The organism is Streptomyces sp. NPDC057002 (genome assembly GCF_042673825.1).
Lineage (GTDB): Bacteria > Actinomycetota > Actinomycetes > Streptomycetales > Streptomycetaceae > Streptomyces.
Map to the genome: position 1 here is coordinate 1 of NZ_JBHURZ010000010.1, position 57,457 is coordinate 57,457.

47 protein-coding genes and 4 pseudogenes (1 of these 51 cut by a window edge) are annotated in these 57,457 nt (G+C 71.0%); 25 read left to right on the top strand and 26 right to left on the bottom strand.

The features are described 5' to 3' along the window. Positions 1–139: 139 nt before the first annotated feature. Positions 140–568, bottom strand: coding sequence for a pantetheine-phosphate adenylyltransferase (gene coaD, locus ACFT32_RS37570; protein ID WP_382498149.1), 429 nt, complete (start codon positions 566–568; stop codon positions 140–142). 578 nt (positions 569–1,146) lie between these two features. Then, a complete protein-coding gene (locus tag ACFT32_RS37575; protein ID WP_097283160.1) occupies positions 1,147–1,545 on the bottom strand; it encodes a glyoxalase/bleomycin resistance/extradiol dioxygenase family protein in 399 nt (132 codons plus the stop codon). Between the two features lie 93 nt (positions 1,546–1,638). On the opposite strand from ACFT32_RS37575, the gene ACFT32_RS37580 reads away from it, so the two are divergent. The 3 genes and pseudogenes from ACFT32_RS37580 to ACFT32_RS37590 all read left to right on the top strand — a co-directional run. Continuing rightward, a complete protein-coding gene (locus ACFT32_RS37580) occupies positions 1,639–2,628 on the top strand; it encodes a helix-turn-helix transcriptional regulator (RefSeq protein ID WP_382498150.1) in 990 nt (329 codons plus the stop codon). Positions 2,629–2,800: 172 nt separating this feature from the next. Then, positions 2,801–3,199, top strand: coding sequence for a nuclear transport factor 2 family protein (locus ACFT32_RS37585; protein ID WP_382498151.1), 399 nt, complete (start codon positions 2,801–2,803; stop codon positions 3,197–3,199). Positions 3,200–3,231: 32 nt separating this feature from the next. Next, positions 3,232–3,665: pseudogene (locus ACFT32_RS37590) on the top strand (alpha/beta fold hydrolase); the annotation flags it as partial. A gap of 54 nt (positions 3,666–3,719) precedes the next feature. On the opposite strand, the gene ACFT32_RS37595 reads toward ACFT32_RS37590, so the two are convergent. After that, entirely contained in the window at positions 3,720–4,067 is a 348-nt protein-coding gene (locus ACFT32_RS37595) for a hypothetical protein (protein ID WP_382498153.1), read from the bottom strand. Positions 4,068–4,206: 139 nt separating this feature from the next. Here ACFT32_RS37595 and ACFT32_RS37600 point away from each other — a divergent pair, with 139 nt between their 5' ends. Next, positions 4,207–5,142, top strand: coding sequence for a LysR family transcriptional regulator (locus tag ACFT32_RS37600; protein ID WP_382498155.1), 936 nt, complete (start codon positions 4,207–4,209; stop codon positions 5,140–5,142). Positions 5,143–5,180: 38 nt separating this feature from the next. On the opposite strand, the gene ACFT32_RS37605 is transcribed toward ACFT32_RS37600, so the two are convergent. Continuing rightward, on the bottom strand, positions 5,181–6,146 hold the full coding sequence (locus tag ACFT32_RS37605; protein WP_382498157.1) for an NAD(P)-dependent alcohol dehydrogenase: 966 nt from the start codon (positions 6,144–6,146) through the stop codon (positions 5,181–5,183). Between the two features lie 99 nt (positions 6,147–6,245). On the opposite strand from ACFT32_RS37605, the gene ACFT32_RS37610 reads away from it, so the two are divergent. Beyond that, complete coding sequence (locus tag ACFT32_RS37610; RefSeq protein WP_382498159.1) at positions 6,246–6,926, top strand: TetR/AcrR family transcriptional regulator; 681 nt, start codon at positions 6,246–6,248, stop codon at positions 6,924–6,926. Between the two features lie 314 nt (positions 6,927–7,240). Beyond that, on the top strand, positions 7,241–8,299 hold the full coding sequence (locus ACFT32_RS37615; RefSeq protein WP_382498161.1) for a lytic polysaccharide monooxygenase: 1,059 nt from the start codon (positions 7,241–7,243) through the stop codon (positions 8,297–8,299). Positions 8,300–8,389: 90 nt separating this feature from the next. Here ACFT32_RS37615 and ACFT32_RS37620 read toward each other — a convergent pair. After that, positions 8,390–9,293: pseudogene (locus tag ACFT32_RS37620) on the bottom strand (aminoglycoside phosphotransferase family protein). 250 nt (positions 9,294–9,543) lie between these two features. On the opposite strand from ACFT32_RS37620, the pseudogene ACFT32_RS37625 reads away from it, so the two are divergent. The 5 genes and pseudogenes from ACFT32_RS37625 to ACFT32_RS37645 all read left to right on the top strand — a co-directional run. Continuing rightward, a pseudogene (locus ACFT32_RS37625) lies at positions 9,544–12,243 on the top strand (SpoIIE family protein phosphatase); the annotation flags it as partial. Positions 12,244–12,674: 431 nt separating this feature from the next. Beyond that, positions 12,675–13,757 (top strand): substrate-binding domain-containing protein, encoded by a 1,083-nt coding sequence (locus tag ACFT32_RS37630; protein WP_382498163.1) that lies wholly within the window; start codon positions 12,675–12,677, stop codon positions 13,755–13,757. 15 nt (positions 13,758–13,772) lie between these two features. Continuing rightward, positions 13,773–14,552, top strand: a complete 780-nt coding sequence (locus ACFT32_RS37635) for an ATP-binding cassette domain-containing protein (RefSeq protein WP_382498164.1) — start codon at positions 13,773–13,775, stop codon at positions 14,550–14,552. After that, positions 14,543–15,835 (top strand): sugar ABC transporter permease, encoded by a 1,293-nt coding sequence (locus ACFT32_RS37640; RefSeq protein ID WP_382498166.1) that lies wholly within the window; start codon positions 14,543–14,545, stop codon positions 15,833–15,835. The genes ACFT32_RS37635 and ACFT32_RS37640 overlap by 10 nt, the downstream gene beginning before the upstream one ends. Positions 15,836–15,895: 60 nt before the next feature. After that, entirely contained in the window at positions 15,896–17,248 is a 1,353-nt protein-coding gene (locus ACFT32_RS37645) for an ABC transporter substrate-binding protein (protein ID WP_382498168.1), read from the top strand. A 125-nt stretch (positions 17,249–17,373) separates the two neighbouring features. Here the strand turns inward: ACFT32_RS37645 and ACFT32_RS37650 are convergent, their stop codons facing one another. Continuing rightward, entirely contained in the window at positions 17,374–18,870 is a 1,497-nt protein-coding gene (locus ACFT32_RS37650; protein ID WP_382498170.1) for a sensor histidine kinase, read from the bottom strand. A 144-nt stretch (positions 18,871–19,014) separates the two neighbouring features. Continuing rightward, the gene (acnA, locus tag ACFT32_RS37655) at positions 19,015–21,732 is read right to left on the bottom strand and encodes an aconitate hydratase AcnA (RefSeq protein ID WP_382498171.1); all 2,718 of its coding nucleotides are present in this window, start codon (positions 21,730–21,732) and stop codon (positions 19,015–19,017) included. Between the two features lie 274 nt (positions 21,733–22,006). Between acnA and ACFT32_RS37660 the strand changes: the two genes are divergently transcribed. Together ACFT32_RS37660 and ACFT32_RS37665 are read left to right on the top strand one after the other, a co-directional pair. Next, positions 22,007–22,207, top strand: a complete 201-nt coding sequence (locus ACFT32_RS37660; RefSeq protein WP_033308449.1) for a DUF4236 domain-containing protein — start codon at positions 22,007–22,009, stop codon at positions 22,205–22,207. 84 nt (positions 22,208–22,291) lie between these two features. After that, entirely contained in the window at positions 22,292–23,821 is a 1,530-nt protein-coding gene (locus ACFT32_RS37665; protein ID WP_382498173.1) for a helix-turn-helix domain-containing protein, read from the top strand. Between the two features lie 32 nt (positions 23,822–23,853). Here ACFT32_RS37665 and ACFT32_RS37670 read toward each other — a convergent pair whose 3' ends face one another. From ACFT32_RS37670 to ACFT32_RS37695, 6 genes are all read right to left on the bottom strand, one after another. Beyond that, positions 23,854–26,967: an SUMF1/EgtB/PvdO family nonheme iron enzyme gene (locus ACFT32_RS37670; protein ID WP_382498175.1), complete on the bottom strand. Its 3,114-nt coding sequence runs from the start codon at positions 26,965–26,967 to the stop codon at positions 23,854–23,856. Continuing rightward, the gene (locus ACFT32_RS37675; RefSeq protein WP_382498177.1) at positions 26,958–28,121 is read right to left on the bottom strand and encodes a hypothetical protein; all 1,164 of its coding nucleotides are present in this window, start codon (positions 28,119–28,121) and stop codon (positions 26,958–26,960) included. Before ACFT32_RS37675 ends, ACFT32_RS37670 begins: the two co-directional genes overlap by 10 nt. Positions 28,122–28,150: 29 nt before the next feature. Further along, on the bottom strand, positions 28,151–29,317 hold the full coding sequence (locus ACFT32_RS37680; protein WP_382498179.1) for a hypothetical protein: 1,167 nt from the start codon (positions 29,315–29,317) through the stop codon (positions 28,151–28,153). Positions 29,318–29,323: 6 nt separating this feature from the next. After that, positions 29,324–30,292, bottom strand: a complete 969-nt coding sequence (locus ACFT32_RS37685) for a radical SAM protein (protein ID WP_382498181.1) — start codon at positions 30,290–30,292, stop codon at positions 29,324–29,326. Positions 30,293–30,331: 39 nt separating this feature from the next. Further along, positions 30,332–30,745, bottom strand: a complete 414-nt coding sequence (locus ACFT32_RS37690) for an NUDIX domain-containing protein (protein ID WP_382498183.1) — start codon at positions 30,743–30,745, stop codon at positions 30,332–30,334. Positions 30,746–31,070: 325 nt separating this feature from the next. Continuing rightward, positions 31,071–31,703 carry a hypothetical protein gene (locus tag ACFT32_RS37695; RefSeq protein ID WP_382498184.1) on the bottom strand — a complete coding sequence of 211 codons (633 nt, stop codon included), beginning with the start codon at positions 31,701–31,703 and terminating at the stop codon, positions 31,071–31,073. Between the two features lie 290 nt (positions 31,704–31,993). Between ACFT32_RS37695 and ACFT32_RS37700 the strand changes: the two genes are divergently transcribed. From ACFT32_RS37700 to ACFT32_RS37725, 6 genes are all read left to right on the top strand, one after another. After that, a complete protein-coding gene (locus ACFT32_RS37700; RefSeq protein ID WP_382498185.1) occupies positions 31,994–33,439 on the top strand; it encodes a serine/threonine-protein kinase in 1,446 nt (481 codons plus the stop codon). Positions 33,440–33,595: 156 nt separating this feature from the next. After that, positions 33,596–35,062, top strand: coding sequence for a Y4yA family PLP-dependent enzyme (locus ACFT32_RS37705; protein WP_382498187.1), 1,467 nt, complete (start codon positions 33,596–33,598; stop codon positions 35,060–35,062). Then, positions 35,059–36,378, top strand: a complete 1,320-nt coding sequence (locus ACFT32_RS37710; protein ID WP_382498188.1) for a pyridoxal-phosphate dependent enzyme — start codon at positions 35,059–35,061, stop codon at positions 36,376–36,378. The genes ACFT32_RS37705 and ACFT32_RS37710 overlap by 4 nt, the downstream gene beginning before the upstream one ends. A gap of 5 nt (positions 36,379–36,383) precedes the next feature. Then, positions 36,384–37,580, top strand: coding sequence for an aminotransferase class V-fold PLP-dependent enzyme (locus ACFT32_RS37715; protein ID WP_382498190.1), 1,197 nt, complete (start codon positions 36,384–36,386; stop codon positions 37,578–37,580). Between the two features lie 90 nt (positions 37,581–37,670). Then, entirely contained in the window at positions 37,671–38,435 is a 765-nt protein-coding gene (locus tag ACFT32_RS37720; RefSeq protein ID WP_382498192.1) for a class I SAM-dependent methyltransferase, read from the top strand. 154 nt (positions 38,436–38,589) lie between these two features. Continuing rightward, on the top strand, positions 38,590–38,889 hold the full coding sequence (locus ACFT32_RS37725) for a hypothetical protein (protein ID WP_382498194.1): 300 nt from the start codon (positions 38,590–38,592) through the stop codon (positions 38,887–38,889). Positions 38,890–38,918: 29 nt separating this feature from the next. Here the strand turns inward: ACFT32_RS37725 and ACFT32_RS37730 are convergent, their stop codons facing one another. The 6 genes from ACFT32_RS37730 to ACFT32_RS37755 form a co-directional block, all read right to left on the bottom strand. Continuing rightward, positions 38,919–39,572 carry an ABC transporter ATP-binding protein gene (locus ACFT32_RS37730; RefSeq protein WP_382498196.1) on the bottom strand — a complete coding sequence of 218 codons (654 nt, stop codon included), beginning with the start codon at positions 39,570–39,572 and terminating at the stop codon, positions 38,919–38,921. Then, positions 39,565–40,491 carry an ABC transporter ATP-binding protein gene (locus ACFT32_RS37735; protein WP_382498683.1) on the bottom strand — a complete coding sequence of 309 codons (927 nt, stop codon included), beginning with the start codon at positions 40,489–40,491 and terminating at the stop codon, positions 39,565–39,567. The genes ACFT32_RS37730 and ACFT32_RS37735 overlap by 8 nt, the downstream gene beginning before the upstream one ends. A 95-nt stretch (positions 40,492–40,586) precedes the next feature. Beyond that, positions 40,587–41,486, bottom strand: coding sequence for an ABC transporter permease (locus ACFT32_RS37740; RefSeq protein ID WP_382498198.1), 900 nt, complete (start codon positions 41,484–41,486; stop codon positions 40,587–40,589). Beyond that, positions 41,476–42,444, bottom strand: a complete 969-nt coding sequence (locus ACFT32_RS37745) for an ABC transporter permease (protein ID WP_382498200.1) — start codon at positions 42,442–42,444, stop codon at positions 41,476–41,478. Before ACFT32_RS37745 ends, ACFT32_RS37740 begins: the two co-directional genes overlap by 11 nt. Before the next feature lie 20 nt (positions 42,445–42,464). Continuing rightward, complete coding sequence (locus ACFT32_RS37750) at positions 42,465–44,051, bottom strand: ABC transporter substrate-binding protein (RefSeq protein WP_382498202.1); 1,587 nt, start codon at positions 44,049–44,051, stop codon at positions 42,465–42,467. A gap of 117 nt (positions 44,052–44,168) precedes the next feature. Then, on the bottom strand, positions 44,169–44,609 hold the full coding sequence (locus ACFT32_RS37755) for a DUF6299 family protein (RefSeq protein WP_382498204.1): 441 nt from the start codon (positions 44,607–44,609) through the stop codon (positions 44,169–44,171). Positions 44,610–44,851: 242 nt separating this feature from the next. Here ACFT32_RS37755 and ACFT32_RS37760 point away from each other — a divergent pair, with 242 nt between their 5' ends. Beyond that, positions 44,852–45,046 carry a DUF5999 family protein gene (locus tag ACFT32_RS37760; RefSeq protein WP_382498206.1) on the top strand — a complete coding sequence of 65 codons (195 nt, stop codon included), beginning with the start codon at positions 44,852–44,854 and terminating at the stop codon, positions 45,044–45,046. 132 nt (positions 45,047–45,178) lie between these two features. Further along, positions 45,179–46,136: pseudogene (locus ACFT32_RS37765) on the top strand (IS481 family transposase). Here the strand turns inward: ACFT32_RS37765 and ACFT32_RS37770 are convergent. After that, on the bottom strand, positions 46,133–46,531 hold the full coding sequence (locus ACFT32_RS37770) for a RidA family protein (protein ID WP_382498207.1): 399 nt from the start codon (positions 46,529–46,531) through the stop codon (positions 46,133–46,135). The pseudogene ACFT32_RS37765 and the gene ACFT32_RS37770 sit on opposite strands and share 4 nt — an antisense overlap. Then, positions 46,528–47,667, bottom strand: a complete 1,140-nt coding sequence (locus ACFT32_RS37775; RefSeq protein WP_382498209.1) for an acyl-CoA dehydrogenase family protein — start codon at positions 47,665–47,667, stop codon at positions 46,528–46,530. Before ACFT32_RS37775 ends, ACFT32_RS37770 begins: the two co-directional genes overlap by 4 nt. 127 nt (positions 47,668–47,794) lie before the next feature. Here ACFT32_RS37775 and ACFT32_RS37780 point away from each other — a divergent pair, with 127 nt between their 5' ends. The 3 genes from ACFT32_RS37780 to ACFT32_RS37790 all read left to right on the top strand — a co-directional run bounded on the left by ACFT32_RS37780 (position 47,795) and on the right by ACFT32_RS37790 (position 50,895). Continuing rightward, on the top strand, positions 47,795–49,417 hold the full coding sequence (locus ACFT32_RS37780) for an AMP-binding protein (RefSeq protein WP_382498211.1): 1,623 nt from the start codon (positions 47,795–47,797) through the stop codon (positions 49,415–49,417). A gap of 15 nt (positions 49,418–49,432) precedes the next feature. Further along, the gene (locus ACFT32_RS37785) at positions 49,433–50,245 is read left to right on the top strand and encodes a PaaX family transcriptional regulator C-terminal domain-containing protein (protein ID WP_382498213.1); all 813 of its coding nucleotides are present in this window, start codon (positions 49,433–49,435) and stop codon (positions 50,243–50,245) included. An 80-nt stretch (positions 50,246–50,325) separates the two neighbouring features. Then, positions 50,326–50,895 (top strand): cysteine hydrolase family protein, encoded by a 570-nt coding sequence (locus ACFT32_RS37790; protein WP_382498215.1) that lies wholly within the window; start codon positions 50,326–50,328, stop codon positions 50,893–50,895. On the opposite strand, the gene ACFT32_RS37795 is transcribed toward ACFT32_RS37790, so the two are convergent. Then, entirely contained in the window at positions 50,892–53,243 is a 2,352-nt protein-coding gene (locus ACFT32_RS37795) for a bifunctional salicylyl-CoA 5-hydroxylase/oxidoreductase (RefSeq protein WP_382498216.1), read from the bottom strand. The genes ACFT32_RS37790 and ACFT32_RS37795 overlap by 4 nt on opposite strands. Then, positions 53,228–54,055, bottom strand: coding sequence for an enoyl-CoA hydratase family protein (locus ACFT32_RS37800; protein ID WP_382498218.1), 828 nt, complete (start codon positions 54,053–54,055; stop codon positions 53,228–53,230). Before ACFT32_RS37800 ends, ACFT32_RS37795 begins: the two co-directional genes overlap by 16 nt. A 310-nt stretch (positions 54,056–54,365) precedes the next feature. Here ACFT32_RS37800 and ACFT32_RS37805 point away from each other — a divergent pair, with 310 nt between their 5' ends. Then, positions 54,366–54,833 carry an ATP-binding protein gene (locus ACFT32_RS37805; protein ID WP_382498220.1) on the top strand — a complete coding sequence of 156 codons (468 nt, stop codon included), beginning with the start codon at positions 54,366–54,368 and terminating at the stop codon, positions 54,831–54,833. 7 nt (positions 54,834–54,840) lie between these two features. Here the strand turns inward: ACFT32_RS37805 and argF are convergent, their stop codons facing one another. From argF to ACFT32_RS37820, 3 genes are all read right to left on the bottom strand, one after another. Then, complete coding sequence (argF, locus tag ACFT32_RS37810; protein WP_382498222.1) at positions 54,841–55,848, bottom strand: ornithine carbamoyltransferase; 1,008 nt, start codon at positions 55,846–55,848, stop codon at positions 54,841–54,843. Positions 55,849–55,909: 61 nt separating this feature from the next. Further along, complete coding sequence (locus ACFT32_RS37815; protein WP_382498223.1) at positions 55,910–57,133, bottom strand: arginine deiminase; 1,224 nt, start codon at positions 57,131–57,133, stop codon at positions 55,910–55,912. A 93-nt stretch (positions 57,134–57,226) separates the two neighbouring features. After that, positions 57,227–57,457 carry the final stretch of an HEXXH motif domain-containing protein gene (locus tag ACFT32_RS37820; protein WP_382498225.1) on the bottom strand. It continues 1,470 nt past the right edge of the window, so the window shows 231 of its 1,701 coding nt (coding positions 1,471–1,701); its start codon lies beyond the right edge, outside the window; it ends in the stop codon at positions 57,227–57,229.

Genomic DNA, 57,457 nt, shown 5'->3' on the forward strand with positions numbered 1-57,457 from the left:
AACGGTTCGATCACCACCCACGATTCATCAGTCAGCTCATGACGACGCACCACGAACAGACCAACGACGCCGCCACTTTGCGGACACGACCTAGGACCCCTCGTTGCCGCCCCCGCCACCTGGAAGAGGCTCGCTCACATCATCGTTCGGGGACACGGTCCTGCTGGCCCATCGCGGTGACGAGGGTGGAGGATATGTGTGCCAGGGCGGGGTCTGCGGCGATGAAGAACGTCTCGACACCAGCCAGTTCGTGGTTCATACGAGCCATCGGCATTTCGTAGTCCAGGTCGGGAACGCCGCGGACTCCGCGGATGACGACGTCGATTCCGACTCGCCGGCAGTAGTCGACCAGCATGCCGCCCGTGTGGGAGTCGACCGTGACGTTGCTCAAGTCGGTCGCCGCCGCGCGGAGCCGGTCCAGCCGTTCCGCGATGGGGAAGCGGCCGGTCTTGTTCGAGTTGAACATCACGCAGACGACGACCTCGTCGAACAGGAGGGCAGCGCGCCGGAGTACGTCCTGGTGCCCTTGAGTGACCGGGTCGAAGGATCCTGGGAACAGGGCTCGCATGATCGGAAAGAGTAACGCGCAGCCGCCATCGGCAGTGAGGGGCAGCCCACTGCCGAGCGCCCCCAGTCGGGGCGTAGCCCAGCAGTGCGACTGTTCGAGCTCTCTACCGACCTCGCCCAGACGATCTGCCGTCCGAGTCCGCGGCCGCCCATGAGCTGGACAGCTTTCTGGCTGGGCACATGCTCTGGCGCCTGCTCCCTGAGGAGGAGGCACCGGCCGGCCCGTGAGCTGTAGCTCCACGGAGGTCGGTCACGGCGGTCATGCATGACGACATGCGGCCTTCAACGGCCACTACTGGACGCGGACGGTTGCCGTACCTCGCTGTCGTCTCGATGCCTGAACCCAGCAGCCGCCGGCCGTCTGGTCGTCTCGAACGAGCTGAGTGCGCCGCCTCCGCTGATCGCCAGGGCGACCGCGGCCATGGAGACGGCGGGAGATCCCGGCTTCCGCAGCCACGTGCGCGATCGGACGTCCGGCGTCGATCCGCAGACACAAGCGCAGACGTCCTTCGAGGGTCAGCGGTGCGTTCCGATGTCCCCTGCTGGTGGCGTTCCTGGACTCGGCGGCCGCGCGTGGCGTCAGCGTGCGAACTTTTCGATGGCCGCTGGGGTGACGGGGGTGAAGAAGTTGACGAGGTTGCCGTCGGGATCACGGAACAGCAGCGAACGGTTACCCCAGGGCATCGTGGTGGGCTTGGTGACGAAGTCGGTGACGAAGCCGGTCAGGTTGTTGTAAACGCTGTCCACGTCGTCGACGAGGAACTCGGTGATCACGCTGTGGTTGTCCGCCGGGCGGGCAGAGCCCGGGGCGAACAGCGGGACGGTGCGGGTGCTGCCGATCGCGAGGGTGGCGCCCGCGGTCTTGAGTTCGGCGAAGTCTTCGTTGGCCCACGTCGCCTGCGCCCCTGTGGCGCGCTCGTAGAACTCGACGAGGCGCGCTACGTCGCCGGTGATGATGCGGATCGAGATGAAGTCCATGGGAATCTCCTCGGCTGTGCTGGAGGCGTACACGTCGCAGGCTAGGAGAAATAGTGGACAGAATCGGTCCTGTATTCGCGTTAGGCTGCGAACATGCCTCGCCCCACCGGCCGCGTGCTGACACTCCTGGAGCTGCTGCAGTCGGGCGGCACCCGGACTATGGCCGAGCTCGCCGACCGTCTCGGCGTCGAAGGACGCACTGTGCGGCGGTATGTGGACCAGCTGATCGACCTGGACGTGCCCGTGGAGTCGGTGCGCGGCCGCTACGGCGGGTACCGGCTGGCTCCTGGGTACCGCTTGCCTCCGCTCATGCTCAGCGACGACGAGGCGCTGGCCGTGCTGCTCGGCCTGATCGCCGGCCGCCGGGCAGGGCTGACGACGACGGAGCGCACGGCGAACGAGACGGCGTCGGCGAAGATCCGGCGGGTGCTGCCCAAGCACATCGCCCGTCGGCTCGACACACTCCTGGAAGCTCTCGCCTTCACGGACCGGCCCGGCGAGTTCGGCACCCCGGACGCCGGGGTCCTGCTCACCATCGCCGATGCGGTGCGCCACCGCCGACCGGTCTCGATCCGCTACACCGACCGTGGCGGACGGCCCAGCGAACGCACACTGCACGCGTACGGGATCGTCGCCCATGCGGGCCGGTGGTACGTCACGGGCAAGGACGCCCAGATCGGCGAGGACCGAACCTTCCGGCTCGATCGCATCGCAGACGCGCGGACCCTGCCCGGCTCATTCGAAGCGCCCGTGGGTCCCGCTCCCGCACAGCGCGTGTTGTCAGGATTCGCCACGGCCGGGTACCGGCATGAGGTGACCTTGCGGATCCACGGGACAGTTGAGCAGATCCGCGCCCACCTTCCCGTCAGCGTCGCGAGCCTGGAGGAGCACGAGCCCGCGGCCGGCGAGGACCGGGCGACCGAGCGCTGGCTGCGCGTCGAGCTGCGGGCGGAGCGGCTCGACTGGTTGCCGCCGGTACTCGCGGCACTCGACCAACCGTTCGTCATCGAGCGCCCCGATGAACTCCGCGACCTCGTCATCGCGCTCGCCGATCGCCTCACGTCCTGTGCCCGGCGAGCCTGACAGCGAGGAACCGATGTCATGAGATGGCACAGCGGTGGCCGTCTTGTTCTCTTCCCTCGTCGCAGCGATGGCCTTTGACGTCCCCGCCGGACGGCGGCGTTCAGATCGGCAGGGGTTGGGAAGGCGGGTCGGCAAGGGTCACGCACCGCAGTCCGATCAGGAAGTCCGCACCATGGCAGACACCACACAAGCGACAGCCGTCCCCGGCTGGGTCCTGAAGTTCATGGACGCCATCGACACCCTGGAGTTCGGCGAGGGCTTCGCGCCACTGACCGACAACACCGACATGTACTTCGGCACCGCGCACATCCACGGCGTCGAGGCCATCAAGGAGTTCTTCGTCAAGATCGACGCGCCGCTGGTCATCAGCCATGAGGTACTGGAGTTCTGGACCGCGGGCGACGGCGTCCGTCTGCTGCGCGGTGAGGCGGTCATGGCCAAGAAGAGCGAACCGGAGCGGGTGGTGCGCGCCCCCTTCATGCACATTTTCTACCTCGACCGGGAGGAGCCGGTGCGCATCCGGACGATCCGGGTCACCGCGGGCCCGCTGCAGACCGACGCCGTGATGTGACCCGGCCCAGGGCAAGGCCCCCGCGAGGTCACGGCTTGCTCGACCAACTGGGCCTGGACCGCTACGCCCACTGCCTCCAGGACTATGGCGCCCCATCGGATGGCGCCTCGCGCTCCAGCACCCCGAGTGGATCTCCGCACTCGTCACCCAGAACGGCTACGGCTACGGCAACGGCAACGAGGACGGTTTCGTCGAGTCGTTCTGGACCGACGTCTGGGCCTACGGGGCGAACCCCGGCCCTGACACCGAACCCGCCGTCCGCGCCGCGCTGGGCGTCGACGCCATCCGCTGGCAGTACCTGCACGGCGTGCCCGAACCGAGCCTGGTCAGCCCGGACACCTGGGAGCACGAATTCGCCCTCGTCTCTCGCGAGGGCAACGACGAAATCTTCGGCCCGGCGGGCGCGCGGGCCTTCGCCCGCGACGCCAAGGACGCGGAGGTGCACCTGATCAACGGCGGACCCTACTGAGCCGAGCGACAACACCCCATGGATCGCTCATGTGAGGATCCAACTGCTTCGTCAAGCTGGGCGGCTTTCACCGTGGGTCCCCGCTGTTTCCCGCCGGTTCCACTCATCGAGCCTGATCTTCACTTGGTGGTTGTGTTCTGCGTGCCAGATGACTTCACCCGCAACCGAGGCGCCCACGGCGGGAAGCTCCATGTGATGCGGCATGGCGGTGATCTCTGCGAGACCAACCGCATTGGGCACGTCGTCGAGTACGAGAAAGACCCCGAACGGGGGGCGCGCGACCACTTGTCCGCTGACCCTGGATCCGATCGGCAGGGCGGCGACGGTTGCGGCCCAGTTCCGAATAATCGCGTCCGGGTCTGGTGCGCGGGAGGGGCCTGGCCCACTGCTCTCGGACATGGGCTCATCATGGCGAGCGCGACGGCAGCTGTCGAGGGACGTTCGGACGTTCTCCCGTTCGAACCTGCGCACTCGGCTCCGGCGGCCGTTGCGTTCGAGGCGTTGGTAGCCTCAACGGCATGGCTGCACCAGGAGCGACGTGAGGTATCCGAGCATCCAGCAGTTGCAGCTGTTCCTGCTCCTCGCCGAGGAGTTGCACTTCGGGCGGGCGGCGCGGCGGGCGTTCATGGCGCAGCCGACGTTCTCGCGGCACATCACCGCTCTGGAGGAGCGGCTGGGTGTCGCCGTGGTGGATCGGACAACGCGCAGGGTCGCGTTGAGCGCGGCGGGTGAGGCGCTCGTGGGGCGGGCCCGGACCGTGGTGGAGGCGGCCGAGGAGCTGCGCCGCGAGGCGGAGAACCAGGCCAACGCGGCCGCCGGCCGGATCGTGATCGGCTCGCTGGAGGCGATCACCTCGATGGACCCGGTCCCGGCCGTCCTGGAGGAACTGCGGGAGAACTTCCCGCAGGTGGAGGTCGACGTCGTCCGCATGGGCTTCGACGCCGGCCCGGCGATCCTGCGGGGCGAGGTCGACGCGGCGTTCCTGTTTCTGCCCGTGCCCGACGGCGTCCAGACCCTGGCCCTGGCCGGCGGCCCGCGCTGTGTGGCGATGGCCGATGGTCACCCTCTTGCCTCCCGGGACGCGCTGACCCTCGCGGACCTCGCCGACCAGCCCCGCATCGGCTGGTCGGCGCAGGTCCCGAAGGTGTTCCGGGACTTCTGGTCCGCCGACCCGCGACCGGACGGCACCTCCGTGCGGTACAGCGCGCACGCCATCGTCGACTACGAGAGCGCCCTGCCGCTGATCGCCATGGGGCAGGGCATCCAGCTGCCGCCGGACGCGACCCGCTGGCTCTACCCGCGCCGCGGGGTGTCGTACGTCGACGTCACCGACCTCGAACCCTGGACGGCCGCACTGGGCTGGCTGCCGAGCCGCCGGGACGAGCCGCTCGTCGCGGCCCTGCGGCAGGCGGCCCAGCGTGTTCTGCGCCCGCACCAGGCCGTGCATCGGAAGTGGACCCTGGGGCATGAATGATCGAAATTCATGGCGCGGGGAGAGCTCACTGAACCGGCCTACGCGACCCTGACCACGTACTTGCCCCGGACACCGCCCGCCTCCAGCGCCCGGTGGGCCGCCGCGGTCTCCTCCAGGGGGAAGACCGTGTCCACCGCGGGGCTCAGCTTCCCCTCGACCACATGGCGAGCGAGGTCGTCCAAGTGCGCCCGCTCGGGGTCGCCGCTGAAGAAGCGCACCCGGCCGTGTCCGTGGACCGTGCTGGCAGCGAGGTAGCCGAGCGACGCAGCGGGCCGTTTCAGGTCGAAGGCGATGGTGACCATGCGCCCGCCGGGATTCAGCAGACCGCGGAAGGCCCGCAGTTCGGTCCCCGCGGTGTCCAGGACCACGTCGAAGCGGCCCAGTTCCCCCGGCCGCACGATCCGGTGGTCGACGGCCTTGTGCGCGCCGAGCCCGCGGACGAAGTCGAGGTTGGCCGCCCGGGCGAGGGCCGTGACCTCGGCGCCGTACGCCCGTCCGAGCTGAACGGCGGCGTTGCCGACGCCGCCCGCCGCGCCCCGGACGAGGAGTCGTTCGCCGGGGCGCAGCCCGGCCTTGTCCCGCAGGGCGGTGACGGCCGTGGTGGCCACCGGCAGCGCGGCGGCCTCGATCAGATCCAGTCCGTCAGGGACCCGGCCGATCCGCTCGGCAGGCACGGTCACGTACTCGGCGGCGCTGCCGAACCCGGAGGTGCGGCCCAGGACCCCCCATACGCGGTCGCCATCCACCAGCCGTGCGGCTCCGGCACCCGATGCGGCGACCTCGCCGGTGAAGTCCAAGCCGACCCGCTGGGGGAATCTCCGGCCGGTCACGAGGCGGACGCGGCCGGCACGGGCTGCCAGTTCCCCGCCGTTGACGCTGAACGCGTGCACCTTCACCAGCACCTCGCCGGCGGCCGGCTCGGGGCGTGGCACGCGGTCCAGGTACAGCACATCGGGGCCGCCGTAGCGGTCGTAGAGCACTGCCTTCATCATGCGGTGGTTCATCGTTCCGCCTTTGCCGCCGGTGGTCGTACAAGGACTGACGCCGACGGTAGGCTCCTAAGTGGACGCAATCGTCCGTTTGGGCCGAAGCGAGAGGCAGTGATGGTGGAATCCTCTCGGATCGCAGCCCAGGACGGGCTGCGGGCCGACGCCCGGCGCAACCGGGAGCGCGTGCTCGCCGCCGCCCGTGCGGTCTTCGCGGAGCACGGGATCGACGCCCCGATGGCGACCGTGGCGCGTCGGGCCGGAGTCGGCGTGGCGACGCTGTACCGGCATTTCCCGACCCGGGACGCCCTGGTGCGGGGCGCGTTCGCGCAGCAGATGGACACCTGTTTGCGGGCGCTCACCGAGGCTCTGGCCGCCCCTGACCCGTGGCAGGGATTCCAGCAGCTGATCGAGACGGTCTGCGCTCTGCAACGGGAGGAACGCGGGTTCCCGGCCGCGTTCGTCGCGGCCTTCCCGGAAAGCACGTCGGAACACGCGCGGTCCCGGCGACGAGCCGAGCGGGACTTCACCACCCTGGTACGCAGGGCTCAGGCGTCAGGCGCCCTGCGGGCCGACTTTCACCCTTCCGACCTCGCCGTGGTCCTGTTGGCACACTGCGCTCTGGTGACCGCCCTACCGGGTGACGATGCGGCGTCCCGGCGCCTGGTGGCCTACCTGCTCCAGTCGTTCCGCGCCGACACGGCCAACGAGCCGCTGCCTCCGCCGGCCGCGCTGACACTGCGCAGTCTCCCGATCGCGGCTGACGATCCCCAGCGGCAGCGGGCCCCCAGAGCCTGACTCGACTCGACACGGCACCCGCCGCGGGGCGCGTCGAGTCCGGCACCCCCCTTCGCAACAGACCCTGGTGGCCACCAGAAGGCCCCTGACCGGCACTCCCGGTGCGACAACCGTTTACAACCGCGTCCCTCGGCGCTAACTTCCGCAACAAGCGGGGTGGGAGCGCTCCCATAACGGTGGACCGGAACCCGCCCTGAAGTCGCTCCCACCCCGCGCATCCGCACCCGCATCCCCACACACGCATCCGCAGGCCCGTATCCCGAGAAACGGATGATGCTGTCATGATCCTGACAAAAGCGCCGGGGAGACTCCCGATGCGCCGATTAACACTCCCCACCCGGGCCAGGTCCCTCTTCCTCGTCATGCTCTCCCTGCTCGTCACGGTCCCGGCCCTCGGTCTGGTCATGACGGCCGGTGGCGAGGCGGAGGCCCACGGCACGCCCATGAAGCCCGGCAGCCGTACCTTCCTGTGCTGGCAGGACGGTCTGACCGACACCGGTGAGATCAAGCCGGTCAACCCGGCCTGCCGCAATGCCCAGCAGGTCAGCGGCACCACGCCGTTCTACAACTGGTTCTCGGTGCTCCGCTCGGACGGCGCCGGCCGCACCCGGGGCTTCGTGCCGGACGGCGAGCTGTGCAGCGGCGGCAACGCCAACTTCACCGGGTTCAACACCCCCGGCAAGGACTGGCCGCTCACCCATCTCACCTCGGGGGCGACGGTCGACTTCTCGTACAACGCCTGGGCGGCGCACCCGGGTTGGTTCTACGTCTACATCACCAAGGACGGCTTCGACCCGGCCAAGACCCTCACCTGGAACGACATGGAGGAACGGCCGTTCCTGAGCGTCGACCACCCGCCGCTGAACGGCTCCCCGGGCACGGTCGAGGCCAACTACTCCTGGACGGGCAAGCTCCCGGCAAACAAGGACGGCCGCCACATCATCTACATGGTCTGGCAGCGCTCGGACAGCCAGGAGACCTTCTACTCCTGCTCCGACATCGTCTTCGACGGCGGCAACGGCGAGGTGACCGGCATCAAGGAGCCTGGCAACCCGTCCGAGCCGGTGCCCGGCACCTGCACGGCCACCCGCAAGACGACCGGCAGCTGGAACGGCGGCTACCAGTCCGAGGTGACCGTCACCAACACCGGCACCGTCCCGATGCTCGGCTGGATGGTCGACTGGAACCTCCCCGCCGGCCACAGGATCGAGAGCTTGTGGAGCGGCAACGCGACCTACAACGGCCAGTCGGTGATGGTCCACAACGCCGGCTGGAACGGCTCCCTCGCCCCGGGCAGGAGCACGACCTTCGGCTATACCGCCACGGCTCCGGGCGGTGACAGTACGACGAGCCTGCCCTGCCGGGTGGGCTGAACCGTCACTCCGGGCGGGCCCGGTGACCGGTGAGCCCCGGTCGTCGGGCCCGTTGCCGGGCCTGTTGCCGGGTGACGGCACCCGCCCGGGTCATGTGTGGTCGGCCGTGGCCAGGAGGCGGTGCAGGGCGGCCCGGGCCGGTGGGCGCCACGTCGACTTGCCGCCGGGGCGGCCGTGGTCTCCGGCGTGTCCGACGGCCAGGCAGGCGAGGGCACGCGCGACGGCCAAGCCCCGGGCGCGGCGCCGGGTCGCGGGGTCCGCGGCCGGGCGGTAGAGGTCGTAGAAGCGGTCGGCTACGCCGTCCGGCAGCAGGGTCCAGGCGGCGGCGAGATGGCAGGCGGGGTCGCCGGCGCAGAGGTCGCCGAAGTCGATCACACCGCGGAAGGTGCCGTCGGCGGTGAGGACGTCGGCCGCGTGCAGGTCGGCGTGGAGCCAGACCGACGGGCCCGTCCAGTCGGGCGCGGCGAGGGCGTCGTCCAGGATCGCGCGGACCGGCTCCGGGTCCGGGAGCAGGCCCAGCTCCGTGGCCGTCTCGAGGTGGTGGGCGAACCCCTCGGCGTACTCGGACAACGGCCCGCCGCGGCCCCGGCCCACGGGCGCGTCCTCGGGGGCGGGGCGGTGCAGAGCCGTCAGGAAGGCGGCCAGGGCCTCGGCCGATTCCGCGGCACGGGCGGCGGGGCGCGGTCGGCCGGGGCACCCCGCACTCAGGTGGTGACGATCCAGGCGTACGGAAGCGGTCGGAGGGCTCACCGAGGCGCTGCGGGACCGGAACCTCCAGGGGCAGACGCGGGGCGGGCACGGGGAGCCAGGTGTGCTCCTTGCGCATCAGCACGTCCGCGGAGTTCGTCGCCCAGGGCAGCCGCACGGCCAGGTCGTCACCGAGGCGCCAGAGCTGGTTGTCCCAGCCGCGCGCACCGAGTCGCAGCGGGCGATCGGCCAGGTCGGGGTGCTGGTCGCGCAGCAGTTCCCGAATCAGTTCCGGCGTGATCTCGATCTCGTGTGGGTCATGCGGGGCAACGCCAGCCGGGCGGCGGCACGGAGGGGTGCGAGTGGCCGGAAATCGCGGGGGCGCCGACCGGGCCGGACCGTCCGCACCATATGTCGCTTATATCCAGGTGTGCGATTCTGTTGTGTGGGTGCCCTGCCGCTCAGTCGCGGCGTGGATCCGCCGTGTCGTCGTCGCCTGAGTTCCGGGGACTCCCACCTGCCGGTGGCTGCGGCATGGACGGGAGGTGGATGCGGACATGCCCCATTACGGCGATGCCCGGGCCGCGGTTCCCGGTCTTCGGGCGCCGGGGAACGGGAGCACCGGTCCGCCTCGTCCCGCGCCGGAGCTCGCCGCGCGGGAACGGGTTCTGGCGTTCGCGGGGGTGGCGCTGGCGGCGGTGTACGTGCGGGGCGAGGACGGTACGGAACTCCGCTCGGTGGAATCGGCCGGCGCCGGGCCGGAGCGGTACGGGCTGCCGGGGCGTGTGCCGGTTGCGGAGGAGTCATCCAGGACGGAGCCGAGCCGCACCCCGCGCGGGGCATCGGGGCCACCCGGGCCGGAGCAGAGCAGCACCCCACCCCGGCCGGAATCACGCTCAGCTGCCCCAACACCCTCCGGCTCGCCCCCGCCCCTGGCTCACCCGGCCACCCCACGCCACTCCCCCGCGCCCGGCTCGGCGCCGGCCCCGCCCCTGGCCTCACCCGGAGTCCCGCCCGGGGCCGCAGACGGAGCGGTGGCCATCGCCAAGGCCTTTCGGACCGGGCGGGCCCTGTGGCTCGGGGGTGTGGTGTTCGCCGGCCGGGAGGAGGGCGGGGCCACCGCCGCGCCGCTCGGGGCGTTGCCGCTGGGGGCCGCGGGTGGATGGCTGGGGTGTCTTGTCGTGGTGGGAGAGGCCGGGGAGGGCTTCGGGGCCGAGCAGCGGGAGTTCCTGGAGCGGTATGCCGAAGCGGTCGCCGGGCGGCTCCGGGGCGAGGCCGACCGGTGCGCCCCCTCACCCCTGCTGGATTCGGCGCTGCGCGCCATGGGCGTCGGATCCTTCGCCCTGACGCCGGGCACCGGCCTGGTCGAGACGGACCAGGCCCTGCTCGAACTCGTCGGCATCCCCGAGAACGGCTTCGACGGCAAGACCGACACCCTGCTCTCGTGCAGCGTCCCGGAGGACGTCCCCGCCCTGCTGTCGGTGATCGAACCGTCCGCGCAGACCCCCGGCCGCCGGGAACTGGAGTTCCGGATCCGCCGGCCCACCGGCGAACTGTGCTGGCTGCGCCTGAACTGCCGCGTGCGGAAGGGGCCCGAGGGCGCTCCGGAGCGGGTGCTCGGCGTGGTGACCGCCGCCCCCGTGCTGCGCCGCAGCGCCAGTGACGTCGCCCGGATCCAGTGGCTGACGGCCGCGCTCGACGACGCCGTGACGGTCCGGGACGTCAGCCGTGTGGTGGTCGCCGCGCTGCGCGAGCCGCTGGACGCCGACCGGGTGGCGCTCGCCGAGCTGCTGGAGGACCGGCTGGCGGTCACCGTGCTCGATCCGCCGGGTGCCGGCGCCTGGCCGGAACTGTGGCGTGCCGAGTGGCGCTCGGAGTGGCCCGATGCGCCGGTCGCCGCCCTGCCCACGCTCCAGGCGGCGCTGCGGGACGGGCGGATGAGCCTGTGGCCGGCGGGTGCCGTGCTGGAACCCGGGCTCGACGGGATCGGCCCCGGCGGGCTCGCGGTCCTGCCGCTGCCGGCCAAGAGCAGGGTGACGGGGGTGTGCCTGGTCGGCTGGGACACACCGCACGAGTTCGCCCCCGAGGAGCGGGCCCTGCTGACGGCGACGGCGGGGCTGGTGGGGCAGGCCCTGAAGCGCGCGCACGCCTACGACGCCGAGCAGGAGCTCGCGACGATGCTCCAGCGCAGCCTGTTGCCGCGCCGGCTGCCCCGGCTGCCCGGGGGCACCGCCGTGGCCCGCTATCTGCCCGCCCGGCGCGGGCTGCAAGTGGGTGGCGACTGGTACGACGTGATCGCGCTGTCGGAGGGGAAGGTGGCCCTGGTCATCGGCGATGTGCAGGGGCACAGCGCAGGGGCCGCGACGATCATGGGCCAGATGCGTACGGCGGTCCGCGCCTACGCCGTGGAGGGACATCCTCCGGACGTCGTCGTCGGACACGCCAACCGGCTGCTCGTCGGCATGGAGACCGATCTGTTCGCCACCTGCTGCTATGTCGAACTGGACATGGAGGAGGGCAACGCGCTGTTCGTGCGGGCCGGGCATCTGTCCCCGCTGGTGCGGCTTCCGGACGGCGGCACCGAGGAGATCGCGGTGGAGGGCGGGCTCCCGCTGGGCGTCCTAGCGGACGCGGAGTTCCCGCTGACGGCGCTCGCCCTGGCCCCGGGCTCGGTGCTCGCGCTGGTGACGGACGGTCTGGTCGAGTCGGCCGATCTGCAGGTGGACGAGGGCATGCGGCTCGTGCGCGAGGCACTCGCCGCGGCCGACCCCGCCGACCCGGGGCGGATGGCCGACGATCTGCTGGGCGACGCCGGCCGCCGCGAGGACGACGTGGCGTTGCTGCTGCTGCGCTACGACGGGATGCGGGTCCGGCCGGTGCGGGCGGGCTGGGTGGTGTGGCGGCTGCCGGACGCGGTCATGCACGCCCGCCGGTTCAGCGCGCGCACGCTGCGCTCGTGGGACATCGTGGCCGAGGCGGACACCGTCCTGCTGGTGGTGTCGGAACTGGTCACCAACGCGCTGGTGCACACACAGGGCGCGGTCCGGGTGGACCTGACCCTGGCCGCGGACCGGTTGCGGGTGACCGTGAGCGACTCCTCGCCGCGCGCGCCCGCCAAGCCGGTGGTGGTGGACTGGGAGTCGACGGGCGGCCGTGGGCTCTTCCTGGTCGAGGCGATGTCGACGGCCTGGGGTTCGGTGCCGGTCGGCGGCGGCAAGCAGGTGTGGAGCGAGATCGTCGTGTCCCGGCCGGATCCGGAACAGGAACCGGAACCGGAACCCGAGCAGGGAGCGGAACCGCCGCGGGTCGAGCCGGAGCGGGTGCCGGAACCGGTCCGGACCTGGGACCGCGGCTGGGGCCTGGTCCGCGACCGCGGCTGGGGCATGGGCCGCAACCGCGACCGGAACAAGGCCAGGAACGGACCCGCGGACCCACCCCCGGGCCGCCGACTCCGCGGCCGGAACAGGGACCGGGACGAGACGCCGGACCCGAACCCGGGCCGCCGAGACCGTAGCCGGAGCAGGAACCGGGACCAGACTCCGGACCCGAACCCGAGCGGACCCCGCGACCGCGACCGCGACCCTGACCGGAACAGGCACAGCGACCGGAACCCGGAGCCGACCCCGAGCCGGAACCCGGACCCGACCCCCGATCAGGGCCCCACGCCGACCGATGAAGGAGGTCCGCCGTGAGAGGGCGCAGATGGCGTGTGTTCGTCGCGCTGATGGCCGGTGTCCTGGCCGCATCCCTGGCCGGCTGTACCGACAGCGGCGAACAGGGCGACGACAGCCTGACCCTCGGCCTGCTGCTGCCGAGCCGCGCGGTGCCCCGCTGGGAGCAGTCCGACAAGCCCCTGATCGAGAAGCGGGTGAAGGAGCTGTGCCCCGAGTGCTCGGTGGTGTACGCCAACGCCGAGAACGACGCGGCGAGCCAGCGGCAGCAGATGAACTCCATGATCACCAGGGGAGTCTCCGCCCTGATCCTGGACGTCGTGGATCCCAAGGCGCTGCGTTCCTCGGTCCGGGCGGCGGACCGCGAGGGCATCCCCGTGGTCGCCTACGACCGCCTCGCCGAGGGCCCGATCTCGGGTTTCGTCAGTTTCAACGGCGACCAGGTCGGCCGGCTCCAGGGCCAGGACCTGCTGAAGGGCATGGGAGCCAGGGCCGACGGCGGCGGCATCGTCATGATGAACGGCGATCCCTCCAGCCCCAACGCCGCCTGGTACGAGAACGGGTCCCGGTCCGTCCTCCGGGACAAGGTGCGGATCCTCAAGTCGTACAGCACCCTGGGGTGGCGCACGGAGAACGCGCACGACCACATGTCCGCCGCGATCAGCGACCTCGGCCCGAACCAGATCGACGGGGTGCTGGCGGCCAACGACTCGATCGCCGCCGGTGTCATCGCGGCGCTCAAGAGCGCCCGTGTCTCGCCGCTGCCCCCGGTCACCGGCCAGGACGCCGATCTCGACGCCGTGCGGCGCATCGTCGAGGGCGAGCAGTACATGACCGTCTACAAGCCCTTCCGGCTGGAGACCGAGGCGGCCGCCGCGATGGCCGTCGCCCTGGCGCGCGGCAACGACCTGGACGCCCTCGTCACGCGGACCGTGGACAGCCCGACCGAACAGGACGTCCCGGCGGTGCTGCTCCGCCCGATCGCCGTGACGGCCGAGACCATCGGGCAGACGCTCGTCCGGGACGGCGTCTACACGATCGACCAGATCTGCACCCCGAAGCTCCGGCCGGCCTGTGACCGGATCGGGCTCACCCGGTGAGGGACGTGATTCCCCGTGGCCCATCCCCCTGTTCTGGCGTTGCGCGGCATCTCCAAGCGGTTCGGCGGCGTACAGGCGCTCGTCGACGTCGATCTGCAGGTCCGGGCCGGTGAGGTCGTGGCCCTGGCGGGCGACAACGGCGCCGGCAAGTCCACGCTGATCAAGGTGATCTCGGGCGTCAGCCCCGCCGACCGGGGCGTCATCGAGTGGGAGGGGCGGCTCGTGCAGATCAAACGCCCGCACGACGCCCACGCCCTGGGCATCGCGACCGTGTACCAGGACCTCGCCATGTGCGACAACCTGGACGTCGTGGGGAATCTCTTCCTCGGCCGTGAGATCGACCGGGTCGGTGTCCTCGACGAGGTGGAGATGGAGCGCCGCTCCCGTGATCTGATGCGCGCCCTGTCGATCCGGATCCCCGATGTGCGGGTGCCGGTCGCGGCGCTGTCCGCCGGTCAGCGACAGGCCGTCGCGATCTCCCGCTCCCTCATGGGAGCACCCAAGGTCCTGCTCCTCGACGAGCCCACCGCCGCCCTGGGCGTGGAGCAGACCAGCCATCTGCTCGACCTCATCGAGGAGGTGCGCGACCGCGGGATGGCGATCATCCTGATCAGTCACAACATGGGCGACATCAAGGCCGTCGCGGACCGGGTCGCCGTGCTGCGGCTCGGGCGCAACAACGGTCTGTTCGACGTGAGCACCGTGACGCAGGAGCAGATCATCTCCTCCGTGACCGGGGCCGCGGACAACGCCGTGGCGCATCGTTCGAAGGGCGACGAGGGGGCGTGGCCGTGAGCCGGGGCGGGCCGCACCGGGACGGCGGGCCGGGCAGCGCCGGTCCGGTCGCGCCCGACCGCGGACCCCGTACCCGGGGCTGGTCCGGCAATCTGCGCGAGTACGCCCTGGAGGTGCGCGGCAGTGTGCGCGACGGCGAGCGCGGGCCGCTGCTGGTCATCGCCGGGCTGATCGTGATCTGGTGCGTCTTCCAGGGCCTTGACGACAAGTTCCTCTCGCCGCGCAACCTGTCCAACCTCGGCGTGGGCATCGTCGGGACCGGTCTGGTCGCCGTCGGCATCGTGTTCGTGCTGCTGATCCGGGAGATCGATCTGTCGGTCGGCTCCGTCAGCGGCCTGGCGGGGGCCTCGTTCGCCGTGCTGAACGTGAACCAGGGGGTACCGGAGTGGCTCGCGGTGATCGTGGCGGTGGCGGTGGGCATGGCCGTGGGCGCCTTCCACGGGTTCTTCTTCGCCTCGCTCGGCGTGCCCGCGTTCGTCGTGACGCTGGCGGGCCTGCTGATCTGGAACGGCCTGACGCTCTACCTGCTGGGCGCGAGCGGCACGATCAACATCGACGAGGAGGGTCTGGTCGCCTCGCTGACCAGCCGCCACTTCGAGGACGACGCGGCGGCCTACACGGTCGCGGCGCTCGGCACGGCCGGGTACTTCCTGGCCGCCCGCCGTAAGCGCGCCCGCCATCTGGCCGCCGGGATGCCGCACCGGCCGGCGGGTGACGTCTGGCTGCGCACCGCTCTTCTCGCGGGGATCGCCTTCGCCGCGGCCCACACCCTCAACCGGTTCCAGGGGCTGCCGCTCGCGCTGCTGATCTTCCTGGTGGTCCTGGTCCTCTCGGACTACGTGCTGCGCCGCACCCGCTACGGGCGGCGGGTGTACGCGCTCGGTGGCGGGGTCGAGGCGGCGCGGCGGGCGGGCATCGGGGTGGAGCGGGTGCGGGTCGCGATGTTCATGGTGTCGGGGACGCTGGCCGCGTTCGGCGGGCTGTTCGTGGCCTCGGAGCTGACCTCGGCGAGCCCCACGACGGCCCGTGCCGCCGGTTCGGGGATGCTGCTGATCAACGCGATCGCGGCGGCCGTCATCGGCGGTACGAGTCTGTTCGGCGGGCGCGGCTCGCCCTGGTCGGTGCTGCTCGGGGTGCTGGTGATCCAGTCGATCGCCTCGGGCATGGGGCTGCTGGGCGTCGAGGACGCGGTGCAGTTCATGATCACCGGTGGGGTGCTGCTGGCCGCCGTGGCGGCCGACGCGCTCTCCAGACGCGGGGAGGCCCGCCGGGGCCGTCCATAGCCACCCCTTTTATCCTGATATGCCTAAGAAATGGCAAAGGTGGGTAGGCGCGGGATTGTCATGAAACGCAGCCGCTTCGTCCAGACGGCCATGGCAGCCACGGCCGTCATCGGCCTCGTTCTCGCCGGATGCGGTGACACGGACCAGCCCGGCGGCGAGCAGGCCGACCTCAAGGTGCTCGCGATGGACGCGCCCCAGGTGCAGACCCTCAAGAAGCTCACCAAGGAGCACTTCACCGAGGAGACCGGCATCACGGTCGACTACACCCTGCTGCCGGAGAACGAGGCGCGGGAGCGGATGAACCGCGAGTTCGCGACGCAGGCCGGCAACTACGACGTGGCGAGCCTCAGCGCCTACGAGGTGCCGATCTACGCGAACAACGGCTGGCTCGCCCCGCTGGACTCCTATGTGAAGGCGGACGAGGACTTCGACCAGGACGACGTCTTCCCCAATCTGGTGGAGTCGCTGACCGGGCGGGACGGCAAGGTCTACGCCGAGCCCTTCTACGGCGAGGGCTCCTTCCTGATGTACCGCAAGGACCTCTTCCGCAAGGACGGGCTGGTCATGCCGCCGAACCCGACCTGGAAGCAGGTCGCCGACCTCGCCGCCCGGGTCGACGGCACCGACGGCACCAGCGGCATCTGTCTGCGCGGCCTGCCCGGCTGGGGCCAGAACCTCGCCCCGATCAACACGGTCGTCAACACCTTCGGCGGCGCCTGGTACGACATGGACTGGAACGCCCGCCTGACGTCACCCGAGTTCAGGAAGGCCGTCGGCTTCTACGTCGACCTGCTCCGCTCCCACGGCCAGCCCGGCGCCGACCGGATGGGCGTGCTGGAGATCCTGGACCGCTTCGTCGAGGGCAAGTGCGCCATGATGTACGACGCCACGTCGCTGGCCTCGTCGATCGAGGCCGACGGTTCCTCGGTCAAGGGCAAGGTGGGCTACGTCCCGGCCCCGCACGACAGGACCGACAGGGCCGGCTGGCTGTGGACCTGGGCGTGGGGCGTCCAGAAGGCCTCCGACGACAAGGACGCCGCCTGGGAGTTCATCTCCTGGGCCTCCTCCAAGGAGTACCAGGAGCAGGTCGGCCAGGAGATGGGCTGGACCTCGGCGCCCGCCGGGAACCGCAAGTCGCTCTACTCCAATCCCGAGTACCAGCAGGCTGCCGGCGCCTGGTACCGGCAGGAGTACACGGCGGCGACGGATTCCGCCGACCCGAAGAGCCCCGGCGTCGGCCCCCGCCCGTACACCGGCATCGGCTTCCTGGGCATCCCCGAGTTCGCCGTGCTCGGCACGGCGGTCTCCCAGCAGATCGCCTCGGCCATCGCCGGGCAGCAGTCGGTGGACACGGCGCTGGACAAGGCGCAGGACCTCGCCCAGGCCGCGGCGGCGAAGTACCGGGGTGAGTGAGCCGGCGGTCAGCGCTGCCGGAGAGCTCCGGCACTACGACCGGCAAGGCCTGTTCCCCCTCCGCCTCCCGGGCGGGAGGCAACCCCACCGTGACTCGGCGTCCCCCGGCACACAGCACACCGCCGTCAGCACCGCTCAGAAAGCTCCGACACCCCGACCGGCAAAGACGGCTCGCCCTCCGCCTCCGGCGCGGGAGGCAACTCCACCGTGAACTCGGTGTGCCCCGGTGCGCTGCGCACGGCGGCGCGCCCGCCGTGCGCCGACGCGATCGCCTCGACGACGGCCAGGCCGAGGCCGGACCCGGAGTCGCCCGGGCCGCGGCGCGAGCGGGAGGCGTCGGCGCGGGTGAAGCGGTCGAAGACCGAGGCGAGGAGGTGCGGCGGGATACCGGGGCCGTCGTCCCGGACGCGGATGACGCGGCGTTCGGCGGTGGCCTCCACCATGGCCACGACCGTGGTGCCGGGCGGGGTGTGCGCGCGGGCGTTGGCGAGAAGGTTCGCCACGGCTCTGCCCAGCCCCGTCTCGTCGCCGATGACCAGTGCCGGCGCGTCGAGACGCAGCGCCAGTCGCCAGGTGCGGTCCGGGTCCGCCGCCCGTGCCTTCCGGACGGCCTCGGCGACCAGGGCCACCAGGTCCGCCTCGGCGGACCGCAGGGGGCGGCCCTCGTCGAGCCGGGCCAGCAGCAGGAGGTCCTCGACCAGGCCCGTCATGCGCGCCGACTCGGCGGAGACCCGGCGCCAGGCCAGCATCGGCTCGACCGGTCCGGTGCCGCGGTTCATGAGCTCGGCGTATCCGGCGATCGACGCGAGCGGGGTGCGGAGTTCATGGCCGGCGTCGGCGAGGAAGCGGCGCATGCGTTCCTCACCGCGGCGGCGGGCCGCACGGTCGCTCTCGACCTGGTCGATCATGCGGTTGAGCGCGGCGCCGACCTGCCCGGCCTCGCTGCCGGGGTCGATGTCCGCCTCGGCCACCCGGGGCAGGCCGGTGAGCGGATCGTGGCCGAGCGGCGCCCGGGCGAGATCGGCGGCGGTGGCCGCGACCCGGCCGAGGGGGCGCAGCTGACGCCGTACGACCACGGCACAGACACAGCCCGCGACGGCCAGTCCGGCGGCTCCGACGACCGCCTCGACCACGACCAGGCGGTTCAGCATGTCCCGTACGTCGTCCATGGGGAGCCCGGCGAGGATCCGGACCCCGCTCGCGTCCAGCCCCGTGACCCGGTAGGTGCCGAGGCCGGGGACGGTCCGGGTGTGGGGTGTGCCGTCGGGGGCGATGCCGCGCAGGGCGGCGCGCTGGCCGGCGGTGAGGGGCCGGGGCGTGCTGTCCGGGCCGGTGACCGCCGCCGCGGTGACCGCGCCGTGCGTGTCGAGACGGGCCGCGAGGAGTCCGTCGGGGTGGCCGTTCCCGTCGAGGAACGTCAGGTCCCGGTCGTCGCCCGGCCGGGCCGAGGCCCCGGCCAGGCCGTGTTCGGCGGCGTCCATGACCCGGCCGTCGAGATGGTCCAGCAGCAGGGCCCGCTGGGCGAGGACGGCGGCGAGCGCCATCGCGGCGCAGACGGCGACGAGGGCGGCGCCGATGCGGAGGAGGAGCCGGGTGCGCAGGGACCCGGGGGTGCCAGACATGTACCGATCCTGTCCCGGTCCGCTGAGGGAAGCCTGTGTTCCGGCTGAGCACCGGCGATGTCCCCGTACGAACGGCGCGGGCCGCGCCCCCGGTCACCCGGGAACGCGGCCCTCGAACTGCCTCCGACTGCCTTGCCGGCCCGCTTACTTGCGGATCAGGCTGCGCAGCACGTACTGCATGATGCCGCCGTTGCGGTAGTAGTCCGCCTCGCCGGGGGTGTCGATGCGCACGACCGCGTCGAACTCGACGCCGGTGTCGGTGGTGACCTTCACCGTGCGCGGGGTGGTGCCGTTGTTGAGCTCCTCGACACCGGTGAAGGAGAAGGTCTCCTCGCCGGTGAGACCGAGGGACTGGGCCGAGGCGCCCTCGGGGAACTGGAGCGGCAGGACGCCCATGCCGATGAGGTTCGAGCGGTGGATGCGCTCGTACGACTCGGTGATGACGGCCTTGACGCCGAGGAGCGCGGTGCCCTTGGCGGCCCAGTCGCGGGAGGAGCCGGAGCCGTACTCCTTGCCGCCCAGGATGACGAGCGGGATGCCCTGCTCGATGTAGTTGCGCGAGGCGTCGTAGATGAACGACACCGGGCCGTCGGCCTGGGTGAAGTCGCGGGTGTAGCCGCCCTCGGTGCCCGGCGCGAGCTGGTTGCGCAGGCGGATGTTGGCGAACGTGCCGCGGATCATGACCTCGTGGTTGCCTCGGCGGGAGCCGTAGGAGTTGAAGTCACGACGCTCCACACCGTGCTCGGTGAGGTACTTGCCGGCCGGGGTGTCGGCCTTGATGGCGCCGGCGGGCGAGATGTGGTCCGTCGTCACCGAGTCGCCCAGCTTGGCGAGCACCCGGGCGCCGGAGATGTCGGAGACCGGGGTGGTCTCCATCGTCATGCCCTCGAAGTACGGGGGCTTGCGGACGTAGGTCGACTCGGCGTCCCACTCGAAGGTGTTGCCGGTCGGGATCGGCAGCGCCTGCCACTGGGCGTCGCCCGCGAAGACGTCCGAGTAGGACTTGGAGAACATGTCCTCGCCGATGGCGTTGGCGACGACGTCGTTCACCTCGGCCTCGGAGGGCCAGATGTCCGCGAGGAAGACCGGCTTGCCGTCCTGGTCGGTGCCCAGGGCCTCACGGGTGATGTCGACCTTCATGGAGCCGGCGATCGCGTAGGCCACGACCAGCGGCGGGGACGCCAGGTAGTTCATCTTGACGTCGGGGTTGATACGGCCCTCGAAGTTCCGGTTGCCGGAGAGGACCGAGGTGACGGCGAGGTCGTGGTCGTTGACGGCCTTGGAGACCTCGTCCGGCAGCGGGCCGGAGTTGCCGATGCAGGTGGTGCAGCCGTAGCCGACGAGGTTGAAGCCGACCTTGTCGAGGTACGGGGTCAGGCCCGACTTCTCGAAGTAGTCGGTGACGACCTTGGAGCCCGGGGCGAGCGTGGTCTTGACCCACGGCTTGCGGGTCAGGCCCTTCTCCACCGCCTTCTTGGCCACCAGGGCGGCGGCGACCATGACGTACGGGTTGGAGGTGTTGGTGCAGGAGGTGATGGCCGCGACCGTCACCGCACCGTGGTCGATCTCGTACGACGTGCCGTCGGGGGCGGTCACGGTGACCGGGTTGGACGGGGTGCCGTTCGGGGCGACGGCCGGGGCGTCGGAGGCCGGGAAGGACTCCTTGCCGGACTCGTCGACGGAGTCGACGTAGTTGAGGACGTCCGTCTTGAACTGCTCGGCGGCGTTGGCCAGGACGATACGGTCCTGCGGGCGCTTCGGGCCGGCGATGGACGGGACGACCGTCGACAGGTCGAGCTCGAGCTTCTCGGAGAAGTCCGGCTCGGCGGCCGGGTCCAGCCAGAGGCCCTGCTCCTTGGCGTACGCCTCGACGAGCGCGACCTGCTGCTCGGAGCGGCCGGTGAGCTTGAGGTAGTTCAGGGTCTCGTCGTCGATCGGGAAGATCGCGGCGGTGGAGCCGAACTCCGGCGACATGTTGCCGATGGTGGCGCGGTTGGCGAGCGACGTGGCGGCCACGCCCTCGCCGTAGAACTCGACGAACTTGCCGACGACGCCGTGCTTGCGCAGCATCTCGGTGATCGTGAGGACCAGGTCGGTGGCGGTGGTGCCCGGCTTCAGCTCACCGGTCAGCTTGAAGCCGACGACACGCGGGATGAGCATGGAGACCGGCTGGCCGAGCATCGCGGCCTCGGCCTCGATGCCGCCGACGCCCCAGCCGAGGACACCCAGGCCGTTGACCATGGTGGTGTGCGAGTCGGTGCCGACGAGGGTGTCGGGGTAGGCCTGGCCGCCTCGGACCATGACCGTGCGCGCCAGGTGCTCGATGTTCACCTGGTGGACGATGCCGGTGCCGGGCGGGACGACCTTGAAGTCGTCGAAGGCGGTCTGGCCCCAGCGCAGGAACTGGTAGCGCTCCTTGTTGCGGCCGTACTCCAGCTCGACGTTCTGCTTGAACGCGTCGTTGGTGCCGAACTTGTCGGCGATGACGGAGTGGTCGATGACCAGCTCGGCCGGGGAGAGCGGGTTGACCTTCGCGGGGTCGCCGCCGAGCTCCTTGACGGCCTCACGCATGGTCGCGAGGTCCACGACACAGGGAACGCCGGTGAAGTCCTGCATGATCACGCGGGCCGGCGTGAACTGGATCTCCTGGGACGGCTGGGCCTGCGAGTCCCAGCCGCCAAGGGCGCGGATGTGGTCGGCGGTGATGTTCGCGCCGTCCTCGGTGCGGAGGAGGTTCTCCAGCAGCACCTTCAGGCTGTAAGGGAGGCGCGCGGCGCCCTCGACCTTGTCCAGCCGGAAGATCTCGTACGACTCGTCGCCCACCTGCAGCGTGCTGCGGGCGTCGAAGCTGTTCGCCGACACGACAGTCTCCTTCATTGATGTGCGCGTACCACCACGATCCTGCCGCCACGGCTATTTGGCCGATCCGCTAAGGTAAGGCTAAGTTAGGTAACCCTTACCGTCGGACCGGTGGCGCCGCGCGGCTGCGGTGCACCTCGGCAGATATCTCGATGTCGAGATAACTCTAATACACGAGGGCCGGATGGTCATGCCCCGGCACCCGATGCGGTCATACGCGTCCCTTCCCGGGGTATCCGAACGAGGTATCCACGCCACGAACGGAAGGGAGACAGGCATGCCGCTCACGTTCCGCAAGAGTTTCCGGATCCTTCCGGGGGTGCGACTGAACATCAACAAGCGCTCCTGGTCCATCACCACCGGCGGCGGAAAGAACGGCCCGCGGTACACCCGCAGCAGCACAGGACGGCGTACGACATCGATGGATCTGCCCGGGCCTTTCGGGTGGCGGCGCACCACGAAGGCGCGGCGGCACTGACGCCACCGGGCGGGATTGACACCCCATCACCCGAATGGACCCCCCACTCGGGCACCATCTCATATCTGAGATAACCTCAACCTCATGGCAGACGACTACCTCGTACGCATCGGCAAGCTCATCCGTGACGCCCGGCAGCACCGGGGCTGGACGCAGTCGCAGCTGGCCGAGGCGCTCGGAACCAGCCAGAGCGCCGTCAACCGGATCGAGCGCGGCAACCAGAACATCAGCCTTGAGATGATCGCGCGCATCGGGGAGGCCCTCGACAGCGAGATCGTGTCGCTCGGCTACGCCGGTCCGATGCATCTGCGGGTGGTCGGCGGGCGCCGGCTGTCCGGCGCCATCGACGTGAAGACGAGCAAGAACGCGTGCGTGGCGCTGCTGTGCGCCTCACTGCTCAACCAGGGGCGCACAGTGCTGCGCCGCGTCGCCCGTATCGAGGAGGTCTACCGCCTCCTGGAGGTACTGGGCTCCATCGGCGTCCGCACCCGGTGGATCAACGACGGCGTCGACCTGGAGATCGTGCCGCCGGCCGAGCTGGACCTGGCGGCCATCGACGCGGACGCGGCCCGCCGCACCCGCTCGATCATCATGTTCCTCGGCCCGCTGCTGCACCGCATGGACCACTTCAAGCTGCCGTACGCCGGCGGCTGCGACCTCGGCACGCGCACGGTCGAGCCGCACATGATCGCGCTGCGCCGGTTCGGTCTCGACATCGCCGCGACCGAGGGCCAGTACCACGGCGTGGTGGACCGCGCGGTCCGCCCCGAACGTCCGATCGTCCTGACCGAGCGGGGCGACACGGTCACCGAGAACGCGCTGCTCGCCGCCGCCCGGCACGACGGCACCACCGTCATCCGCAACGCCTCGTCCAACTACATGGTCCAGGACCTGTGCTTCTTCCTGGAGGCCCTCGGCGTCAAGGTCGACGGCATCGGCACGACCACGCTCACCGTGCACGGCGTGCCCACCATCGACGTGGACGTGGACTACTCCCCCTCCGAGGACCCGGTCGAGGCGATGAGCCTGGTCGCCGCGGCCGTCGTCACCGAGTCGCAGCTGACGGTGCGCCGGGTGCCGATCGAGTTCCTGGAGATCGAGCTGGCCGTGCTCGAGGAGATGGGCCTCGACCACGACCGCACGCCCGAGTACTTCGCCGACAACGGCCGCACCCGGCTGGTGGACCTCACCGTCCGGCCCTCCAAGCTGGAGGCGCCGATCGACAAGATCCACCCCATGCCGTTCCCCGGCCTGAACATCGACAACGTCCCGTTCTTCGCGGCCATCGCGGCGGTCGCCCAGGGCCAGACCCTCATCCACGACTGGGTCTACGACAACCGCGCCATCTACCTGACCGACCTGAACCGCCTCGGCGGCCGGCTCCAGCTCCTCGACCCCCACCGCGTCCTGGTCGAGGGCCCGACCCGCTGGCGCGCTGCCGAGATGATGTGCCCGCCCGCCCTGCGCCCCGCCGTGGTCGTCCTCCTGGCGATGATGGCGGCCGAGGGCACGTCGGTGCTGCGCAACGTGTACGTCATCAACCGGGGTTACGAGGACCTGGCGGAGCGGCTGAACTCGATCGGGGCGCAGATCGAGACGTTCCGGGACATCTGAGGGGTGGAGGCGGCCCTGCCATCCGGTTGCCGTCAGGGCCGCCGCCTGACCACCCGGAAGCCGACGTCCCACTCACGGTCGACGTCACGGATGGTCACGTCGGTACGGGTCTTGACGGAACACCAGTAGTGGGCGAACGACCCGCCCTTGATCGGGAGGTAGTCGTCCGAGGCGGGCTGTCCGCGCAGCCCACGAAGCCATGGCGTACGCGGTGTGTCGCGTTCGGGAGCGCAGAGCTCCCAGACGTTTCCTCCGCAGTCGAAGAGGCCGAAGTGGCTCACCCCGGAGGTGAAGACACCCACCGCGGTCGTGGTTCTGATACCGGCTTGCCTACTGTTGCTGCGGCCGGGTGAGAAGTCGCTTCCCCAGGGATAGCCCTCGACGCCGTCGCCCGATCTGGCGGCCGCCATCCACTGCGCGACGGTGGGCAGTGTCACCAGCTCTCCCCTGAGTGCGCCCAGCCAGCGACAGAACGCCAGCGCCTCGTGGTAGCTGATGCCGACGATCGGGTGGTTGGGAAGGTCGAACGGTGGCCCGTACGCCTCGGGCGCACACCACCCGAGTCGGTCACGCAGGCCGACCCCACGCCTCGTCCAGTGACGGTCCTTCCCATAGCCGCCGTCACGCAGGAACACCTCGTACTGCGCATTGGTGACCGGATACCTGCCGATGTGAAAGGCCGGGACGGTGACGGAAGAGGATTCCGACAACGGAACTCGTTGTTCCGGTATGAACGCCCACTCGATGGCGGGCGCGCTGCTCGTCATCAGGTGGCCGACACCGACGCCCGGGCGGTCGTCGCCGACCATGCCGAGAGCACGGCCCAGCGCCGCGAGTTCCGCCGGCGGCCGCACCGTGCTCTCGGCGAGTCGCTGCCTGACCACACCGCGGATGACCTGCCGCGCGGACTCACCGGGCAGATTGCCGTTCTCCCTGATGCACAGCGCGGCCGCCTCCGGTTGCGCCCGTCCGAGCCAAGCGACCAAGGGCTCCAGGCTGTCGTGGAACCGGGGCACGAACCCCAGCGCGGCCCGCCAGGGCGTCTCCACCCACCATGCCTCCGGATCGACGTACTCCTCGACGGACAGCCCGTCCGGGATGCCGACGGACAGCGCCGAAGCCGCGAAGTAGTCACGGATCACGCGGTGCCGGAAGGCGACACGCGAGTCGTCCTGATCGACGATTCCGGCCAGCACCGCCGCCTCGAAGAGACGAGAGGCCGAGGCCTCCCCCGTTTCGACCGGCCAGGAGGTCACGGAGGACAGGTCGTAGCACTCCTGGCGCTCACGGATGAGCTCGACCGCGAAGGGAGCGAGGCCGGAGAAGAGCTGGTCGAGCGTGATGTCGCGGTATCCCACTTCCGTGTGCAGCCTGCTCCACAGGGCTGTCACCAGGTGATGAAGAATGTCGGGCTTCGACAGGTCGAGGTACTCGCCTTCCCGCCGAATGGTCACCATGGCGCGCAGCAGGAAGGGGGTTCGGGCCAGTTGCAGAGCGGGGGGCGGATCACGCAGCAGCCGGAGGCGAAGTGCTGCCACTTCGCCGGGAAGCTTACGGGGCACGGTCGCGGAAAGGGACCACAACTGCTCTCTGGAGCCCCCGGCGGCTCGCCACCCCTCCTGGACCATCTCGTATTCCTGGCCGGCGAGCCGGCGGAAGACCTCCTCCGCGACGCTCGTGCCGAGTTCGCATTCCAGATGACGCAGGACCTCGGGTGGGTCAAGGGGGAGCAACTCGACCTCCACACAGTTCGGCACCGACCAGTCGAGCCCGCGAGTGGTACGGGTCGACAGGATGACCGACGCGTTCGGATGGCCGCGCATGAAGTCCAGGACGGCGGACTGCTGCGGGGGCGTCATCTCGTCGAACGCGTCGCAGTAGAAGACGCATTGGTGGAGAAGTTCGTCCTGCGCCGCGCCGCTGAGGAAAGGCACCGCCTGCCGCAGCATGTCCTCGACCTGGACGAACTCACGAGCCACGTCGCCGTGGCCGGTCACCTGCACCGGTATCGCCGACCCGTCGACCTGGTACGCGCGGCACTGCGCCAGGGCCAGGAGGTCCAACAGCACGCTCTTGCCCATCCCGGGTGCTCCGCTGACGATCATCCGGCGCACCGCCGTGCGTCGCACGTATCCGACGACGTCCGGGACCAGAGTGTGCTCGGCGCTGATGGACGTGGACCGGACCTGCGCCCTGGTCACCACGGACGAGCGCTCCAACGAGTCGAAGGACGGCCCCATACCGCTGAGCCGGACCTCACCCACGAGCCGGCTCTCCAACGTGCGCACCAGCCGCTGCACATACTGCCGTGCGTCGGCCACGGGACTGGCCGCGAAGGGCGTCGTCCACGGGACCAGCTGGTCCGAACGGACGCTGCCGTCATAGCCGCGTGACGAGTAGAACACCGGTACCTGAGTCGTCTCGCCGGCCGTTCGCAGGCGCTCGAACTCGATTCGGACCTGCTGGGCGACGGCCTCCATGTCGGGCAGTCTCCCCGGTGTGGCCGGCAACTCGGCGAGCAGCACCGAGGACAGACGTCCTGTGCCGGCGCGGTTCGCCGCCAGGTCGCCTTCCCGGGTGGCGCACAGAGTGAACTGGTCCGTCCGGCCCAGCTCGCCTCGTGGCAGGGACACCGTCGGCAGCCCCCGGCGCAGCTCGCGGTAGGGGACGAAACGCCGGCACGCGTCGACGATCAGGATCTGGCTCCGGACCCCCGCGAACGTCGAGGAGCGGAAGGCCGTCATGAGATCGTCCAGGTCGACATTGCGCAGCACTTCCTCGTGCGCGTCACTGGTGAACAGGCGCAGCCGGCCCTCGGGGTCGGTGATGCCGTGACCTCCCCAGAAGAAGAAGAGGACGTCGCAGGGGTGTTCTCGGACCACATCGAGCAGCGCGGCGTGGATGGCGTCACAGGCGGGCTCCGCGACGCTCATGCCCGTCCGCTGTCGCCAGTCGTCGAGGGCGGACGGGGATGCGCTGTTGGCGAAGAGATCGATGTGGGCGGTGGGCATTCCCATGTCCAGCAGCCAGTCCGTGAACCGGAGCGCGTCAGCCGCGGGGCCCACCAGCTCCCAGTCCTGTCCCGCGGCATAGGTCTCGACTCCCACCACCAACGCGCGGGCGTGCAGGAACTCGTTCACGGGCATGCGCTGAGCACGGTCTCGCAGCATCGGGTATTGAACCAGTAGGCACTGTGGCACCGTGGGAACGGCATGCCGGTGTCGACACGGACGTCGCGTACCCGGTCGCCGAAGACCGGCGCCGCGACGTACGCGAGGAAGTCCCGCTGGTCGTAGATGTTGATCCATTCCGGGAAGCCGGAAGGCAGCGAAGCACCCGCGCGCAGGCCCCACAGCGCGTCGAGCTCCCAGAACATTGGTGCGGCGGTGCCCACGGTGACGAGGCGGACGTCGGACCGGCCGGTCGTGGCGAAGAGGTCGAGACAGATGATGCCGCCGAGACTGTGAGCGATCACGGTCACGGGGGGCTCCAGTGCGTTGACGCAGTCGGCGACGAAGCTCCGAATCGCCTCGCCGTCCCGTTGGTAGAGCAGGATGTCACCTGCGACGAGGGACGCGGAGTCCGTGAACGCTCCTCGCCGTCGTGACACATAGGAGGTGGCTCTGTTCGCGAAGAAGGTCCCGATCCGTTCCTTCGCCCGGCCGCCGACCACACCGCGGTACTCGTCATCCGTGGCCTGGCACAGCGTCTTGACGAACACGTCCCTGAATTCCCGGTCGTAGACGACCCGCAGGGCCGGGGCGTCTTCCTGCTCCGCTCGTCGCGTCGCCTCCGCGACCGTCGCCCGGACCACAGCCGGCCACACGTCGACGGCCGCGACGCCACTGACCTCCAGTTCTCCGAACGTCTCCGAGGCGGCCAGCGTGCGACAGGCGTCGGCGAACTGTCCCTCGAGTCCGACCCCGCTGAACAGCTCCTCGACCGCGTCCGAAGCGGCGAACCGCAGGTATCTGCTCCGGATGGCACTGCCCGCTGGCTCCCGGCCCGGATGAAAGCCTCCCCCTCGGAAAGCGGATTCGTCCGTCAGCGCGAGCAACCGGAGTTCGAAGAGCGCGTCGTTCTGCAACCGATCCCACACCATGACGTCGAGGCCGTCCGGAGCCTCGGGGGAAGCTGCGCCCCGTGCCCCGTCGGCCACGGGTATCGACGCCCCCTGGGCGTACAGGGAGCTGCCGTGCCGGCCACCCCAGAAACATCCGTGCACCGTGAGGTCCGGGCGCCGAGCACGCAGCCACCGGGAAATCGTGTCGAGCGTGGTGTCGAAGGATGCCTTTCGCACGCCTGTGCCGTGCACGAACAGGACAGCCGTCACCGTGATGCCCCCGTCCTCGTCAGTCGCTGTTCGATGGTCCAGCGGATGACCCGCCGGTGCCATGCGTGCGCGGTCTGCAGGGCCAGCGCCGTCGTGAAGGTCAGGGCTTCACCGGTGCCCACATACGGAACGGCCTTGATGTAGCGGCCCTGCCGGGCGTTTCCCACGACCGGAAATTCCCAGCCGTCGGGCCGGCGGCTCGTGCGCAGATACTGGAGTGGTCCGAGAACCAGCCTGTGGAACGGGTCCACATCGATTTGCAGCAGAGCCAGAGGTATGGCCGGCGTATAGCCCTGTAACGCGATCGCCTCGCGCGAGTCCGGAAGGGTTCCGGCCGCGATCTCCAGGCTCGCGGCACAGTGTCCGTTGCCGACGGCCTTCGACAGTGAGCGGACACCCGTGCGCACCAGCTCGCCGTCGTCCGTGCTGCCGCATCGTCGGATGGCCCACAGGGCCATTGCGCTGCTGGTCGGCTCCGGCTCCCCGGCTTCCGTGTGCCACAGGCCGCTCCGTCTGCGTCTGGTTCGCTTCAGGTATCCAACCGCCGTGTCGACGGCGGACTGGACGGCGGCCTTGTCGATTCCGTGCGTGGCTTCGTCGAGAAGTGCCGCGGTCATGCGCAGCGTGTACGCGCACACCGCGGTGAGGAAGACGGAGGGAGGGTTCCGGGCGTCCCGGCTGAACCCCCAGGCACCGTTCTCGTCCTGCGCGTCCACCAGCCACCTCACCGCGGAGGCGTACCGTGCCTCATGTCTGCCCCGGTAGCCGGTCGCGATGAGTGCCCAGAGCGATGCGGCCGTCGCCCAGACGTTGCGTGAGACCGAACTCCAGCACGCGGCTTCCGGGTACTTGGCGTCGTCGCCGATGCCGACGGCGAGCGCGTAGTGAGTGGACCAGAGGTAACTCTGTATGCGCAGCCGCATGGAGGCGCTGAGGAGGCCCATACGGTGCAGTGCCAGAAGAACCGTGGCCGTGGTCTCGGGGAGGGACTCCGACGGTGTACCGATCTGCTTGGGAACGCCGACGTCGGTGTTGAACGAGTTCAGGAGCGGCTCGACCAAGTCGTAGAGCGGGCTACCCCAGAAGTGCTCCGAGTAGTGAAGATCCCAGTGTCGCGCGCGGTCCCGCACGAAGCCCAGGTCTGCGTCGGTCCAGACACTCATCGGCGTTCACTCGTCATCGACGACCAGCCCCCGGCTCAGACGGGTCTTCTCCAGCACACACGACATCTCCAGCCCTGCTGCGGCCACGGCGGTGTGCATCTGCGGGTTCACGTGACGGAGTGCGGGACAGTGCACGGAGCTCCGCGCCGAGCAGAGCATCGCCTCGGTCCGGCTGTCCGGCCGGCTTACGAGCCGACTCCCCGACCAGGTGTAGGAGTGTGCGTCCGGAACATCGATGAACATGGGGCACTGGAACACCCGTCCATCGGGCAGGAAGAGCAGGTTGTCGTGGCTGCGCACCGCACAGGACCTTCGGTGGTCCTGGGCCGGTACGAAGGTGCGCTCCAGGCGGATGTCGATCGCGAGATCGGCCGACCGTTCTTCGATTTCCTTGGTCAGCGCCTGCCACTCGGGTATGGACAGCACCATCTCGGGTGTGGCGAATCCGCGGTTGGAGACGTAGTGGACGTTGACCCAAGTCAGCCCCAGGCGCTCACAGAGCCTGAGGGTGTCGACGGCGTCGTGCGCGTTGGTCCCGCTCACCGACGTGATGCCGAACAACTGATAGCCGCGCTCCCGTGCGTGTGCGACATTGGCGACCAGCCGCTCGAAGGCCCGCTTGCCGCGGACCGCGTCGTGGGTCTCGGGGCCCGAACCATCGATGCTCACGCCGACCACGGGTGGGTTCGCACCGTCGAACCGGTCGACGAAAGACCGAAAACCGTGCAGGCCATTGGTGACGAGCCGGGCGCGGAGTCCTTGCCTCTGGACCAGGTGGACCGCGTCGGCGATCCGGGGGTAGAGGGTCGGTTCTCCGCCGAGAAACGTGATCTCCTCCGTTTGCCAACGCTGCCGAGCTTCCGCGATCAGCCGCGTCAGTGAATCGTAGGAGAAACTCTGTGCGGTCGACAGGTTTTCACCCACAAAGCAGTGCGTGCACCGCAGATTGCACCGATAGGTTACGTAGACATCCACAGATCGCACTCGCACCGAAGCCCCCCACCCCCCGATTCGCTATTTCACTGTGCGGTACGTCGGTGTCCCACGGAAGCCCGCCAGGAAGCCCATGGCGTCAAGGCCGTCGATATCATCCTTGGTCGCCCAGACGAACTGGTCGTGGTCGTCGGGATCAAGTTGCACATCGCCGCCCACGTAGCGGCAGAGGAAGACCGTCTGGAATGTCTGCCGCTCCGGCAGAGTGGCCAGATTTGTGTAGGCGTACAGCAAGCGCTCGATATCGACCTTGATCTTTGTTTCCTCGAACACCTCGCGAACGAGCGCGTCCTCCAGGGTTTCTCCCGGGTCGACAGTTCCTCCGGGTAGGTCCCACTTCAGTGGCATGTAGTCGTCGACGGCGGACCTCCGGGTCACCAGGAAGCGCCCGTTACGCTCGATGAGGGCATGCGCTGCTCCGTAGAACAAGGTCAACTCGAATTCACCTTCCGTGCGCGGTCGACTCCGGCGCCCGTTGTCCATGGTGAGGCGGAAGGGGCCGGAGAAACAAAACTGGCGACGGTGATGGCACCGCAGTGGACACCGTCGCTCAGCCCGGCAAGAGTAGCGTCAACTCGACCTGGCGCGAAGCCACTTGACCGAGGCCGTTTTGGGATCATCCATTTCATGATCTAGCCATAACAACGACTGCCCGAATAGCATCGGATTTCGATGGGTTATCAGACGCAACAAGGGCGAGCCGGTGACCGGCCCGCCCTGTCCGTTCGCGTGCTTGCTCCGGGCCGGCCCCGGAACGGGGTCAGTACAGCTTGTTGACCGCCGTGACGGTGGTCTTCTTGAAGTCGGCCACCTGGGCGTGCTGGAAATTGCCCATCTGGCCCCACAGGACGACCGTCACGGTCCGGCCGTCGCGGCCGACCGAGAACAGGCCGATGTCGGAGGAGCCCCATGCCGAGGCGGTGTGGAGGCCGTAGACGTGGGCGCCCTCCTCGACGTTCAGCCGGCCGTAGGACTTCTGCGTCGCCGTCAGGTCGGGGTCCTGCTCCATCAGCTTCTTCGCGCAGCCGGTGATGTCCTTGCGCAGCAGCGCCGCGAAGTCCTTGGCGCGCTGTTCCGTGCGCTCCACGACCGTGATCTGCCGGGCGCTGGTGTCGAACTCGGTCCAGTAGGAGCGGTGGCTCGCGATGGACGGCAGGGCCTCGCCCACGCAGACCGGCAGCGGGTCCGGCTGACCGGCCGTGACGGGTCCGGCGTACCAGGGCGAGGTCGGGTGCGGCGGCAGTTCGGCCGGCTCCAGGAACCGGGGTGTGGCGGCGGCCGGTGCGGTGGCGGCAGCGGCCGGTACGGCGACTGCGGCGACACCGGCCACGGCCGCCAGCGCGGCCACGGTGGTACGGACGCCTCGGGCGCGAAGCTGCACGGTCTTCCCCATGTTTCCCCCATGATTTCTTGATTGTTTTCTCGTCGAATGCGCGGGCTTCGACCCTCGCACCCCCTACGACCCGTAACCGCCCGCATACGTTGCCCTGCCCGCCCGCTACGGGTCCGTCCCGAATGTCACCGGCGCGCTACAAGGGATCGACGTCAGGGGCGGGGACATGGCCGACTACGAGGGGGCCGTGATCCCCCTCACTTCCGGCCCGGGTCGACCCAGGGTCGGCAGTTATGGTGACCAGGGCGCATCAAGGTGCCCAACACGGACAATGTGGCGGAGGGCACGCGGTGTCGGACCAGGGGCGACTCGTCGCCGGGCGCTATCGGCTCGCCGAGCGGATCGGCCGGGGCGGTATGGGCACGGTGTGGCTGGCCGACGACGAGGTGCTGGGGCGCCGGGTCGCGCTGAAGCGGCTGCACGAGCAGCCGCACCTGTCGGCCGACGAGCTCGGCACACGCGACGAGCGCATGCGCCGTGAGGCGCGCAGCGCCGCGCGTATCGTCCACCGCAACGTGATCGTCGTGCACGATGTCGTGGAGGACGAGGGTCGGCCCTGCGTCGTCATGGAGTACGTCCCCGGCCACACGCTCGCCGACCTCCTCCGGGACGGCAGCACCCTTCCACCCCACGAGGCGGCCCGGATCGGCGTGGCCATGGTGTCCGCCCTGCGAGCCGCGCACGAGGCCGGGGTCCTGCACCGCGACGTCAAGCCCGGCAACGTGCTGCTGGGCGCGGGCGACCGGGTCGTGCTCACCGACTTCGGCATCGCCACCACGGCCGGCTCGCCCACCCTGACCAGGACCGGCGAGATGGTCGGATCCATCGACTACATGGCCCCGGAACGCGTCAGAGGCCTCACCCCGGGCCCGGCCTCGGACCTGTGGGCCCTGGGCGCCACGCTGTACCAGACGATGGAGGGCCACACCCCCTTCCGCCGCCCCACGGCGATGGAGACGGCCTACGCCATCGCCACGGACCCCGTGACCCCTCCGACCCAGGCCGGCCCCCTGGGCCCACTCATAGAGTCCCTCCTGGCCAGGGAGCCGGAGGAACGCCCGTCGGCGGAGGAGACAGAACACTCCTTGCGGGCAGCGGTGGACGCCCTTCAGGGGCGCGGGGAACTGCGCGATCAACCACAAACAATCCGCACCCGCCGACGCCGCCGCATCACCACCACCGTCGCGGCACTGATCGCCACCCTCGCCGTGGGCGCCACCCTCTACGCAGTAAACCCACCCCAAACCGACAAACCACGCAAAACCACAAGCCGCCCCACCGCCACCCCCAGCCCCGTCCCCAAGGGCTACCACCTCGTCCACGAGAAGAAGCTCGGCATCTCTTTCCCCATCCCGGACGACTGGACCGCCCGCACCCGCACCGCGGAACAGGTCACCTACGCCGACCCCACCGGCCTCGCCGGCATCACCATCGGCACGGTCACCCCGGCAGGACCGAACCCGGCCGACCACTTCGCCGACATCGAGGCGAACACCAAGGTCAACTACCCCTCGTACCGCAGACTGCGCATGGAGCGGACCACATTCCGCGAACAGCCCGCCGCGATCTGGGAGTTCACCTTCCAGGGCCGGGCCCGCCCCTTCCGTGCCATCGACCTCGGCTACGGCCGTGAGGGCGAACGCGAGTACGACATCTACCTCTCGGCACCCGAGGCGGAGTGGGACACCCACCGCCCCGTCTTCGACCATGTCAGGGACGGCTTCCGGACAGGCTGAAGAGGTCCGTGATCCGCTTCATACCGGCGACCGGACAGGACCGGGCCTTCAGGGCGTAAAGCGACCGAAGAATGGATATGGGCTATACGGCGAAACGCGGGGAGTGTCCGACGTGCCCGGATGCCGCGCGCAGCGGCTTCAGGGGAGGGAGCGCGCATGGACGGCCGGCCCTTATACCTCGAACCGCGGCTGGAGCCACGGCTGAGGTCGCTCGTGGCGGCGACCGGAACATTGCACTCGCTCATGGACGCGCTCGGTTCACCCCTGCACGTGGTGGTGCCGGACCAGATCGCCGAGAATCTGGAGCGCTTCCGGTCGGTGTACCGCGCGCATCATCTGTCGGGCCAGGTCTTCTACGCCCACAAGGCCAGCGGGTCGAGCGCGCTGCTGCGCCGCCTGGCCGCCACGGACGGGGGCGTGGACGTCGCGTCGCTGGGTGAGTTGCAGCACGCGCTCGGTGCCGGTTTCACCGCCGACCGGATCACGGCCACCGGGCCGAAGAACCCCGAGTTCCTGTGGCTCGCGGCCCGTACGGGGGTCACGGTCAGCGTCGACGGCGTGGCCGAGCTGGACCAGCTCGGCGCGCTGGTGCGCAAGCACGCGCTCGCGCCGGTGCGGGTCCTGCTGCGGCTTTCGGGGTTCGAGACGTCGGGGGTGCGAGTGCTGAGCCGGCGCAGCCGGTTCGGCACGCCCGTACGGGAGTTGGAGCGGCTTCTGGAGGCGGTCGAGCGGCACGGTGACGCGGTGGAGCTCACGGGCGCGGCCTTCCATCTGGACACCACCAGCGTCGCGGAGAAGGCGACCGCGCTCGAAGGGTGCCTGGCCGCTCTGGAGGCGTGCCGGAGCCGGGGACTCAGGCCCCGGGCCGTGGACGTCGGCGGCGGGTTCGGGGTCAGCTACCTCGCCGAGCGGGAGCAGTGGGAGGCGTACACGACGGCGCTCACGTCCGCCGTGCTGGGCCGCCGCCCGCCTCTGACCTGGGGCGGTCACGGCTACGGGCTGCGGAACGAGTCCGGCACCCTGCGCGGCACGCTCGGCCTCTACCCCGCCCACCGGCCCGTCGCCGGCGCGGCCTACCTGGACGAGCTGCTGGGCCGGCCCGCCGCCTCGCTGGGCGGCCGTCCGCTGGCCGGACTGCTGCTGGAGCACCTGTACGACCTGCACACCGAGCCGGGCCGGGCGCTGCTGGACCAGTGCGGGCTGACGCTGGCGAAGGTGCTGGAGGTCCGCGAGCAGGAGGCCGGCGGAGAGCTGCTGGTGCGGCTGGCCGCGAAGGCGGACGACATCGCCCTGGAGGACCACGGAGTGCTGATGGACCCGGTCGTCGTCCCCGGGAGCGGGGCGGGGCCGGGCGAGGGGCCCGTCGCCGTGCACCTCTTCGGCAGCCTGTGCCTGGAGAGCGACCTGATCACCCGGCGCACGGTGTTCCTGCCCCGCCGTCCGGTCCCCGGCGATCTGCTGGCGTTCGCCAACACCGCCGGGTACGCCATGGACTTCCACGCCACCCGCGCCCAGCACCAGCCCGCCGCCCGCAAGGTCGCCGCCTGGCAGGACGGCGACGGGTGGACCTGGTGCCTCGACGACCAGTTCTGGCCGATCACGCCCTCGGGGGGAGTCCAGTGAGGTACGACAGCATCACGGAGGCGATAGGCAACACCCCGCTGGTGCGGCTGGATCCGGCCGTGCACGGACTGCGGAACATCGACCTGTTCGCCAAGCTGGAGATGCTCAACCCCTGGGGCTCGGTCAAGGACCGGGCGGCCTGGAGCATGGCCCGTCCGCTGCTCCCTGAGGCCGTCGAACAGGGCAGCCAGATCGTGGAGTTGTCCAGCGGCAACACGGCGAAGGCGCTGGCGGTCGTCGCGGGCATGCACGGACTGGGCTTCAAGAGCGTCACCAACCGGATGCGGGTGCCGGAGATCAAGGACCTCCTGCTGCTGCTCGGCGCGGAGATCGAGGAGCTGCCGGGGCAGAGCGAGTGTCTGGACCCGACCGCGACGGACGATCCGCTGACCCTCTTCCACCGGACGCTGTCCGCCTCCGGCAGCGCCTATCTGCACACCGACCAGTACTTCAACCCGCGCAACACCGAGGCCCATCTGACCGGAACGGGCCCGGAGATCGTCAAGGACCTCGACGGCCGGGTGCCGGACTGGTTCGTCGCGTGTGTGGGGACGGCCGGTTCCTCCACGGGCGTGGCCCGCGCGCTGCGGGAGGACGACCCCTCGGTACGGGTGGTCGGGCTGGTCGCGGCCAAGTCCGACTTCATCCCCGGCATCCGCACGATCGACGAGGTGCAGGAGGTCGGCCTGTTCGACCCGGAGACCTACGACACGATGGAGTCGGTGAGCGCCGACGAGGCCATCGAGGGGATGCTGACCCTGAACCGCCGCTGCGGCATCCTGGGCGGCCCCACCGGAGGGGCGGCCTACTTCGGTGCCGTCCGCCATCTACGCGCCTTCGACGAGGAGTCGAGCGAGCGCCGGACGGCCGTGTTCATCGTCTGCGACCGGGTCGAGAGCTATCTGAGCTACGTCCGTCAGCGGCGGCCCGACCTGCTGGGCCGGCCCGCCCGGAGGAACTCCCCGGCCGACCTGACCGATGCCGAGGTGCGCGGGGCGCCGTCGGTCACCGTGGCCGAAGCCCAGCGCTGGATCGACACCGACCGGCCGCTGGTGGTCGACCTGCGCAGTCCGTTCGCGTACGCGGCGCTGCACATCGACGGGTCGGTCAACATCGTCGACGAGCTGTTCGCCGAACTGCTGCGGGGCGGCCTGCCGTTCAGCCGGAGCCGACCGGTGCTGCTGGCGTGTCCGGTGGGCGAGCAGTCCGCGCGGTACGCGGCGCTGCTGGCCCGGATGGGGCATGCCGACGTGCGCAGCCTGACCGGCGGCATCATCGCCTGGCGGGACGCGGGCGCGCCCCTGGTGCGGGACTGACGGCCATGACCGCACCGATCACCCGCGAGGACCTGGCCCCGTGGCAGCAGGCGCTGCGCGCCCAGTTCCCCATCGTCACCGGGCACCCGGAGCTGGCGTATCTGGACAGCGCGGCCACGGCTCAGAAGCCGCAGGCCGTCCTGGACGCCGTGCAGACGTATCTCACCACCAGCAACGCCAACTCCGCGCGCGGCACCTACACCTGGGCCAACCGGACCACGGAGCTGGTGGAGCGGACCCGTGAGCGCGTCGCCCGGTTCCTCGGGGACGACCGGCCGGAGCGGTCCGCCGTCCATTTCACCAGCGGCACGACCGAGGGGCTGCGGACGATCGCCCGCGACTGGCTGCCGGGCTTGCTGCGCGACGGCGACGAGATCGTCGTACCCGACGCCGACCACCAGGCCAACATCGCGCCCTGGCTGGAGGCCCAGCGGCTGCTCGCCCGGGAGGGTGTGCACGTCCGGGTGCTGCCGATGCCGTACCAGAGCGGTTCCGGGGACTACGACCACACCGCGCTGGCCGAACGGGCCGGGCCGCGCACCCGGTTCGTCGCCACGACCCATGTCCACCACGTGTACGGCGGCGACATGAATGTGCACCGGATCCGCGAGGCGGTCGGACCGGACGCGGTCATCTGTCTGGACGCGGCCCAGAGCGTCGGGCATCTTCCGGTGTCCGTGGGCGACTTGGACGTCGACTTCGTGGTCTTCTCCGGGCACAAGGCGCTGGCCCTGCCGGGTTCCGGGGCGGTGTGGGCCCGGCAGGCGCGCGGTCCGGTGTTCGCGCCCGGCGGGTGGAGCGGCACGCCGAACACCGTGGGCATCGCCTCGCTCGAAGCGGCCCTGGACTGGCTGGACACCGCCGGTGTGGAGCGTATCGAGCGGTGGACGGTCGCCCTGGCGGCCCGGCTCACCGACGGGCTGCGCCGGCTGGACGCCTACGAGATCCTCGGCTGCCCGCTCAGCCTGGCGGCGGACTCGACCGTGCAGCGGCGCCAGAGCATCGTGACCCTGCGCCATCGCGCCATCGACTCGGGCGACCTGGGCTTCATCCTCTTCAGCCACGGTTTCATGGTCCGCTCCGACCATCACTGCCAGGGCGACGCGGGCGAGAAGACCGGTTCGGTGCGGGTGAGTCTGCATGTGTACAACACCGTGGAGGAAATCGACCGGCTGCTGACCGTTCTTGCGTCACTCCAGTGACTCCGCCAACTGGGCGTAATGAGAACCGTTTCCACCTGTAGGCTCGGGCCGGCAGGAGTCAGGTGCGAGACGGCAAGGTGGCGCGTCCGGATGGGGCTGAGTCTGGCGACGGCGGAGCGGTGGGTGGAGCGCTGGGAGCTCCAGCAGCAGCGGTACGCCGTCGACCGCGAGGAGCGGTTCACGGTGATCGCCGATGTCGTCGAGCACGTCACGGCGGGGCGCGCGGAGCGGCCGCTCGTCGTCGATCTGGGCTGCGGGCCCGGCTCCCTGGCGGCCCGGCTGGTCCGGCGGTTGCCGGACGCGGAGATCGTGGCCGTGGACCGGGACCCCGTCCTGCTGGAGCTGGGCCGGACCCACCATCCGGACGCGGCCCGCTATGTCGACGCGGAGATCGGCGCCCCCGGCTGGACCGGGACGCTGGGCCTGGACCGGCCCCTGGACGCGGCCGTCTCCACGACGGCCCTGCACTACCTCGACCGCGACACCCTGCTGCGCACCTACCGGCAGCTCGCCTCGCTGCTGCGGCCCGGGGGCGTCCTCGTCAACGGCGACCATCTCCCCCAGGACGCCGCCGGCCCGGCCCGGATCGCCGCCCATGTCGGGCGGTGCCGGGCCGACCGGCAGCGGGTGTTCGCCCATGAGGACTGGGGCTCCTGGTGGGCCGCCCTCTCCCGCGACCCCGAGCTGACCGACCTCCTCGCGGAGCGCCGCCGCCGCGAGGCGCCTCTCGACAGCGGCCGCCCGGCCGAACTCCCCCTCTCCACCCATCTGGAGCTGCTGCGGCGGGCGGGGTTCAGCACAGCGGGGCCGGTCTGGCAGTACGGCGACAGCTGCGTGGTCGTCGCGGTCCGCTAGAGCCCGCATCACCCCTTCGCGCTCCGTCAGATGGCGGGCGGCGGCGAGTGCTCGGACGATACACGCAGACATCGCCATATATTCATGCCGCCACACCGCAGCCCCGGCCGAGGGGCCGGGGGCCGTAGCGCCCACACCCGAGGAGCCACCCTCCATGACCACCGCCGAGCACATCACGCACGAGGACCACCCGCACGCCCACGGCGACGACTGCGGACACATCGCCTTCGCCCACGGCGACCACACCGACTACGCCCATGACGGCCACATCCACCGGATGCACCAGGGCCACGTCGACGAGTGCGCGAACGGCGGCCACACGGTGCACCAGAACCACGACCACCAGCACGGCGACGACTGCGGCCATCTGGCCGTGCGGCACGGCGACCACACCGACTACGTGCACGACGGTCACCGCCACGCCGGACACGAAGGACACTGGGACGATCACTGAACGGCCACCGCACCCCGCGGTAGCGCGGCTCAGGACAGGCTGTCCCAGTCGACCGTGCGGTCGCACCAGCGCCCGAGCAGCGTGCGGTCGTGGCCGACGGCCAGCAGCGCGGCGCCGGTCGCGGCCCGGTAGTCCTCCACGGCCGTGACCAGGGCGGCGGCGGTGGAGGCGTCGAGCATGGCGGTCATCTCGTCGCACACCAGCAGGCGCGGGCGCAGCACGAGGGCGCGGGCGAGGCAGGCGCGTTGCAGCTGGCCGTCGCTGACCTCGTGCGGCCGTCGGGTCAGCAGGTCCGGGGTGAGGCCGACGGCAGGGGCCAACTCGGCCACCCGGCCGGGGGTCTCCCTGCCACGGCCGGTGGCGCGCAGGGGTTCGGCGATCAGGTCGGAGAGCGGCAGCCGGGGGTCGGCGGAGAGCCTGGCCTGCTGGAAGACGACCCCGAAGGCCGTGCGCAGGGCGCGCGGGGCGCGGTGGCGCCAGTGCCGTACGGGGTCGCCGTCGAGGACGAGGGTTCCGGAGTCGGGCCGGTGCAGCAGGGCCGCGACACGCGCCAGGGTGGACTTGCCGCAGCCGCTCGGGCCGAGCAGGCCGACGGACTCGCCCGGTGCCACGGTCAGGGAGACGCCCCGGACCACCGGCGCGTTCCTGGTGTATCCGGCGGTGATGGAGCGCAGTTCAAGCACGGACGTCCTCCGGCAGGTGCGGGTGGTGGCAGGCGACCGCGCCCGGGGGCGGCGGGGCGGCACAGGTGCCGGTGGCCCGGTCGCAGCGGACGGCGAAGGCACAGCCGTCGGGGAGGTCGCCGAGTTCGGGCGGCATGCCGGGGATGGCCGTGAAGGCGCGGTCGGGGAGGGCCTGGAGCAGGCCGCGGCTGTAGGGGTGGCGGGGCCCCGGTGAGCCGAAGAAGTCCTCGGCGGCGGCCAGTTCGACGATCCGGCCCGCGTACATCACGGCGACCCGGTCGGCGACGCGCTCGGCGGCCGCCAGGTCATGGGTGATCATCAGCAGGCCCCGTCCCCGGCCGCCCGCCTCCCCCGGCTCGTCGATGTGCCGCCGCAGTTCGTCGACCGTACGGTCCACCAGGTCGCGGTCGAGCCCGGTGGTCGGTTCGTCGGCGAGCAGCAGGGGCGCGTCGCCGACGAGGGCGAGGGCGGTGGCGGCGCGCTGGGCCAGGCCTCCGGAGAGCTGGTGGGGGTGGCGGTCGAGGTGGTCCGCGGGGAACGCGGCCCGCTCGGCGGCGGCCTCGGCGGCGGCGCGCAGGGCGGCGCGTCCCCGGGTCGCGGTCAACGCGGCGACCGTCTCCTCCAGTTGGGAGCGGACGGTGCGCACGGGGGTGAGGTGGGCGGCCGGGCTCTGCGGTACGAGGCCGATGAGCCGGCCCCGTACGGTACGGGCGAGGGTCCGCTCGTCGGCCGCGAGCAGGTCCAGTTCGCCGAGGTGAGCCGCTCCGGCGGTCTGCGCGTTCCCGGGGAGCAGGCCGAGCAGCGCGGAGGCCAGCACGGACTTGCCGCAGCCGCTCTCCCCGATCAGGGCCAGGCACTCACCGGCCGCCACGTCGAACCGGGCGTCGGTGACGGCGGCGACGCGACGTCCGCCGGGCATGAGGAAGCGCACGGAGAGGCCGCGCACCGACAGCACGGGCTCGTCTCCGGCCGGCACCGCGGCGACTTCACCCGGGCCGGTCTCGACTCCGGTGCTCACAGCATCAGCTCCGATCGGTGGCGGGGATGGATCCGCTCCCGCCATGCTCCGGCGAGGCCGGCGATCGCGAGGGTGGGGATGATGAGGAACAGGCCCGGGAACAGGGTCGGCCACCACTGTCCGGCGAGCAGGGAGCCGCGGGCCGTCTGGATCAGGGTGCCGAGGCTCGCCGTGTGGGTGGGCAGCCCGAGTCCGAGGAAGGACAGCGCCGACTCGTGCCACATGGCGTGCGGCACCATCAGCACGGCGGCCAGGGCGGCTTGGGGAAGGACGGCGGGCAGCAGATGCCGTACCGTCACCCGCCACCGGGACGCCCCGCCGGAGACGGCGGCGTCGACGTACGGCCTGGACCGCAGGGACAGCACCTCGGCGCGGACGATCCGGGCGGTGGACAGCCAGTGGGTGAGCGCGACGGAGACGACCACCGGCCAGACACCGGGGCGGAACATCGCGACGATGAAGATGCCGAGCAGCAGGTGCGGCACGGACGAGAACGCGTCGACCACCCGCATCAGGGCGCGATCGGCCCAGCCGCCCAGGGCGCCCGCCGTCGCGCCCACGGCGGTGCCGACCACCGTGGCCGTCAGCGCCGCCGCCACTCCGACGAGCAGCGAGACGCGCAGGCCGTAGACACAGCGCAGCAGCAGGTCGCGGCCGACGTCGTCGGTGCCGAAGGGGTGCGACCAGGAGGGCGGTTGGAGCTTGGCGGCGAGGTCGACGGCCTGCTGGTCGAGCTGGACCAGCGGCGGTACGAGCAGCACGGCGAGGACGGTCGCGCCCACCAGGACGGCGGACGTGCGCACCCGCAGCGTGCGGGTGGAGCGGCGTTTCGGGCCGTGCGAGCGCCACTCGGTCTCGGCCGGGGCGCCGGCGGGCGCCGGTGCGTCACATGTCACTGAGCTTCACCCTCGGGTCGAACAGTCCGTAGAGCAGGTCGGCGAGCAGGTTCCCGGCGAGGACGGCGGCCGTGGCCAGGGTCGTCAGGGCGGCGAGCAGCGGGAAGTCGACGGCGGTGGCCGCCTCGACGGTGGCGGCGGCGATGCCCGGCCAGCTGAAAACACTCTCCACCAGCAGGGCCCCGGTGATGAGTTCGGGCACGCGGGAGCCGATCAGGGTGAGCACCGGCAGCACTCCGGAGCGCAGGGCGTGGCCGAGCAGGACGGTGCGTTCGCTCAGGCCGCGTGCGCGGGCGCCGCGTACCGGGTCCTCCGCCAGGGCGTCGCCGACGCCCTGGCGGACGTAGAGCGTGAACCAGGGGAGTTGGGAGACCGCGAGGACACCGGCGGGCAGGACGAGGTGGCTCGCGACCTGCCCCGGCGTGACCTGTTCGCTGGCCGTGTCCGTCAGACCGCCCGCCGGGAGGACGTCCCACTGGAGGGCGAACAGCCAGACGGCGAGCAGGGCGATCCAGAAGACCGGGGCCGCCTCCAGGGTGTAGGCGAGGGAGGTGACGGCCCGGTCGAGGAGCGACCCGGGCCGACGGGCGGCGAGCACGCCGAGGACGGTGCCCACCAGCACGGCGGCGGCGAAGGCGACCGCGCACAGCAGCGAGGACCACACGAGCCGTTCGCCGATCACCTGGGCGACCGGCTGCCGCAGCACGCTGGAGTGGCCGAGGTCGCCGCTGAGCGCGGAGGTCAGCCACTGCCACCAGCGGGCGGCGAAGGGCTGGTCCGCGCCGAGGTTCTCGCGCAGCCGGTCCAGGGTCTGCTGGTCGGCGCCGAGCGCGGCGGTGCCGGCGTACGCCTTGACGGGGTCGAACGGGGAGGCGGCGGCGATCGCGAACACGCCGAAGGTGACGACGAGCAGGACGGGGACGGCGAACAGCGCCCGCCGCCCCGCCAGCCGTGCCATCGCTCCCCAGGGGAGTCGGTTCACTTCTTCGGCTGCCAGTCCTCGATGTTCCACCAGGGGCCGCTGGCGAAGCCGTGCTCGTGCGGTTCGAGCTGGGTGCTCAGGCCGTCCCAGCGGTCGGCCAGGACGTAGAGGTGGTCGATGTGGGTGAGGAAGGTGTAGCCGGGGTCCTGGACCAGGGCGCGCTGGAGCTTGTCGTAGGCGGCCGTGCGCTCCGCCGGGTCCTGGCCGCGGCGGCCGTTGTCGAGGGCGCGGTCCACGGCCGGGTTGTCGTAGCGGGCCATGTTGTTGAAGCCGTCGCCGGCGAGGGAGGAGTGCAGCAGGGTGTACAGGCCGAAGTCGGGGTCGCCGGTGCTGCCGAAGCCCGCGAGAACGGCGGTGTTCTTCATCCGCGGCTCGATGACCTCCCAGGTGGCGCTCTCCGCCTTCACCTCGATGCCGGCCTTCTTGGCGTCGGAGGCGTAGGCGAGGGCGTGGTCCTGGCGGACCTTGTCGCCGGAGGGGTAGAGGAGGGTGAAGGACGCCCGCTGTCCGTCCTTGGCGCGGATGCCGTCCCCGGCGGGCTTCCAGCCTGCCTCGTCCAGGATCCTCCTGGCCTTGCCGAGGTCCTGGGAGCGCTCGATGGCCTTGGTGAAGGCGGGGTCGTCGACGGGCAGCGGCCCGTAGGCCGGGCGGCCGGCGCCGTCGAGGATCTTGCCGACCATCGCCTCGCGGTCCACGGCGGCGTCGAGGGCCTGCCGGACGGCGCGGTCGCCGGTGACCTTGTTCGGGGTGGGGAGGGTGACGGCCCGGAAGTCGTAGGACCTGGCCTCGTACGTGCGCCTGCCCTCGTCGCTCTTGAACGTGGCGGCGAGGTTGGGCGGGAGGACCGCGCCGTCGAGGTCGCCGGAGCGCAGCCGGGTGGCGCGTACGTTGTCGTCGGCGATGACCGCCATGGTGAAGGTCTTCACCTTCGGCTTGCCTCCCCAGTAGCGGGGGTTGGCCTTGAAGGTGAGCTTCTCGCCCTTGCTCCACTTGGAGAGGACGTACGGGCCGGTGCCGACGGGCTCGGTGTTGAAGGCGCCGGTGTTGGGGTCCTGCTCTCCGGCGATGTGCTCGGGGACGATGGGCAGCACGGTGCGGGCGGCGAAGGCGGCGTAGGGGTACTTGAGGGTGAAGACGACCTTGTCGTCGCCGCTCGCCTTGACCTCCTTGACGGCGTCCAGCTCGCTCTTGAAGGTGTTGTTGGTCTTGGCGTCGAGGGCGGTCCGGTACGTGTAGACGACGTCGGCGGCCGTCAGGGGCTCGCCGTCGCTGAACTCCACCCCGTCGCGCAGCCTGTAGGTGTAGGTGCGGCCGCCGTCGGCGACCTCGGGGAGCGCCGCCGCGAGGGCGGGCTTCAACTTCAGGCCGGCGTCGCGGGCGAGCAGCCCGTCGAAGATCTTGGAGTTGCCGTCCTTGCCGTAGCCGAGCAGCGGGCTGAGGGTGTCCGGCTCGGAGGCCACCCCGATGACGACGGATCCGGACTTGGCGTCGCCCTCGCCGCCGCTGCTGGGGGCCGAGCAGGCGGTGACCGCCGCGGCCAGCGCCGCCGTGGCGGCGGCTCCTCGTATCCGACGGGTCGACATATGACCTCACCCCGTTGTTGCTGTAGTCAAGTTCTTGCACAGGCCTCGCAATTAAACAGTCAAAGAGGGCCTCCGCGCACCACCGCGGTGCGGGAGGCCCAGGTCACCGGCCCGCGCTCAGGGCCGGGTCAGGGAGATGTCCCGTCCGTGGACCGCGTGGAAGCTGGGCAGCGGCAGTCCGCTGAAGGTGCGCAGTTCCATCAGGGTGGCCTCGACGTGGGCCGCTCCGGGCGCGAGCACGCCGGGCCTGGGCCGGCCCGTGTTGGCCCAGCGGTGCTTCACCCCGTCGCACACGGCCCGGGTGCCGCCGATGCCGTAGCGGGTGGTGGAGACGCCCTGGCTCACGGAGGAGCTGACGAAGACCGGGCCGACGGCGCTCCGGCAGCGGTAGGTGCCGGAGAGGGTGACGGTGCCGTCGGCGGTGATCCGGCCCACCGCGTCGACCGTCACGGCCTCGTAGGGGGCCGCGGCGGACGCGGTGGCGGGTGCCGCGGTGGCGCCGGTGAGCAGGAGCAGCGCGGCACCGGCCGTCGCACCGAGCAGGGGACGTACACGCATGGGGGGAACCTCCCGAAAGGAGTGGTTTTTGTTCCACTCGTACCCGGCGCCCGGGGCGACGCCCGGGCCCCTCACTCCTTCGGTGGCGGGCCGGCACCGACCGTCGTGGAACGGTCCGGGGAATGTCCGGGGCGTGTCACGCTTCCTGACGAGCCGTTCCGATGAGTTCGAGTCAGGAGCATGGTCTGTACGTAAGAGTCATACGAATCCTCCGGATGGCCCTACCGACGTGGAGGTGCGCCATGTGTGCCCACCAGACCCAGTGCCCCGCGACCGACTCCTCCTCGGCGCATGTCGTCGCCGCCCACCCCGAGCAGGGCTGGAGCCTGCTGTGCGACGGGGCGGTCGTCTTCGACGACACCGGTGAGCTGCTGCCCGACGGACGTGTGGTGGAGCCGCACCGGGTGCCGACGCAGGGGCTGGCCGTCGCGGCCTGAGAGCGGCCCTAGGTGTGCTGTCCGGGGACGTTGGTGACAGGCGACACACCTTGAGTGGTCCTTGAACGAGGCGAGGGCCTCTGGGTTCGGTGTGGATTGCGACATCTACAACCGGTTACCAGGAGGCCCTCGTTGTTCCACCGTAACGCCCCGCTGACCGCGACCGGCAGGCTGCGTCTGGCCCGGTGTGTCGTCGACGAGGGATGGCCGCTGCGCCGGGCCGCCGAACGCTTCCAGGTCAGCCACACCACCGCAGCACGCTGGGCAGGCCGCTACCGCAAGCACGGGTCCGCCGGGATGCAGGACCGCTCCAGCCGCCCGCACCACCAGCCCGGCCGCACTCCGGATGCCATCGAGGAACGGGTCGTGCGCCTGCGGCGCGAGCATCGGACCGGTGCGGCTGGCCGCCCGCTGCGACATCGCCGCCTCCACCGCCCACCGCATCCTCGTCCGCCGCGGCCTGCCTGCGCTCGCGGCCTGCGACCGGGCCACCGGCGAACCCGTCCGCCGCTACGAGCGTGCCCGGCCCGGTGAACTGCTCCATATCGACGTCAAGAAACTCGGACGCATCCCCGACGGCGGCGGCCACAAGGTCCTCGGCCGGGCAGCCGGCCGGGCAAACCAGGACCGCCGCAACGGGACCGGATACGCCTGCCTGCACACCGCCCTGGACGACCACTCCCGCCTGGCCTACACCGAGGACCTGCCCGACGAGAAAGCCGCCACTTGCGCCGGCTTTCTGCGCCGGGCCACCGCCTGGTTCGCCAGCCAGGGCGTCACCGTCGAGCGCGTGCTGACCGACAACGCCTGGGCCTACACCAAGAACACCTGGCGCGACACATGTCGTGAGCTGGGCATCAGTCCGCGCTGGACCCGCGCCTGGCGGCCCCAGACCAACGGCAAGGTCGAACGCTTCCACCGCACCCTGCTCGACGAGTGGGCCTACCAGCGGCCCTACACCTCAGATACCGAACGACAGGCAGCGTTTCCCGACTGGCTGGACTGGTACAACTACCACCGACCCCACACCGGCATCAGCGGCCAAACACCAGCCAGCCGCGTCACCAACCTCTCCGAACAGCACACCTAGGGCAGCACCGCGAAGCCGTCGAGTTCGACCATCGCCTCTTCGTCCCACAGCCGGACGACCTCGACGACCGCCATGGCGGGATAGTCCCGCCCGGCCGCCTCGTGCCACAGCCGCCCCAGTTGGGATGCGTGGGCGCGGTACGCGGCGACGTCCGTGGCGTAGACGGTGACGCGGGCGAGGTCGGACGGTGTGCCGCCGGCCGCCTCGAGAGCGGCCAGCAGGTTCGCCAGCGCCCTCTCGAACTGTTCCGGCAGGGTCCGCCCCACCACCTTGCCGTCGGCGTCGAGGGCGGTCTGGCCCGCCAGGAACACCACCCTCGACCCTGAGGCCACGACGGCGTGCGAGAAGCCCGTCGGCGGGGACAGGTCGGGCGGGTTGACGCGCTCGCTGGTCACCGGGCCTCCTGGTGGGCGTACGACTCGGCGTACAACTCCTTGGCGATGATGCCGCGTTGCACCTCGCTGGCCCCTTCGTAGACGCGTGGGGCGCGCACCTCGCGGTAGAGGTGTTCGAGCAGGTGGCCGCGTTGCAGCGCCCGGGCGCCGTGCAGCTGGACGGCCGTGTCGACGACGTACTGCGCGGTCTCGGTGGCGAGCAGTTTCGCCATGGCGGCACGCTGGGGCACGTCCGGGGCGTCCTCGTCGTAGGCGGACGCCGCCGCGTAGACCATCAGACGGGCCGCCTCCGTACGCAGGGCCATCTCGGCGACCTGGTGGGACACGGCCTGGAGGTCCTTCAGCTTGCCGCCGAAGGCGTCCCGCCCGGCGGTGTGGGCGAGGGTCGCGTCGAGGGCGGCCCGGGCCATGCCGACCGCGAAGGCGCCGACGCTGGGGCGGAACAGATTGAGCGTGCCCATCGCGACCCGGAAGCCGCGGTCCACCTCTCCGAGCACGTCCTCGGCCGTCACCGGTACGGCGTCGAAGTCGAGCGCGCCGATGGGGTGCGGGGAGAGCATGTCGAGGCCGGTGCCGGTCAGGCCCGGGCGGTCGGCTGGCACCAGGAAGGCCGTGACGCCCCGGGCCCCGGCATCGGGGACGGTCCGGGCGAAGACGGTGTAGAAGTCGGCCTCGGGGGCGTTGGAGATCCAGCACTTCTCGCCGGTGAGGCGCCAGCGGGCCGGGCCGTCCCGGTCCGCTCGCAGGGCCAGCGCCGCCGCGTCCGATCCCGCTCCCGGCTCGCTCAGCGCGAACGCCGCGACCGCCGTGCCGTCGGCCACCCGGGGGAGCCAGCGGGCGCGCTGGGGCTCGGTGCCGTGGGCATGGACCGGGTGGGCACCGAGGCCCTGGAGGGCGAGGGCCGTCTCGGCCTCCGTGCAGCCGTGGGCCAGGGACTCGCGCATCAGGCACAGCTCGAGGGCGCCGGAGGTGAAGAGCCGTCCGAGCAGGCCCAGTCGGCCCAGTTCGGTGACCAGCGCGCGGTTCACATGGCCCGGTTCCCCCTTCTCGGCCAGCGGGCGGAGCCGTTCGGCGGCCAGGGCGCGCAGCTCGGCACACCAGGCGAGTTGTGCCGGTTCGAGCGAGAATGCGGTCATTGCCGGTCCCTTCTCCGCCACCCTGCTTCCCGGCTGGGCCACTCCGAGGCTATCGCGGACCGTTGACTGTCGTCACCAACACGATACGCTCCAGGGGCGAGCCCACCACGCCAAGGGGGCGAACCGTATGAATCCACGGGACACGGCGCACGTCGACACCTTCGCCGGCGACCATCTGCCACCCCCGGACCACTGGCCCGAGCTCCGTTTCGACCTGCCGGAGCTGCGCTACCCCGAACGGCTCAACTGCGCCGCCGAACTGCTTCACGGCCCTCCCGGCGACCGGCCCGCGTTCCTCACCCCCACCGGTGAGCCCTGGACGTACGGCGAGCTGCGCGCCCGGGTCGACCGCATCGCGCACCTGCTCACCGGTGACCTCGGCGTCGTCCCCGGCAACCGGGTGCTGCTGCGCGGCCCCACCACACCGTGGCTCGCCGCCTGCTGGCTGGCCGTGCTGAAGGCGGGGGCCGTGGCGGTCACGGTGCTCGCCCAGCAGCGCCCGCACGAGCTGAGCACGATGTGCGAGATCGCCCGGGTCCGGCACGCGCTGTGCGACATCCGGGCCGTCGACGACCTCGCCAAGGCCGAGATCCCGGACCTGCGGATCACGACGTACGGCGGTGACGCCCCGGACGACCTGCTCAACCGGCAGGCGCCCGGCACGCCGTACGAGGCCGTCCCGACGGCGGCCGACGACGTGGCGCTGATCGCCTTCACCTCCGGCACCACCGGCCGCCCCAAGGGCTGTATGCACTTCCACCGGGACGTGCTGGCCATCGCCGACACCTTCTCCCGGCATGTGCTGAAGCCCCGCGCCGACGACGTCTTCACCGGCAGCCCGCCGCTCGGCTTCACCTTCGGGCTGGGCGGACTGGTGGTCTTCCCGCTGCGGGCCGGGGCGAGCGCCCTGCTGCTGGAGCAGGCGGGCCCGAAGCAGCTGCTGCCCGCCATCGCCCGGCACCGGGTCTCCGTGCTGTTCACCGCGCCGACGGCGTACCGCGCGATGCTCGACGAGCTCGACGGCCACGACGTCTCGTCCCTGCGCCGCTGCGTCTCCGCCGGCGAGAACCTGCCCGCGGCCACCTGGCGGGCCTGGCACGAACGCACCGGCGTGCGCGTCATCAACGGCATCGGCGCCACCGAACTGCTGCACATCTTCATCTCGGCGGCCGACGAACGGATCCGGCCCGGGGCGACGGGCGTGCCCGTACCGGGCTGGCACGCGCGCGTGCAGGACACGGACGGCCGGCCGGTGCCCGACGGGCAGCCGGGGCTGCTCGCCGTGCGCGGACCGGTCGGCTGCCGCTATCTCGCCGACCCGCGGCAGCGGGAGTACGTACGCGGCGGCTGGAACATCACCGGCGACACCTACGTCCGCGAACCCGACGGCTACTTCCGGTACGTCGCCCGCGCCGACGACATGATCATCTCGGCCGGGTACAACATCGCCGGACCCGAGGTCGAGGACGCGCTGCTGCGGCACCCGGACGTGCTGGAGGCGGCGGTCGTGGGACGGCCCGACGAGGCGCGCGGACAGGTCGTGGTGGCCTACGCCGTCCTCAAGGAGGGCGCGGAACGGGACGCCGGGGCGCTGCGCGACTTCGTGAACAGCGAGCTGGCGCCGTACAAGTGCCCGCGCGAGATCGTCTTCCTGGACGCGCTGCCGCGCACCGCCACCGGCAAGCTCCAGCGATTCCGGCTGCGCACCGGAGGAGTCCCGGACGGCGGCACCGAAGGCGACCAGGATTGAGCCGTACGACCTAAGATGATCAACGTGTCCGACCAGCATGCACCACGGTCTCTCATCGTCACGCTCTACGGCGCGTACGGCCGCTTCGTACCGGGCCCCGTGCCGGTAGCCGAACTGATCCGGCTGCTGGCCGCGGTCGGTGTGGACGCCCCGTCCGTACGCTCCTCGGTGTCGCGGCTCAAGAGACGCGGACTGCTCGTGCCCGCCCGCACCGCTCAGGGTGCCGCCGGGTACGAACTGTCACCGGACGCCCGTCAGTTGCTCGACGACGGCGACCGGCGCATCTACGCCACGGCACCGCCCGAGGACGAGGGCTGGGTGCTCGCCGTGTTCTCCGTGCCGGAGTCGGAGCGGCAGAAGCGGCACGTGCTGCGCTCCCGGCTGGCCGGCCTCGGTTTCGGCACAGCCGCTCCGGGCGTATGGATCGCGCCCGCGCGGCTGTACGAGGAGTCCCGGCACACCCTCCAGCGGCTGCGGCTCGACGGGTACGTCGACTTCTTCCGCGGCGGCCACCTCGGCTTCGCGCCGACCGCCGAGGCCGTCACCCGCTGGTGGGACCTGGCCGCCATCGCCAAGGAGCACGAGGCGTTCCTCGACCGCCACGCGCCCGTGCTGCACGGCTGGGAGAAGCGCGAGGACACCCCGCCCGAGGAGGCCTACCGCGACTACCTGCTCGCCCTGGACTCCTGGCGCCACCTCCCCTACACCGACCCCGGCCTGCCGTCCGCGCTGCTCCCCCGGGACTGGCCCGGGGAGCGCTCGTCGGCGGTGTTCCGGGGGCTGCACGAGCGGCTGCGGGACGCGGGGGCGCAATTCGTGGGGCTGTAGATCGCGTCCCCTCGTTTGGGCCCACCGGGCCACCGGGTACTCGGCAGCACGGTGAAAGCCCCGGACGGACGGCGGAGGCGATGGAACGGCGGGCAGGCCCGACGCAGCCGGCTCTGATCGTGGTCGACATGATCAACACGTACGACCACGAGGACGCCGAGCTGCTCGTGCCGTCCGTGGAACGGGTCGTGCCGGTCATCGCCGAGCTGATCGGCCGGGCCCGCGAGGCGGACGTGCCGGTGGTCTACGCGAACGACAACTTCGGACTGTGGCGCTCGCACCACGGAGAGCTCGTGGACACCGCGCTGGCCCGGCCGCACGCGGACCTGATCGAGCCGATCCGACCCGACGACGAGTCGCTCTTCGTGGTGAAGGCCCGCCATTCGGTCTTCTTCGAGACCCCTCTCTCCTACCTCCTGTGGAGCCTGGACGTCGGGCATGTCGTGCTGACCGGCCAGGTCACCGAGCAGTGCGTCCTCTACTCGGCCCTGGACGCGCACATCCGCCATCTGGAGGTCACGGTCCCCAGGGACGCCGTCGCCTCCATCCACCCGCATCTGGCTTCCGCCGCCCTGGAGATGATGGAGCGCAACATGGGCGCCCGGATCATCGACGCGAAGGAGACGGACTTCACGCCTGCCGCGGGCTAGATGCTCAACCGCGGTTTCGGCGCGTCGGTTCGGCCGGTCTGGGGCCGGCGGCTGCCCGCGCGGTACGGGGCCGGCCAGGCGACGCCCGGGCCCGTGTAGCCCTGTTCGGCCGCCGCGTGCAGGGTCCAGTGCGGGTCGTAGAGGTGCGGGCGGGCCAGCGCGCACAGATCCGTGCGGCCGGCCAGGATCAGGGAGTTGACGTCGTCCCAGGAGGAGATCGCGCCGACCGCGATCACCGGGACGCCGGTGGCACGCCGGATACGGTCCGCGAACGGCGTCTGGTACGACCGCCCGAACTCCGGCCGCTCGTCCGCCACGACCTGCCCCGTCGACACGTCGATGGCGTCGGCGCCGTGCGCGGCGAAGGCCCGGGCGATCTCGACGGCGTCCTCGGCCGTCGTCCCGCCCTCGGCCCAGTCGGTGGCGGAGATCCGCACGGTCAGGGGCCGCTCCCCCGGCCATACGTTCCGTACGGCGTCGAACACCTCCAGCGGGAAACGGAGCCGCTTCTCCGGCGAGCCGCCGTAGGCGTCGGTACGCCGGTTGGTCAGCGGGGAGAGGAAACCGGAGAGCAGGTAACCGTGGGCGCAGTGCAGTTCGAGCAGATCGAAGCCGGCCCGGGCGGCACGGCAGGCGGCTGCCGTGAACTGCTCACGGATGTCGGTGAGCTGGGCGCGGGTCAGCGCGCGGGGGGTCTGGCTGTACGGCTTGTAGGGCAGCGCGGAGGCGGCCACGAGCGGCCAGTTGCCCTCATCGAGGGGCTCGTCCATGCCCTCCCACATCAGCTTCGTGGAGCCCTTGCGGCCGCTGTGACCGAGCTGCACGCCGATCGCGGTGCCGGGCGCCCGGTCGTGCACGAAGTCGGTGATACGCCGCCACGCCTCGGCCTGCCGGCCGGTGTAGAGGCCGGCGCAGCCGGGCGTGATCCGGCCCTCCTCGCTGACGCACACCATCTCGGTCATCACCAGCCCGGCCCCGCCCAGCGCCCGCGCGCCCAGATGGACCAGGTGGAAGTCGCCGGGGACGCCGTCGACCGCCGAGTACATGTCCATGGGCGAGACGACGACCCGGTTGCGCAGGGTCAGACCGCGCAGCCGGAACGGGGTGAACATCGGGGGCGTGCCGGGCGGGCAGCCGAACTCGCGCTCCACCGCCTCCGTGAAGTCCGGGTCGCGCAGCCGCAGGTTGTCGTGGGTGACACGGCGGCTGCGGGTGAGCAGGTTGAAGGCGAACTGGCGGGGCGGCTGGTCCAGGTACAGGCCGAGGTTCTCGAACCACTCCAGGCTGGCGCGGGCCGCGCGCTGCGTGGAGGCGACCACGGGCCGCCGCTCCGCCTCGTACGCGGCCAGGGCCTCCTCCAGAGAGTCCCGCTCCTCCAGGCAGGCGGCCAGGGCCAGGGCGTCCTCGACGGCGAGCTTGGTGCCGGAGCCGATGGAGAAGTGGGCGGTGTGGGCTGCGTCGCCGAGCAGGACGAGGTTGCCGTGCGACCAGCGGTCGTTGACGACCGTACGGAAGGTCGTCCACGCCGAGTTGTTGGACCGCAGGGGGCGGCCGCCGAGTGCTTCCGCGAAGATCTTGCCGCAGCGTTCGATCGACTCGGTCTCGTCGAGCTCGTCGAAACCGGCCCGCTGCCAGACCTCCTCGCGCATCTCGATGATCACGGTGGAGGCGTCGGGGGCGTAGGGGTAGCCGTGCAGCTGCATCACGCCGTGTTCGGTCTCGGCGATGTCGAAGCGGAAGGAGTCGAAGGGGAAGTCGGCGGCGAGCCAGATGTAGCGGCAGTGGTGTGCCGTCACCTGGGGGCGGAAGACGTCCGCGTACGTCTCGCGGGTGGTGCTGTGGATGCCGTCGGATGCGATGACCAGGTCGTGGGTCTGCGTGAGGTCTTTCGGGGCCTCGGTGTGGAAGCGGAGGGCCACGCCGAGGTCGCGGCAGCGGGTGTGGAGGATTTCGAGGAGCCGTTTGCGGCCGAGGGCGGCGAAGCCGTGGCCTCCGGAGGTGTGGCGGGTGTTGCGGTGGGTGATGTCGATGTCGTCCCAGCGGATGAAGTCTCTCTGGAGGGCCTCGTAGACCTGAGGGTCTGCGTGTTCTATGCCGCCGAGGGTTTCGTCGGAGAGGACCACTCCGAAGCCGAAGGTGTCGTCGGGGGCGTTGCGTTCCCAGACGGTGATGTCGCGGGACGGATCGAGGCGTTTGAGGAGGGCGGCGGCGTAGAGGCCGCCGGGGCCGCCGCCGATGATCGCCACGCGTAGGGGGTGGCTGTTGTCGTGGTGCGGGTGCGGGCCGTCCGTGGCTGATCGCGCGGTTCCCCGCGCCCCTGAAGGGATTGCGGTCACCGTCCGCTCCATTTGGGAGGGCGCTTCTCCGTGAAAGCGGCGTGGAATTCCGCGTAGTCCGCGCTGTTCATCAGCAGCGCCTGGGTCGACGCGTCCAGCTCCACCGAGGCCGCCAGGGGCATGTCCAGCTCGGCCGTCAGCAGGGCCTTCGTCTGGGCATGGGCGAGGGCCGGGCCTTCTGCCAGACGACGGGCCAGCTGCTGGGCCACCTCGTCCGCTCCGCCCTCCTCCGTCAGTTCGCTGATCAGGCCGATGCGCTCGGCCTCGGGGGCCCGGACCGGGTCGCCCAGCATCAGGAGGCGGGTCGCGTGGCCCAGGCCCACGACCCTGGGCAGCAGGTAGGCCGCGCCCATGTCGCCGCCGGAGAGGCCGACCCGGGTGAAGAGGAACGCGAAGCGGGCCGTCGGGTCGGCGACGCGGAAGTCCGCTGCCAGGGCGAGCACCGCTCCGGCACCCGCAGCCACGCCGTGCACCGCCGCGATCACCGGGAAGGGGCACTCCCGGACGGCGCGCACCACCTGGCCGGTCATGCGGTTGAAGTCCAGGAGCCGGGCGGTGTCCATGCCGAGGGTGGCGCCGATGATCTCGTCGACGTCGCCGCCGGAGCAGAAGCCGCGCCCCTCGCCGGCCAGCACCAGGGCCCGTACGGACCGCTCCCGGGACAGCTCCGCGAGCAGGTCGCGCAGGTCGGCGTAGGCGCCGAAGGTGAGCGCGTTGAGCTTCTCGGGGCGGGCCAGGGTGACGGTGGCGACGCCGTCGGTGAGATCGACGCGCAGGTGCTCCCAGCGGGGGGTGCGGGCGGCGGAGCCGGTGAAGGGACTCATGACGTGCGGCCTCCTCGGGCGGGCACTGTCTCACTGAGCTCTACCCCACGAAGCTATCACTCATCCGTGACTGTCGTCATGAGTGCGCGATAGACCGTCCGGGTAGGACTTCTGTGTGGATCCGGGGTGACCCGGCCCGGTCACATCCGTCACAGATCATCCACACCGGCGTAACGGCGGGAGCAGCGGCGCGCGGCACCGCGTTCACCTGGGTAAGCCGTCCGGCAAGGGGGCGAAGGCGCCCCCCGACGCTGGCCCCTCGGACGCCTCTGAAGAGCGGCGCCGTACCATTCATAAGGTTGAAAGCAGGATGTCCTGCTCCATGAACGGACCCGCCTTGTACGAACTCCCCTCAGCCCCCGCCTCCTGGCGCATCGCGCTGCCGCACACCGTCGCGGCGGTGCCCGTGGCCCGTGCCCTGGTCCGTACGGCGCTGGCCGAGCTGGAGTACGGGGCCGACTGCGACACGGCGGAGCTGCTCACGGCGGAGCTGGTGGCCAACGCGGTGGAGCACACCACCGGTGAGGCTCCGATAGAGCTGGTGGTGGAGCTGATGCCGTCGGGATGTCAGGTCGAGGTGCACGACACCGACCCGGCCCCGCCCGGCGATCTCACCCGCCCGGCCGGCGGGCCGCCCGACCCCTGGCAGGAGCACGGGCGCGGGCTGCTGCTGATCCGCGCCCTGAGCTCGTCGTGCGGGCACCGGCCGACCGAGTCCGGCAAGGCGGTGTGGTTCAGGCTGCCCGCGGTGCCGGCTCAGCGGCGCCCTTCGGCGTAAGGCCTGCTCACGCCAGGGTCGCCACCAGGACCGCCTTGATGGTGTGCATCCGGTTCTCCGCCTCGTCGAAGACCACCGAGTGGGCCGACTCGAAGACCTCGTCGGAGACCTCGAGGTACGCCAGGCCGTGCGAGGCGTGGATCTCGCGCCCGATCTTGGTGCCCAGGTCGTGGAAGGCGGGCAGGCAGTGCAGGAACTTCACGTCCGGGTTGCCGGTGGCGCGCAGGACGTCCATGGTCACGGCGTACGGGCCGAGGGCGGTGATGCGCTCGTCCCAGACCTCCTTCGGCTCGCCCATGGAGACCCAGACGTCCGTGGCGACGAAGTCGGCGCCACGGACGCCGTCGTCCAGGGTCTCGGTGAGCGTGATCCGGGCGCCGCTGCCCTCGGCGAGGGCGCGGGCCCGGTCGACGACCTCCTCGGCCGGCCAGTAGGCCTTCGGCGCGACCAGACGCACATCCATGCCGAGCAGCGCGCCGGTGACCAGGTAGGAGTTGCCCATGTTGAAGCGGGCGTCGCCCAGGTAGGCGAAGGTGGTCTCGGTCAGCGGCTTGGCACAGTGCTCGGTCATGGTCAGCACGTCGGCCAGCATCTGGGTGGGGTGCCATTCGTCGGTGAGCCCGTTGAAGACGGGCACACCGGCGTGCGCCGCCAGCTCCTCGACCTTCTGCTGACTGTCGCCCCGGTACTCGATCCCGTCGTACATCCGGCCCAGCACCCGCGCGGTGTCCCTGACCGACTCCTTGTGACCGATCTGCGAGCCGGACGGGTCGAGGTACGTGGTCGAGGCGCCCTGGTCGGCGGCCGCGACCTCGAAAGCGCAGCGGGTGCGGGTGGAGGTCTTCTCGAAGATCAGCGCGATGTTCCGGCCCCGCAGGTACTGGGTCTCGGTCCCGGCCTTCTTGGCGGCCTTCAGCTCTGCGGCCAGCTCGACCAGACCGCGGAACTCCTCCTCGGTGAAATCCAGCTCCTTGAGGAAGTGGCGGCCGGCGAGGGCGCTCGGGGCTGTCGCCATGGGGGCGCTCCAGGGATACGGGGACACAGACTCCTGGAATACTATACGAAGCTCAGCATGCCTATACGGGCTCCCTTTCGACCGGGCAGCTCATACAGCGCGGCCCGCCCCTCCCCCGCCCCAGCTCGCTGCCCGGGATCTCTATCACCTCGATGCCCTGCTTGCGCAGGTGAGTGTTGGTGGTGGCGTTCCGTTCGTAGGCGACCACGACGCCCGGTTCGACGGCCAGGACGTTGCAGCCGTCGTCCCACTGCTCGCGCTCGGCCGCGTGCACGTCCTGGGTGGCGGTCAGCACCCGGATCTCGTTCAGCCCGAGCGCGGCGGCGATCGCGCGGTGCATGTGCTCCGCCGGATGATCGGTGACCTTCAGCTCCTTCTCGCCGACGCCCGGCTCGATGGTGTACGAGCGGAGCATGCCGAGGCCCGCGTACTGGGTGAAGGTGTCGCCGTCGACCATCGTCATCACGGTGTCGAGGTGCATGAAGGCACGCCGCTTGGGCATGTCGAGCGCCACGATCGTCTCCGCGGAACCGGCGGCGAACAGCTTGTGCGCGAGCATCTCGACGGCCTGCGGTGTGGTGCGCTCACTCATACCGAGGAGGACGGCCCCGTTGCCGATGACCAGGACGTCCCCGCCCTCGATGGTCGACGGGTAGTCGGCCTGCCCCTCCGACCACACGTGGAAGGTCTCGTCCCGGAACAGCGGGTGATGCCGGTAGATCGCCTCGAAGTGCACGGTCTCGCGCCGCCGGGCGGGCCAGCGCATGGCGTTGATGGAGACGCCGTCGTAGATCCAGGCGGAGGTGTCGCGGGTGAAGAGGTGGTTGGGCAGGGGGTACAGCAGGAAGTCGTCCAGGTCCATGACGTGGAACCGCACGGAGGTCGGCTCCGGGTGCCCGTCCAGGAACTCGCGCTTCGTCATGCCGCCGACCAGGAGCTCGGCCAGTTCCCGCGCCGGCAGGTTCTCGAAGGCGGCTCTGAGGTGGTCGGTGGCCAGGGGGCCGTACTCCTTCTCGTCGAAGACCCGGTCCAGGACGAGGGTTCTGGCCGCCGGGACCTGAAGCGTCTCGGCCAGGAGATCACCGAAGAGGTGGACGGCGACGCCCCGGTCGCGCAGCACATCGGCGAATCCGTCGTGCTCGGCGCGGGCCCTGCGCACCCACAGCACATCGTCGAAGAGCAGCGAGGTCTTGTTGCTCGGGGTGAGCCTTTTGAGCTCGAGATCGGGCCGGTGCAGGATGACGCGGCGCAGCCGCCCGGCCTCGGAGTGGACGTGGTATGCCATGCCTCCATCCTGACCATCGGGGCGCCCGTTGACGCGCTGCTCGCGCGTTTCCGCGAACTCTTGTTTGCGTCTGCGTGACGACAACCGGCGCGGTCATCCGCTGGGCAGCGGCTGGAGCAGTTCCGGCCGGGCCAGCATCCGCCGGGTCGTCCGCCCCGGGTCGAGCACGGCACGGGCGACGATCCAGCCGGCCAGGGCGTGCGGTTCGGCGGGGTCGGTGGCGAGCTGGCCGGCGTACCGGGCGAGCGCGGCGGCGGCGTCCCCGGCGGCCAGCTGCTCGTCGGCGGTGCGCGGGGCGACGGGCCGGGCGGCGAAGGCGTGGGT

Excerpts from the sequence above, each read along its gene's own strand:
- ACFT32_RS37745 (WP_382498200.1), bottom strand. The coding sequence starts at position 42,444 with ATGGCACGGCTGGCGGGGCGGCGGGCGCTGTTCGCCGTCCCCGTCCTG.
- ACFT32_RS37680 (WP_382498179.1), bottom strand. The coding sequence starts at position 29,317 with ATGAGTGTCTGGACCGACGCAGACCTGGGCTTCGTGCGGGACCGCGCG.
- ACFT32_RS37760 (WP_382498206.1), top strand. The coding sequence starts at position 44,852 with ATGTGTGCCCACCAGACCCAGTGCCCCGCGACCGACTCCTCCTCGGCG.
- ACFT32_RS37660 (WP_033308449.1), top strand. The coding sequence starts at position 22,007 with ATGCCGCTCACGTTCCGCAAGAGTTTCCGGATCCTTCCGGGGGTGCGA.
- ACFT32_RS37720 (WP_382498192.1), top strand. The coding sequence starts at position 37,671 with ATGGGGCTGAGTCTGGCGACGGCGGAGCGGTGGGTGGAGCGCTGGGAG.
- ACFT32_RS37800 (WP_382498218.1), bottom strand. The coding sequence starts at position 54,055 with ATGAGTCCCTTCACCGGCTCCGCCGCCCGCACCCCCCGCTGGGAGCAC.
- ACFT32_RS37670 (WP_382498175.1), bottom strand. The coding sequence starts at position 26,967 with ATGCCCGTGAACGAGTTCCTGCACGCCCGCGCGTTGGTGGTGGGAGTC.
- ACFT32_RS37715 (WP_382498190.1), top strand. The coding sequence starts at position 36,384 with ATGACCGCACCGATCACCCGCGAGGACCTGGCCCCGTGGCAGCAGGCG.
- ACFT32_RS37775 (WP_382498209.1), bottom strand. The coding sequence starts at position 47,667 with ATGACCGCATTCTCGCTCGAACCGGCACAACTCGCCTGGTGTGCCGAG.
- ACFT32_RS37815 (WP_382498223.1), bottom strand. The coding sequence starts at position 57,133 with ATGGCATACCACGTCCACTCCGAGGCCGGGCGGCTGCGCCGCGTCATC.
- ACFT32_RS37595 (WP_382498153.1), bottom strand. The coding sequence starts at position 4,067 with ATGTCCGAGAGCAGTGGGCCAGGCCCCTCCCGCGCACCAGACCCGGAC.
- ACFT32_RS37790 (WP_382498215.1), top strand. The coding sequence starts at position 50,326 with ATGGAACGGCGGGCAGGCCCGACGCAGCCGGCTCTGATCGTGGTCGAC.
- ACFT32_RS37580 (WP_382498150.1), top strand. The coding sequence starts at position 1,639 with ATGCCTCGCCCCACCGGCCGCGTGCTGACACTCCTGGAGCTGCTGCAG.
- ACFT32_RS37575 (WP_097283160.1), bottom strand. The coding sequence starts at position 1,545 with ATGGACTTCATCTCGATCCGCATCATCACCGGCGACGTAGCGCGCCTC.
- ACFT32_RS37795 (WP_382498216.1), bottom strand. The coding sequence starts at position 53,243 with ATGGAGCGGACGGTGACCGCAATCCCTTCAGGGGCGCGGGGAACCGCG.
- ACFT32_RS37665 (WP_382498173.1), top strand. The coding sequence starts at position 22,292 with ATGGCAGACGACTACCTCGTACGCATCGGCAAGCTCATCCGTGACGCC.
- ACFT32_RS37780 (WP_382498211.1), top strand. The coding sequence starts at position 47,795 with ATGAATCCACGGGACACGGCGCACGTCGACACCTTCGCCGGCGACCAT.
- argF (WP_382498222.1), bottom strand. The coding sequence starts at position 55,848 with ATGGCGACAGCCCCGAGCGCCCTCGCCGGCCGCCACTTCCTCAAGGAG.
- ACFT32_RS37645 (WP_382498168.1), top strand. The coding sequence starts at position 15,896 with ATGAAACGCAGCCGCTTCGTCCAGACGGCCATGGCAGCCACGGCCGTC.
- ACFT32_RS37695 (WP_382498184.1), bottom strand. The coding sequence starts at position 31,703 with ATGGGGAAGACCGTGCAGCTTCGCGCCCGAGGCGTCCGTACCACCGTG.
- ACFT32_RS37615 (WP_382498161.1), top strand. The coding sequence starts at position 7,241 with ATGCGCCGATTAACACTCCCCACCCGGGCCAGGTCCCTCTTCCTCGTC.
- ACFT32_RS37725 (WP_382498194.1), top strand. The coding sequence starts at position 38,590 with ATGACCACCGCCGAGCACATCACGCACGAGGACCACCCGCACGCCCAC.
- ACFT32_RS37755 (WP_382498204.1), bottom strand. The coding sequence starts at position 44,609 with ATGCGTGTACGTCCCCTGCTCGGTGCGACGGCCGGTGCCGCGCTGCTC.
- ACFT32_RS37605 (WP_382498157.1), bottom strand. The coding sequence starts at position 6,146 with ATGAACCACCGCATGATGAAGGCAGTGCTCTACGACCGCTACGGCGGC.
- ACFT32_RS37750 (WP_382498202.1), bottom strand. The coding sequence starts at position 44,051 with ATGTCGACCCGTCGGATACGAGGAGCCGCCGCCACGGCGGCGCTGGCC.
- ACFT32_RS37585 (WP_382498151.1), top strand. The coding sequence starts at position 2,801 with ATGGCAGACACCACACAAGCGACAGCCGTCCCCGGCTGGGTCCTGAAG.
- ACFT32_RS37705 (WP_382498187.1), top strand. The coding sequence starts at position 33,596 with ATGGACGGCCGGCCCTTATACCTCGAACCGCGGCTGGAGCCACGGCTG.
- ACFT32_RS37610 (WP_382498159.1), top strand. The coding sequence starts at position 6,246 with ATGGTGGAATCCTCTCGGATCGCAGCCCAGGACGGGCTGCGGGCCGAC.
- ACFT32_RS37650 (WP_382498170.1), bottom strand. The coding sequence starts at position 18,870 with ATGTCTGGCACCCCCGGGTCCCTGCGCACCCGGCTCCTCCTCCGCATC.
- ACFT32_RS37735 (WP_382498683.1), bottom strand. The coding sequence starts at position 40,491 with ATGCCCGGCGGACGTCGCGTCGCCGCCGTCACCGACGCCCGGTTCGAC.
- coaD (WP_382498149.1), bottom strand. The coding sequence starts at position 568 with ATGCGAGCCCTGTTCCCAGGATCCTTCGACCCGGTCACTCAAGGGCAC.
- ACFT32_RS37805 (WP_382498220.1), top strand. The coding sequence starts at position 54,366 with ATGTCCTGCTCCATGAACGGACCCGCCTTGTACGAACTCCCCTCAGCC.
- ACFT32_RS37785 (WP_382498213.1), top strand. The coding sequence starts at position 49,433 with ATGATCAACGTGTCCGACCAGCATGCACCACGGTCTCTCATCGTCACG.